Annotated in this window: 43 protein-coding genes and 1 pseudogene (1 of these 44 running past the window's edge); 20 read left to right on the top strand and 24 right to left on the bottom strand. The window is 34.4% G+C overall.

Annotated elements, in window-relative coordinates; genetic code table 11:
• Positions 1-1,247 precede the first annotated feature (1,247 nt).
• Genes FNW38_RS05550 through FNW38_RS05530 form a run of 5 tightly spaced genes read right to left on the bottom strand, consistent with a single transcriptional unit; the run spans position 1,248 to position 4,746 of the window.
• Entirely contained in the window at positions 1,248-1,829 is a 582-nt protein-coding gene (locus FNW38_RS05550; RefSeq protein ID WP_143386213.1) for a TMEM175 family protein, read from the bottom strand.
• 6 nt (positions 1,830-1,835) lie between these two features.
• Positions 1,836-2,252: a (R)-mandelonitrile lyase gene (locus tag FNW38_RS05545; RefSeq protein ID WP_144064670.1), complete on the bottom strand. Its 417-nt coding sequence runs from the start codon at positions 2,250-2,252 to the stop codon at positions 1,836-1,838.
• A gap of 18 nt (positions 2,253-2,270) precedes the next feature.
• The gene (locus FNW38_RS05540; RefSeq protein ID WP_143386215.1) at positions 2,271-3,254 is read right to left on the bottom strand and encodes an aldo/keto reductase; all 984 of its coding nucleotides are present in this window, start codon (positions 3,252-3,254) and stop codon (positions 2,271-2,273) included.
• Positions 3,255-3,269: 15 nt separating this feature from the next.
• The gene (locus tag FNW38_RS05535; RefSeq protein ID WP_185963088.1) at positions 3,270-3,737 is read right to left on the bottom strand and encodes a nuclear transport factor 2 family protein; all 468 of its coding nucleotides are present in this window, start codon (positions 3,735-3,737) and stop codon (positions 3,270-3,272) included.
• A gap of 10 nt (positions 3,738-3,747) precedes the next feature.
• Complete coding sequence (locus tag FNW38_RS05530) at positions 3,748-4,746, bottom strand: aldo/keto reductase (RefSeq protein WP_317129713.1); 999 nt, start codon at positions 4,744-4,746, stop codon at positions 3,748-3,750.
• A gap of 19 nt (positions 4,747-4,765) precedes the next feature.
• Between FNW38_RS05530 and FNW38_RS05525 the strand changes: the two genes are divergently transcribed.
• Complete coding sequence (locus FNW38_RS05525) at positions 4,766-4,981, top strand: hypothetical protein (protein WP_143386217.1); 216 nt, start codon at positions 4,766-4,768, stop codon at positions 4,979-4,981.
• Positions 4,982-5,272: 291 nt separating this feature from the next.
• Here FNW38_RS05525 and FNW38_RS05520 read toward each other — a convergent pair whose 3' ends face one another.
• The 5 genes and pseudogenes from FNW38_RS05520 to nadC all read right to left on the bottom strand — a co-directional run bounded on the left by FNW38_RS05520 (position 5,273) and on the right by nadC (position 9,804).
• Entirely contained in the window at positions 5,273-5,656 is a 384-nt protein-coding gene (locus tag FNW38_RS05520) for a DUF3037 domain-containing protein (RefSeq protein WP_143386218.1), read from the bottom strand.
• Positions 5,634-6,427: pseudogene (locus FNW38_RS05515) on the bottom strand (HipA family kinase). Before FNW38_RS05515 ends, FNW38_RS05520 begins: the two are co-directional and overlap by 23 nt.
• 396 nt (positions 6,428-6,823) lie before the next feature.
• Positions 6,824-7,690 carry an NAD(P)H-hydrate dehydratase gene (locus tag FNW38_RS05510; protein ID WP_185963087.1) on the bottom strand — a complete coding sequence of 289 codons (867 nt, stop codon included), beginning with the start codon at positions 7,688-7,690 and terminating at the stop codon, positions 6,824-6,826.
• Between the two features lie 341 nt (positions 7,691-8,031).
• Positions 8,032-8,943, bottom strand: coding sequence for a YihY/virulence factor BrkB family protein (locus FNW38_RS05505; RefSeq protein WP_143386220.1), 912 nt, complete (start codon positions 8,941-8,943; stop codon positions 8,032-8,034).
• Between the two features lie 3 nt (positions 8,944-8,946).
• A complete protein-coding gene (gene nadC / locus FNW38_RS05500; RefSeq protein ID WP_143386221.1) occupies positions 8,947-9,804 on the bottom strand; it encodes a carboxylating nicotinate-nucleotide diphosphorylase in 858 nt (285 codons plus the stop codon).
• Positions 9,805-10,144: 340 nt separating this feature from the next.
• Between nadC and FNW38_RS05495 the strand changes: the two genes are divergently transcribed.
• The 7 genes from FNW38_RS05495 (at position 10,145) to FNW38_RS05465 (ending at position 14,736) form a co-directional block, all read left to right on the top strand.
• Entirely contained in the window at positions 10,145-10,603 is a 459-nt protein-coding gene (locus FNW38_RS05495; protein ID WP_144064669.1) for a hypothetical protein, read from the top strand.
• 60 nt (positions 10,604-10,663) lie between these two features.
• On the top strand, positions 10,664-11,134 hold the full coding sequence (locus FNW38_RS05490; RefSeq protein ID WP_144064668.1) for an SRPBCC family protein: 471 nt from the start codon (positions 10,664-10,666) through the stop codon (positions 11,132-11,134).
• 535 nt (positions 11,135-11,669) lie between these two features.
• Positions 11,670-12,161, top strand: coding sequence for a VOC family protein (locus FNW38_RS05485; RefSeq protein ID WP_143386224.1), 492 nt, complete (start codon positions 11,670-11,672; stop codon positions 12,159-12,161).
• Between the two features lie 61 nt (positions 12,162-12,222).
• A complete protein-coding gene (locus tag FNW38_RS05480; RefSeq protein ID WP_143386225.1) occupies positions 12,223-12,666 on the top strand; it encodes a VOC family protein in 444 nt (147 codons plus the stop codon).
• Positions 12,667-12,674: 8 nt separating this feature from the next.
• Positions 12,675-13,103, top strand: coding sequence for an SRPBCC family protein (locus FNW38_RS05475; protein WP_143386226.1), 429 nt, complete (start codon positions 12,675-12,677; stop codon positions 13,101-13,103).
• Positions 13,104-13,396: 293 nt separating this feature from the next.
• Positions 13,397-13,870, top strand: a complete 474-nt coding sequence (rlmH, locus tag FNW38_RS05470; RefSeq protein WP_039109797.1) for a 23S rRNA (pseudouridine(1915)-N(3))-methyltransferase RlmH — start codon at positions 13,397-13,399, stop codon at positions 13,868-13,870.
• 428 nt (positions 13,871-14,298) lie between these two features.
• Positions 14,299-14,736, top strand: a complete 438-nt coding sequence (locus FNW38_RS05465) for a CHRD domain-containing protein (RefSeq protein ID WP_185963086.1) — start codon at positions 14,299-14,301, stop codon at positions 14,734-14,736.
• A gap of 156 nt (positions 14,737-14,892) precedes the next feature.
• On the opposite strand, the gene FNW38_RS05460 is transcribed toward FNW38_RS05465, so the two are convergent.
• Both FNW38_RS05460 and folP read right to left on the bottom strand, forming a co-directional pair.
• Entirely contained in the window at positions 14,893-15,525 is a 633-nt protein-coding gene (locus tag FNW38_RS05460) for a hypothetical protein (RefSeq protein WP_144064667.1), read from the bottom strand.
• Between the two features lie 2 nt (positions 15,526-15,527).
• Positions 15,528-16,352 carry a dihydropteroate synthase gene (gene folP / locus FNW38_RS05455; RefSeq protein WP_143386229.1) on the bottom strand — a complete coding sequence of 275 codons (825 nt, stop codon included), beginning with the start codon at positions 16,350-16,352 and terminating at the stop codon, positions 15,528-15,530.
• Positions 16,353-16,534: 182 nt separating this feature from the next.
• On the opposite strand from folP, the gene FNW38_RS05450 reads away from it, so the two are divergent.
• The 9 genes from FNW38_RS05450 (at position 16,535) to FNW38_RS05410 (ending at position 24,301) form a co-directional block, all read left to right on the top strand.
• Positions 16,535-17,077 (top strand): DUF1599 domain-containing protein, encoded by a 543-nt coding sequence (locus FNW38_RS05450; RefSeq protein ID WP_143386230.1) that lies wholly within the window; start codon positions 16,535-16,537, stop codon positions 17,075-17,077.
• A 10-nt stretch (positions 17,078-17,087) separates the two neighbouring features.
• Entirely contained in the window at positions 17,088-18,188 is a 1,101-nt protein-coding gene (locus FNW38_RS05445) for a BT_3928 family protein (RefSeq protein WP_144064666.1), read from the top strand.
• 367 nt (positions 18,189-18,555) lie between these two features.
• The gene (locus tag FNW38_RS05440; protein WP_143386232.1) at positions 18,556-19,050 is read left to right on the top strand and encodes a TlpA family protein disulfide reductase; all 495 of its coding nucleotides are present in this window, start codon (positions 18,556-18,558) and stop codon (positions 19,048-19,050) included.
• 52 nt (positions 19,051-19,102) lie between these two features.
• The gene (gene tpiA, locus FNW38_RS05435) at positions 19,103-19,855 is read left to right on the top strand and encodes a triose-phosphate isomerase (protein ID WP_143386233.1); all 753 of its coding nucleotides are present in this window, start codon (positions 19,103-19,105) and stop codon (positions 19,853-19,855) included.
• A 293-nt stretch (positions 19,856-20,148) separates the two neighbouring features.
• The gene (locus FNW38_RS05430) at positions 20,149-20,949 is read left to right on the top strand and encodes a hypothetical protein (protein ID WP_143386234.1); all 801 of its coding nucleotides are present in this window, start codon (positions 20,149-20,151) and stop codon (positions 20,947-20,949) included.
• A 120-nt stretch (positions 20,950-21,069) separates the two neighbouring features.
• Positions 21,070-21,930 (top strand): 50S ribosomal protein L11 methyltransferase, encoded by an 861-nt coding sequence (gene prmA / locus FNW38_RS05425; RefSeq protein WP_143386235.1) that lies wholly within the window; start codon positions 21,070-21,072, stop codon positions 21,928-21,930.
• A gap of 47 nt (positions 21,931-21,977) precedes the next feature.
• Entirely contained in the window at positions 21,978-22,253 is a 276-nt protein-coding gene (locus FNW38_RS05420; protein WP_143386236.1) for an ATP-dependent Clp protease adaptor ClpS, read from the top strand.
• 95 nt (positions 22,254-22,348) lie between these two features.
• Entirely contained in the window at positions 22,349-23,614 is a 1,266-nt protein-coding gene (locus tag FNW38_RS05415) for a sterol desaturase family protein (RefSeq protein ID WP_143386237.1), read from the top strand.
• Positions 23,615-23,629: 15 nt separating this feature from the next.
• Positions 23,630-24,301, top strand: a complete 672-nt coding sequence (locus FNW38_RS05410) for a lysoplasmalogenase (RefSeq protein ID WP_144064665.1) — start codon at positions 23,630-23,632, stop codon at positions 24,299-24,301.
• Between the two features lie 49 nt (positions 24,302-24,350).
• On the opposite strand, the gene FNW38_RS05405 is transcribed toward FNW38_RS05410, so the two are convergent.
• A complete protein-coding gene (locus FNW38_RS05405) occupies positions 24,351-24,764 on the bottom strand; it encodes a DUF6691 family protein (RefSeq protein WP_143386239.1) in 414 nt (137 codons plus the stop codon).
• A 3-nt stretch (positions 24,765-24,767) separates the two neighbouring features.
• A complete protein-coding gene (locus FNW38_RS05400) occupies positions 24,768-25,325 on the bottom strand; it encodes a YeeE/YedE family protein (RefSeq protein ID WP_144064664.1) in 558 nt (185 codons plus the stop codon).
• A gap of 227 nt (positions 25,326-25,552) precedes the next feature.
• Here FNW38_RS05400 and FNW38_RS05395 point away from each other — a divergent pair, with 227 nt between their 5' ends.
• From FNW38_RS05395 to FNW38_RS05385, 3 genes are all read left to right on the top strand, one after another.
• The gene (locus FNW38_RS05395; RefSeq protein WP_144064663.1) at positions 25,553-26,002 is read left to right on the top strand and encodes a 2-dehydro-3-deoxyphosphooctonate aldolase; all 450 of its coding nucleotides are present in this window, start codon (positions 25,553-25,555) and stop codon (positions 26,000-26,002) included.
• A gap of 252 nt (positions 26,003-26,254) precedes the next feature.
• Complete coding sequence (gene kdsA, locus FNW38_RS05390; protein ID WP_143386242.1) at positions 26,255-27,073, top strand: 3-deoxy-8-phosphooctulonate synthase; 819 nt, start codon at positions 26,255-26,257, stop codon at positions 27,071-27,073.
• 258 nt (positions 27,074-27,331) lie between these two features.
• Positions 27,332-28,423 (top strand): PAS domain-containing sensor histidine kinase, encoded by a 1,092-nt coding sequence (locus tag FNW38_RS05385; RefSeq protein ID WP_144064662.1) that lies wholly within the window; start codon positions 27,332-27,334, stop codon positions 28,421-28,423.
• Positions 28,424-28,502: 79 nt separating this feature from the next.
• On the opposite strand, the gene FNW38_RS05380 is transcribed toward FNW38_RS05385, so the two are convergent.
• The 10 genes from FNW38_RS05380 to FNW38_RS05340 all read right to left on the bottom strand — a co-directional run.
• Positions 28,503-29,894 (bottom strand): M28 family peptidase, encoded by a 1,392-nt coding sequence (locus FNW38_RS05380; protein WP_143386244.1) that lies wholly within the window; start codon positions 29,892-29,894, stop codon positions 28,503-28,505.
• A gap of 102 nt (positions 29,895-29,996) precedes the next feature.
• The gene (locus FNW38_RS05375; protein ID WP_143386245.1) at positions 29,997-31,757 is read right to left on the bottom strand and encodes a discoidin domain-containing protein; all 1,761 of its coding nucleotides are present in this window, start codon (positions 31,755-31,757) and stop codon (positions 29,997-29,999) included.
• A 110-nt stretch (positions 31,758-31,867) separates the two neighbouring features.
• On the bottom strand, positions 31,868-32,230 hold the full coding sequence (locus FNW38_RS05370; protein WP_235890148.1) for a glycoside hydrolase family 97 C-terminal domain-containing protein: 363 nt from the start codon (positions 32,228-32,230) through the stop codon (positions 31,868-31,870).
• A gap of 2 nt (positions 32,231-32,232) precedes the next feature.
• Positions 32,233-34,533, bottom strand: a complete 2,301-nt coding sequence (gene bglX, locus FNW38_RS05365) for a beta-glucosidase BglX (RefSeq protein WP_144064661.1) — start codon at positions 34,531-34,533, stop codon at positions 32,233-32,235.
• A complete protein-coding gene (locus FNW38_RS17725) occupies positions 34,530-34,877 on the bottom strand; it encodes a carboxylesterase family protein (protein ID WP_235890156.1) in 348 nt (115 codons plus the stop codon). Before FNW38_RS17725 ends, bglX begins: the two co-directional genes overlap by 4 nt.
• Complete coding sequence (locus FNW38_RS17720; protein WP_235890149.1) at positions 34,868-35,236, bottom strand: hypothetical protein; 369 nt, start codon at positions 35,234-35,236, stop codon at positions 34,868-34,870. Before FNW38_RS17720 ends, FNW38_RS17725 begins: the two co-directional genes overlap by 10 nt.
• A 6-nt stretch (positions 35,237-35,242) precedes the next feature.
• A complete protein-coding gene (locus FNW38_RS05355; protein ID WP_144064660.1) occupies positions 35,243-36,631 on the bottom strand; it encodes a glucoamylase family protein in 1,389 nt (462 codons plus the stop codon).
• Positions 36,632-36,704: 73 nt separating this feature from the next.
• A complete protein-coding gene (locus tag FNW38_RS05350) occupies positions 36,705-37,607 on the bottom strand; it encodes a LamG domain-containing protein (protein WP_144064659.1) in 903 nt (300 codons plus the stop codon).
• A gap of 18 nt (positions 37,608-37,625) precedes the next feature.
• The gene (locus FNW38_RS05345) at positions 37,626-39,080 is read right to left on the bottom strand and encodes a RagB/SusD family nutrient uptake outer membrane protein (protein ID WP_144064658.1); all 1,455 of its coding nucleotides are present in this window, start codon (positions 39,078-39,080) and stop codon (positions 37,626-37,628) included.
• 4 nt (positions 39,081-39,084) lie between these two features.
• Positions 39,085-40,638, bottom strand: the 3' portion of a protein-coding gene (locus FNW38_RS05340) for a SusC/RagA family TonB-linked outer membrane protein (protein ID WP_143386250.1). It continues 1,446 nt past the right edge of the window; only the last 1,554 of its 3,000 coding nucleotides appear in the window; its start codon lies beyond the right edge, outside the window; the stop codon is at positions 39,085-39,087.

Genomic DNA, 40,638 nt, shown 5'->3' with positions numbered 1-40,638 from the left:
TTGACTTTCTTTAAGCCAATCTGATATTGCTTTTAAATCCTCATTATAAACCCCAAACTCTCTAACATCATCATCATATTGTCCTACTGCTACAAAATGTGACCGACTACCAATATCGATTCCAGCAGCGTGTGGGTTAATAATTTCCATTGCAATGTGTTTTTCATTTTTCATACTTTTTAATTTTTTAGATTAATAAATATGCTCTAAGAGGAAATTCTTTCGGATAAACAAAATATTCTAAACGGGGTCAAATAAATGCCGCCACTGGGGTCATCACACACTTCCCTACCAGAATTACACTCGTGCTATTATGCAACAGTTTAAAAATCGGCCTTGCAAAGAGCGAATCTAATTTACGTATTTTTCGTGTTGTGATCGTTAGCTTAAGGAGTCAATTTGGTTCGAATATGTGGAACTACACCCAACGGGTTGAACATATTAAAAACATACATTATACCATTTTACTTTTGATTTTACTGTAATAAAAAAACACCCAGTCTCTTCGAGTGATTTTGAATAGTAATGCGACAGCTTTACTATTCAAAATTGTATCGATAAGCTTACAGTGTTAGGGTTCTCGATACGTTTTATTAAAAAAAGCTATCGCATTTTTTAATAAAACACTCGAACTGACGCGTACAGTTAAATTGATTTATCACGGTAAATTTAAAGACTAAATGGTATTATTTCATTAGGAAAAATGTGCGACAACACACTTTTTCAAATGAAAATATGCATTATTATACATTTTAACAAAGGAATATAGCGCTTTTACGGATAATAAAGTTCAATACACAATAAACCCAATCAATCGGATATCACTAATTTTTCTCGATTCAAAGTTGTTCGCGTAAGGGATTGCGGCGGTATCCTTTATTTTTTTTCTTTAAAAAAATAAAGATAGAGCCAAAAGCCCGACCCGAAAGTTAAAAATAAGGAAGGAACGACCAAAATTTTTAACTTTTGGGTTACGCCCAAATCATAATAGAAAACGGTTTATTTCTGGTTTATACTTTCCAATAAAGCCGTTAGACTGTCTTTAATTCCTAAAGTATTTCGGTATTTGTGATCTCTCCCGCTAGCGCAGGAGATTCTTTATACATTTTATCAATCATTTCCCTAAAGATTTCTTTTTGCACTTCCAATCCCTTTTCAAATCGTATTTCAGGGGAAGTTGTAGATTTACCTTCTAAAGGTAATTTAACTCTTTAATCGTCGATATACAAAAAGCTAATCAACCGTTTTTAACTGTTATGATTATTACTGCCAAATCTATGATTAGGTATAAACCATAATAAAGAAGTCATAATCAATATTACAAAGGCAAGTTTAGGCAATCCTAAAGATGAAATAATGGCTGCAGTTAAATTGAGAGAAATAGTTACATAACTTTTGTAATTACCTTTGAAAGTTTTTGAAAATACTGAATCAAAACCATGTAAAAAACGTAATTGATACACTAAAATCATATAAGAGATAACACACAGCGTCAGTATTATGGCGTAAAATGTAACGGTTGTACTTTGAAATGAATTTTCTCCCATCCAAGCTGTAGAATAGGGTATAAACGACAACCAAAAAAGTCCGAACAAATTTGCCCAAAGTATGCAATTATTCACTTTACTTGCCTTATGAAATAAATGATGATGACTACTCCAGTAAAGACCTACAAAAACAAAACTAAGAGCATAGCTTATAAAAATCGGCCAATTTTCCCATAAAGATCCCCATTTTGTATCATGAGGAACTTTTAATTCCAGTATCATAATGGTGATAATTATGGCAACAACTCCATCAGAAAAGGCTTCTAAGCGATTTTTATCCATGGTTGCTTAGTATGTATTTACACTATTATATTCCTCGTCGGTTACTGGTGTCAACCACTTAACAGCACCTTCTTCGGTAGTATTGGTTACAGCGATATGAGTGAAACTACTATCTTGTGTAGCACCATGCCAGTGTTCAACATTTGACGGGATAACCACTACATCACCTTTACTAAGTAACCTTGCGTGCTTCCCTTTTTCCTGATAATAGCCTTTACCATCAGTCACGAGTAGAATTTGTCCTGCCGGATGTGTATGCCAGTTGTTTCTGCAACCTGGTTCAAATGTAACATTACCTATAGAATATTTTCCTGTTTCATCCTGCGGAACTAAAATATTCACCCAAGCTGTTCCTGTAAAATAAGCTGCCGAAGCTCTTTCGCCTTTTGGGAAAATAGTATTTTGATTTTCTGATGTATTCATAATAATAATTTGATTTAATTATTGTCCAGTTCTTTTTTCCAGTTCTTCCGGATAGCGGTCACCCACTACTTTGATTTGTTCAAGTGCAGAATCAATGTTTCTCAATTCTTCGGAAGTCAATGTAATACTTGCTGCTCCAATATTTTCTTCCAAACGGTTGAGCTTCGTAGTCCCAGGAATAGGTACTATCCAAGGTTTTTGGGCGAGAAGCCACGTAAGGGAAATTTGAGCCGGAGTTGCATTTTTTTGTTCCGCCACTTTTTTTAATAAATCCACTAGAACCTGATTTGCTTCAAGTGCTTCGGAAGTAAATCGAGGAACGATGCTTCGAAAATCCGAACTGTCAAATTTGGAATCTTTGTTAAAACTTCCCGAAAGAAATCCCTTGCCCAAAGGACTGAATGGCACAAAGCCAATGCCGAGTTCTTCAAGGGTTGGCAGCAATTCTTCTTCAGGACGTCTCCACCATAGAGAATATTCACTTTCGATAGCGGCAAGAGGATGTACAGCATGTGCACGACGAATGGTCTTTACCCCCGCTTCGGAAAGTCCCCAATGTTTGATTTTACCTTCCTGAATCAAATCTTTAATAGTACCCGCTACATCCTCAATCGGAATTGTAGTATCCACACGATGCTGATAGTATAAATCTATGTATTCGGTGTTCAGACGTTTCAGCGAACCCTCTATGGATTTTCTAATTTGTTCCGGACGACTGTCCTGCACCTGTTTTCCATCCTGCATTTTAATACCAAATTTGGTAGCTATCACTACCTTGTCCCTGTAAAGAGCTAAGGCTTCACCTAGTAATTCTTCATTAGTATAGGGTCCATACATTTCTGCGGTATCAAATAGCGTAACACCTCTTTCCACAGCCGAATGAATCAAAGCAATCATTTCTTTTTTATCAGGTGCTTGGCCGTAAGCGTAACTCATTCCCATGCAACCGAGACCGATGGCGGAAACTTCGAGTCCGCTGTTTCCTAATTTTCTTGTTTTCATCTTTTTTGATTTGAATTAAAAATTCCCCGAAGTAGTATGAAGATTAACTAATTTCCATTTCTCGTTTTTCTTAGTATAAACTTCTGTATAGACCAATTTATATACACTGCCACCATTTACCGTGAAGTAGGCTTTTCCCACCAAAACGGCAGTATTCCCATAAACTTTAACAGAAGCCTCTTTTTGTTTAATTTTGTTGTAAACAAACCTTCCTGTCTTCAGTTCATTTATCCATTCCCCTTTGGTTGTGATATGTCCTGTGATATGGACAAAGACTAATTCATCATCGAACAAATCTGCAAGCAAATCAAATTTTCCAGAGGTCTTCCAAAGAAATTTTTCTTGTGAAAGATTAAGGATTTCTGTTTCCATTTTAGCGTTGTTTGAGGTATTCATAGTTTCTGTATTAGATTTTGTTTGTGAACATGCCACTCCGTTGTTTAGAAGTGATATGATGACTAAAATAGTAATAAGCCTTTTCATGGTTCCTGTTTTATTCTGACATAGAAAGCAGTCCCTCATTAAGCCTTGCACCCTGTACATTGATTTTTGATAATTCACTGTCAATTTCCTGAAGGTCTTCTTTTGTCAACTCAAGGTCTATCGATTTTAAATTATCATCTATATATTCCACTTTATCCATACCCGGGATAGGAACAATCCAAGGCTTTTGTGCCAATAACCACGACAATGCTATTTGTACCGTGGATACATCCTTTCTCCTTGCAATTTTGTTGAGCATTTCTACTACCGGCATATTGGCCTTTAGAGCTTCTGGCGTAAAGCGTGGGAAAGTGGCACGCAGGTCTGTTGCACTGTCAAATTTTGTGTCTGCTGTTATGGTCCCCGCAAGGAAGCCAGTTCCTAGCGGCCCCCAAGGCACGAAGCCAATTCCAAGCTCTTCACACACAGGCAAAACCAATGCTTCGGGCTCTCTTGTCCAGATAGAGTACTGGTTTTGAACGGCTGATACCGGTTGAACGGCATGTGCACGGCGGATGGTTTGTGCTCCTGCTTCAGAAAGCCCGAAGTATTTTACTTTACCTTCCTGTATCAGGTCTTTCACCGTTCCTGCTACATCTTCAATTGGCACATTCGGGTCAACGCGGTGTTGATAAAACAGGTCAATTACATCAGTCTTTAATCTTTTCAAGGAGGCTTCTGCAACCGCTCTGATAGTTGAGGGACGGCTGTCAGTACCAGCGATAACTCCGTTCTCCAATTTAAAACCAAATTTTGTAGCGATAACAACCTCATGGCGAAATGGAGCAAGAGCTTCTCCTACCAATTCTTCGTTCGTATAAGGTCCGTATGCTTCGGCGGTATCAAAGAAGGTGATACCACGCTCAAATCCTGCACGGATTATTGAAATGCCATTTTGTTTATCTGTAGCTTGACCAAGACCAAAGCTTAATCCCATACAACCAAAGCCAAGAGCAGAAACCTCTAAGCCACTGCTTCCTAATTTGCGTTTTTGAATTTTAGTATTCATAATTATTTTGTTTTTAATTATGATGCAAAGTTCGGCAAGAAGCGGTGTCCTTAAAAACAAAAATCAAACAGAGAATTACGAAATTCAAACATTTCTAAATTTTAAAGGACTAAGCTTAATATGCTTTTTAAAGAAATTATTGAAATGGGTTACTTCAGGACTTACAAGGCATTGGTGTAAGCCATGTAATGCTCAACCTGAGGTTTGGGCATCGACCAGAACAGGAAGTGATTGAAGAACTTAGGAGGTATGTATTACCATTATTTCCAGCTAATGGAAGTTAATGAAATAATGGTAATAGTATGGTACAGCTTACCCCCTGATTGCTCGGAAATAAATAAATTTCTTTCGATTTATGGTTTGTCCGCGTAAGGGATTGCGGCGTTATCCTTTATTTTTTTCTTTAAAAAATAAAGATATAGCCAAAAGCCCGACCCCAAAGTTGAAAATAAGGAAGGAACGACCGAAATTTTTAACTTTGGGGTTACGCCCAGATTATAAAGAATATTCTTGAGTATTATTCCCCTTACAATACCAGTTCTTCAAACAATCGTTGTGCTGTTTGTTCCAAATCATCACAGATTCCCGGATGTGGTCTTGAGGTTTGAATGGCGGAACTACGAATAGCCGTCAACCAACGGAAACGCGATGGAATATCGAATTGCGCTATTGGCCCACCCGATTTTTTGCCATGTGCCACTTTCTCGAATGCCTGTAAATTTAAATGCAATTGCTCCAGATCTAAATCTACTGAAAAAAGTTGGAGTTTGGCTTCGTTAATCGAAAAGAGGACTTTTATAAATTTCGCTTTTTTACAAAAGAGAATAATACCCACATTGAGGAATTCTTCGCGTTCTACCCTTGGTACAACCCGGATTACAGCATACTCATATAAGTGTTTCTCTTGCATTTTGGGCTTCATTTATAAAAATTTCGGAATGGTTCAAACGTATGGATAAAAACTGGAAATAGACTTCTCGAAGCGCTTCGGGAGTTTCATCCGAATCTTCCCATTGCAGCCATTCGTCTGGAATGAGATTAACAATTGACTGTAGCACTTCGTTAGTTAATATTTTTTTGAAAATCGCATCGGTTTCTTTCAACAACGAAGCTTGAGGCAATAATACGTGGTCTTTTATCAGTGCAAAAGGACTTTGTGCATGAGTTTTCCAATTGGTCCAAGAATGATGAAAATAAAGACTTGCACCATGATCAATCAGCCACAATTCTTTGTGCCAAATCAGCATGTTGGTGTTTTTAAAGGTTCGATCCACATTGGTGATAAAGCATCCAGCCAAACAATTTCTGAAGCTAATTTTGCATCAACCACCGTAACTACCGGATCAAAAGTTATGGCTCCCGATAAAAAATGTAAGGCCAAATTAAGTCCCTGACTCCCTTGAAGCAAGTCCTGAATTTCTTCGTCTGCTTCGGTTCGTCCGAAAGCTTCGTCTAGATTTGCATAAACGAGTTCCGGCATTTTTAGGTTTAAAACACGGGCAATTTCCCCGCCCATTAATTCGGCAATTAAGGCTTTTACGCCATGTCCGGCACCTTTGAATTTCAATACATATTTAAAATCATCATCGGCTTCAGCGAGCGCAGGTAAAGAACCGCCTTCCCGCAACGGAGTGATGTATCGCGTAACATTTACGGTTCTAAGATGGGGTATTTTTTCCATAATCGAATTGGATAAAGCTATTTTGCTTGAATACAAATGTAAATCAAAAGTTAAAGACTTTTTTGTACCACAAGGCACTAAATATTGGTAGAAAACAAGAATCGAAACGGATTTAGCGTGCCGTAGGTACGCAACATTTATCATTTTGTCGCGCACTACGGCACGCTAATAAATTTTGAAACTAATTGCTCCCAATATTTAGTGCCTAAAGGCACATTCCAAACCTTGACTTACATTACAAACTTACAAATAACTCGGATAAATTTAAGGCCTATTTTGTAGAATGATGGTTTTCTATTAAGCGAAACTTCGATACCGTTGAGATTCCTCCTTTGTCGGAATTGACAAACTGGAACGGAATGACAAATCAGGATGGAATGACGAATGAGAAATAAATTACAAGAAGTTCCAATCCTTATTCTCTAAACTCAAATACGCTTTCCCAATATTCGTAATAATATCAGAAGCAATAAAGGACTGATAACCGGTTTCGGGTAGTGCGATATCAGCGGTTAATCCATGAAGATAAACGCCAAGTATCGCAGCACTAATTGGTTCATAGGATTGTGCCAATAAACTGGTAATCATTCCGGTTAGGACATCTCCGCTTCCTGCGGTGGCCAAAGCGGCATTTCCTGTAGTGTTTTCGTAGATTGTATCTTCATCAATAATACGAGTTGGCGCGCCTTTCATTACAATAATCAGATGGTATTGTTTAGAAAAAGTGATCGCTTTATCGATTTTCTCTTCTTCCGAATTCCATTTTCCGATTAATCGTTCCAGTTCTTTGGGATGTGGCGTAATTATGGTTTTGGGCAATAATAAAGGAAGCCATTCTTTGTTTTTAGATAGAATATTCAACGCATCCGCATCGATTACCAAAGATGTTTTATTGATTTTTAAGAATTTATAAACGGCTTGTTGCGTTTCGATTTCCAGGCCTAACCCCGGTCCTATTCCTATGGCTTGCGGTTTGATATCGAAAGTGATATTGGAGATAAATTTTTCCTGATTATCCGTTACAACCATGACTTCGGGAATGGAAATTTGAAGGATATCGTAACCGCATTTGGGTATGAAAACAGTGACTAATCCGCAACCGGTTTTCAAGCAAGCTTTGGAAGACAAGGTCACCGCTCCTATTTTTCCATAACTTCCACCAATGATAATAGCGTGTCCCTGAATTCCTTTGTGGGTATATTTGTCAGGTTGTTTATAGTGTTTGAGAATTTCTTTTTGGTCTATATAAATTGGATTCATCATGGAATTTATTTGTATAAAATTACAAATTTAAAAGTTTGTGCAGTAATTAAGTAAGTCACTTTTTTTGCCACTAAGACACAAAGGCACTACGTTTTTTAGTGCTTGAAGAAGAAGTAACTATTTCAATTTACAAAATGTACTATTTGGATTCGAAATTCCCTAGCCCTGATTACTTCACTAAACTTTTATTTTTATAGGAGTTCAGTGAACGAAAACATTTGCAACGGAAATCCTTTTTATCCGCCTTTTCGGCGGATAAAAAGATTACTCACCAATTTAATATTTTATTTTGGTGTTCAGTGAATTACATTTGAAGTGAAGGCAGGAAATAGCTCTAAAAATTAGGCTTCTTTTTTCGCTTTTAATTTATTTACTGAAGCATTCAATTCAAAACCCAGCAGTAATATCATACAGTTGATCCAAATGTAAAACATCAGAATTAATAAGGTTCCTATCGAGCCATATAATTCATTGTATTTTGAGAATCGGATCACCCAAATCCCAAAAGCATAAGAATCTAAAAGCACCAATATAGTAGTAAATACGGAACCTATCGAGATAAAAGCCCTGTTTTTGTCATGTTTTGTACCGAATTTGAAAAGTATGGAAGTTGTGACTAAAATCATTAAAATCACAAATGCATATCGCCCTAAAATAATCAATTCAACTTGGTCACTCAATATCGTTTTTTGAATAAATACCTCAAAAACAACTATTATTGCTACGGTAACGATCAATAGCACTGACAATAATAATGACATGGCCAGAGCAACTATGTATTGGTGTATAAATCCTCTTTTGATGAGGACATGACGCGAGGATTCAAAGCCTCCTAAAATTCCATTTAACCCATTTGCCATCAGAAAAATAGACAATATAAATCCCGAAGACAATAAACCGGAATCACTGTTATTGAGAATATCATTGATAATTTTATAAATGGCGTCATACGTGTTTGGCGGTACTCCTTCTTTTACAAATAGAAGAAAATCATCCTGAAAACCTTCAATGGGAATGTAGGGAATAAGATTTAATATGAACAGCGCAAAAGGAAATAATGCCATGAAGAAACTAAATGCAATCGCACTGGCATGATAGGTCAAGGCACTTTCGACAATTCCTAATCCGTACAATTCCAATAAATCATACAAAGACAATCCCTGTAACCATGGGAGTTTTATCTTTTTTAACCCTCGGGCAAGATTCCGTATTACGAGGATTTTTTCTATTCTTTCTTCTATTTCTGCTGACATAAACTAAATTGCTTTTAAGCTCAAATCCATATTATAAACAGAATGTGTTAAGGCTCCAGACGAAATATAATTCACACCACATTCCGCATAATGACGAATCGTGTTTTCATTGATATTTCCCGATGATTCGGTTTGGCATTTGTCTCCTATCAAAGCTACTGCTTTTCGGGTATCTTCATAATTGAAATTGTCTATCAGAATTCTATAAACGCCTTCGCTCTGCAAGATTTCTTTGATTTCGTCTAAATTTCTGGCTTCGACAATGATTTTCAAATCCAGATTATTTTCTTTGAGATAGGCTTTGGTTTTGGCTATAGCCAAAGGAATTCCGCCGGCAAAATCATTGTGATTATCTTTGAGCATAATCATATCATATAAAGCAAAACGATGGTTTTCGCCACCTCCAATTTTCACTGCCCACTTTTCACAAGCTCTGAAACCAGGCGTTGTTTTGCGTGTGTCGAGGATTTTAGTTTTTGTTCCTTCCAGAAGCTGAACATATTCTTTGGTTTTGGTAGCGATTGCCGACATTCTCTGCATCGAATTCAAAACTACCCGTTCCGATTTCAAGATGGATTGTGAGCTTCCCGAAACATGAAAAACAACATCACCATATTTCACCGGAGTTCCGTCCTCAATGAACGTTTCTATTTGCAAATTAGAATCTACATATTCGAAAACCATTTTGGCGAAAGCCACACCGGCAATAATACCATCTTCTTTCACAAGTAACTTCGCTTTTCCAGTTGCCGTTGCAGGAATACAGGCCAAAGAGCTATAATCACCTGGACCAACATCTTCCCTTATGGCGTTTTCTATTAGTATGTGTAACTCGTTTTCGAACTGTGCTTCGCTAATCATTTTTATAGGAAATTTATGGAATGCTAAAGTAAGATTTATTTTGTGGATTTAAAAACATGTTCGCTGGGTTCTTTAGAAAAGAAGCAAACGAATCTATTTTTAATAAAGCATTGCAAAGCTATAAAAGACGAGGTTGTGATGGAATCTCCTGATACTAAACCAAAGCTCACCATAAAGTCACACTAAAAGATGGCTTCTTAACAAATACCAAAGAAAAAGTTAGTATGATAGTCCATTCTGCCATTTGGAAAGTAAAGCCCTTAAAATCAATCCTTATTATTTAGTCCAGTATTATTTAAAATCCTATATTTGGTTTCAGTAACAACAAAAAACACTGTTTATGAAATCTTTTTTAAGCCTCCTTTTTGTTTCCTCAATACTATTGGCTTCTTGTAAAAAAGAACTCGAACCACAACAAAGCACTACTCCAACAAACGTAGTTCCCTTTACCGAGGTTGGAAAACAGATGCAGAATCAATCCGCAATTTCTTCTCAAGTACAACAAGACCCCAATATGGTCAATCAAAATAAGGCTTTGGCAACACCAGCCCCTGTTGCCAAAGGAATGAATCCAGCGCACGGTCAACCCGGTCATCGTTGTGATATCCCTGTTGGTGCTCCATTAAATTCTCCGGTAGCCACAGCTAAAAATACTCCAGTAATTCAACCAGTTTCTACTAATCCCGTAACTTCTGCTCCAACAGTAACTACACCCACTCCTGAAGGAATGAACCCACCACACGGTCAAACAAACCACCGATGTGATATTGCCGTTGGCGCACCATTGCCTAAGTCATAATTTTAAGATAGCGTACGTTTACATGAGAACTGGCACGAATTCGTTTGAAAAATCAAAATCATGACTAAAGAAACAAAATATTATGCAAAAGCTGAAATGCTAATTAGAAAACCCATTGAACACGTTTTTCAGGCATTTATAAATCCAGAAATTACAACTAAATTTTGGTTTACTAAGAGTTCAGGAAAACTTGAAGAAGGAAAAGAAACCGAATGGACTTGGGAAATGTACAATCATTCTATTTTGGTTAGAACTAAAACGATAGAACGGAATAAAAAAATCATAATTGAATGGGGAAACTATGATGAAATTTCAACCGTTGAATGGACATTTAAAAATTTAGGAGAAGTTGGAACTTTTGTAAGCATTGTTAATAGCGGGTTTCAGGGCGAAACGGAAAAACTTATCTCACAAATACGGGATTCAACAGAAGGATTTACATTGGTTTTAGCAGGTTTAAAAGCTTATTTGGAACATAACATTCAGCTAAATTTAGTTTTTGACAGATTTCCAAAGGAACTTAATGAGTAAATAATAAACATCACACAGCTCGGAGAACTATTACTGTTGACTTCCAAGAAAACACAAGAAAAAAAGCACTTAAAAAAGCTCCTCAAATATTCCTATAAAAACTATTAAGCAGCTCTTTATATTAATTACCTAAATTCGATTATTATTTTCTTCCGTAGGAACTTTATATTGGTAGTAAAAAATTGGAAACCAATGATTTTTGTTCCGTTAGGAATTATACATTAATCTGCAGGTATAATCCCTACAGGATATTTTTTGATTTATCAATTAATTTTCTACCAATATTGAATCCCTACGGGATAATTTGAATTGAAAATCAATTAGTTAATTATCCGATTCAGGTCTATCAGCATTAAAAACAAGTAATCAAATATTTGATTTACAATTAATTAACAAAAATACATTTAGATTAACTTTTTATTTTTAACTAATTTTGTACTTTTAATATCCCAAAATAATTGCTTGTTTAAAATGATGCAATCTCCTTATTTTTTCCTGTTTTGTAATTTAAGTTCAATACATAAAAAGCTGTTTTATGGAAAATAAAAAAATAATCACCCAAAAAATCACACCTTGTTTATGGTTTAATGATAATGCAGAAGAAGCAGTGACTTTTTACGCATCTGTTTTTAAAAATTCAAAAATTGGAAAAGCAACCCATTACGGTAAAAATGCACCATTGCCGGAAGGAACAGTTTTAACGATTCCATTTCAATTAGACGGAGAAGATTTTTTGGCTTTGAATGGTGGACCGGTATTTACCTTTTCGGAAGCTATTTCATTCATCATTAATTGTGAAAACCAACGGGAGATTGATTCGTTTTGGGAAAAACTTTCTGAGGGCGGGCAAATTCAACAATGCGGATGGCTGAAAGATAAATTTGGTGTTTCCTGGCAAATTGTACCGGTTATATTGGGTGAAATGCTACAAAGCAACGATAGTGAAAAATCAAACCGGGTTATGCAGGCGATAATGCAAATGGTAAAAATTGATATCGAAAAGCTAGAAACAGCCTATCATGGTTAAAATAATTAAACCTTCAAAAAAAGCAATCCAAAGAAATTATTTAATTAAAAAACAAATAAAAATGGCACGAGTAAGCACATATCTAAACTTTCCTCGCAATACAGAGGAAGCATTTAATTTTTACAAATCCGTATTTGGAGGAGAATTTAGCGGAGGCGGAATAGCACGATTCAAAGACATTCCAGCAACAGAAGGAATGCCTCCAATTGATGAAAATGATAAAAATCTAATCATGCACATTGAATTACCAATTCTTGGCGGACACATTTTAATGGGAACTGACGCTCCTGAATCAATGGGTTTTAAAGTTAATTTTGGCAACAATGTTTATATCAATTTGGAACCAGACACAAGAGCCGAAACAAAAAAATTATTTGAATCATTGTCAAATGGAGGAACCATAACTATGGAACTTCAAGTAATGTTTTGGGGAGCCTATTATGGAAGTTGCACAGATAAATTCGGTGTTCAATGGATGTTTAACTGTGTTGAAAAAACAGAATAAATTGAGTTATGGACAAGAAAACCAAAACATTGATAACAGTTGAAACTGTTGTTAATGCCCCAATTGATACAGTTTGGAAAAAGTGGACAAACCCTGATGATATCGTTAAATGGAACAATGCCTCTGATGACTGGCACACAACCCGAGCCGAAAATGATTTGAAAATTGGAGGCAAATTTGTTTCAAGAATGGAAGCGAAAGATGGCAGTATGGGATTTGATTTTGAAGGTACTTATGACGATATAAAATCGAATGAACTTATTGAATATACAATTGGTGACAGTCGAAAAGTAAAAGTTCACTTTTCTAATGGAGACGATAAGACAAAAGTTATTGAAGTTTTTGAAGCCGAAAATGAAAATCCAATAGCCATGCAACAGTCGGGTTGGCAATCCATATTGAATAACTTCAAAAAATATACAGAATCTAAATTGTAAAAAAATCAAGAACTAGCTCAAAAAGTCCATTTATATCCTTACCGTATAAACACAAATTTTGGATTAGATATTTAAACACGAATTTCACTAATTTACACGAATTAATTAGTGGAAATTAGTGAAATTCGTGTTTGACTTTTTTATATTAACTTATAAATCAGTATAAATTCGTTTAATCAGCGTCATCTGCGTTCTTATTCTACTTGTGTCCATATGTTAGGATATAAATGGGCTTTTTTGTTAATCAAATACAATATCAATTTTCTATCTTTGCGCCTCTGAAATTCCACAAAATGAACATCAAACTTATTGCTATAGGTAAAACCGATAACAAAGCTTTACAATCTTTGATAGATGATTACACCAAGCGTTTGTCTTTTTATATCAAGTTCGATTTGGATATTATTCCTGACATCAAGAATGTAAAAAACCTGTCTGAAAGTCAGCAGAAAGAAAAAGAAGGCGAATTAATTTTGGCAAAAATCACACCTACAGACCAACTCATTTTATTGGATGAAAACGGAAAAAATTTTTCCAGCGTTGGTTTTTCAGAAGAATTACAAAAGAAAATGAATTCCGGTGTTAAAACCTTAGTTTTCGTAATTGGTGGTCCTTATGGCTTTTCGGAAACGGTTTATGCCAAAGCGCAGGGAAAAATCTCCCTTTCGTTAATGACTTTTTCACACCAAATGGTACGGTTGTTTTTTATAGAACAATTGTATCGTGGATTTACAATTTTGAGAAATGAGCCATATCATCATCAATAATTAGTTTGCAGTGTCCAGTCGCAGTTTTCAGTTCAAAAACTTCACATCCTAATCAACATTTAGAAAAATCTATTTTCGGTTTTATAAAAAAACAATTTGTAAAAATTTGTATCCAGGCGAATTTATGACATAATTTCAACCCTTCTATTTTTTCTTTGCTATTGTACCCGCTAACGACTCCAATTAGATAATCATTAGAACACAAAACACAACTATCTTAAAATCAATATTTTAACAATAAATTAATTTATTTAAAATATAAAATCCTTAAATTTATTATTATTTTAAGTCTAGGCTACTTACACTCACTTCTTGATCCAATCAGGGACACGCGACTTGTTAAAAGTAGCGATTACATTTTTTTTAACCTTTTAAATATTTTTATCATGAAACTCTTAATTAGGTTTTTAGCAATTTCAATTATTTTATTGGGTCTATTTTCCTGCGATGGAGACGGCTACTCAAGCGATCCTACTCCAATCCCAACCACAACAACTTTTAATGCTACCTTAAGTGGTGTGAGGGAAGTTCCTCCTAATAATTCGACAGCAACAGGAACTGCAGTGCTTACATTCAATAATACCACAAAAATATTTTCGATTACAGTAACACACAATGTTGTAGGAGCTAATGTCGCCCATATCCATAAAGGTGCCGTAGGGGTCAGTGGGGATATTGTTTTTCCTTTAACCAGTACCTCTGCAACAACTTACACTTACACAAGTCCTGCGTTAACAACTGCCCAGGAAGCTGACCTTAAAGCCGAGCTTTATTATGTAAACATACATAGTGCTACATATTCGTTGCCACTGGGAGAAATAAGGGGACAGCTTTTTAAACAGGGGACAGGAGGAGGATCTTATTAAATAATAACATTCTATTTTTGTACCGTTTCATCGGTAAAGCCTTTCTTTCGCAAAAAAGAAAGGCTTTTGCGTTTGTCCTAATTCCCCGCCCCCTATTTAAGTCGTTTAGAAAGTCCCAAACGTTGTCAATTCCAAAAAGCGTCGCTTTTTTTTGGGTCAGTAAACAAACTCTTCGTTGCCAACATTTAATTCCGACATTGAAAATTTTAAACTTTGTATCAAAATCTCATACTGCAAATAGCTTCCGAAAGACAACTCTTTTGCAAAGCAAAATACATATTTATTAGACTTGTCGCTTGGTAATGTATTCAGATAATCTTGAAATTTTTCTTTTTTTACAATTACATTATTAACCTGAACTTCGTTATTTTTCAAAAAAAAGACAACTATTCCTGACTTCGGTTTTTCTAATTTGTAAAACACATTTGTAAAAGGAATAAAGGCTAAGTTTTTTCCAATAGTATCGGCATAGGAATAATAATTCTGTGCTAATTCATTTTTATGAGCCTTTTCTTCCCGCTTTTTTTGTTGCAGTTTCATGACTTCAGGAATTACCAATCGCAAAGGCAAACGCTTGTCAATATTGAAAATCCAATTGGTAGAAATAATTTCGTTTTTTCTGTTTACTTCAGCCAAAGTATCTTTCTCTTTTGTTCTAAAAAAAATATAAATTGGTGAAAGATCATCTACATTTTTGACAATCGTTGTATTTGCTTTTGGCAATAATATGTCTTCTTTATTACCACAGGAAAGAAAAGTAAAAAGAACAATCAGACTAAAATATTTCATGCTTATAGATTGATTTTATTAAATAGCGTAACGCATTCCATCGCTTCTTTTACATCATGAACACGAAGGATTTTTGCACCTTTGGTTAATGCCAAAGTATTTAAAACTGTGGTTCCGTTCAACGCTTTTTCCACATTGGTATTCAGTGATTTATAAATCATTGATTTTCTGGAAATTCCAATAAGAAGTGGTAGTTCAAGCATTTTAAATAATTCCATTTTTTGAAAAACTTCATAATTCTGTTCTATTGTTTTGGCAAAGCCAAAGCCTGGATCAATAATTAAATCATTGATTCCAAAACTTCTTGCTTTGGCAATTAATTCCGAAAAATAAAACAACATTTCTTTTACAATATCCTCATAATTTGTGAGCTTTTGCATCGTTTGTGGATTGCCTCGCATGTGCATCATGATGTAAGGAACATTGTATTTTGCAATTACCTCAAACATTTTATCGTCCAGATTTCCAGCGGCGATATCGTTAATGATAGCAGCACCGTTTTCGATACTCGCTTTCGCCACTTCACTTCTAAAAGTATCAATAGACAGAATAGTTTCCGGAAAATGTTTTAAAATCAAATCAATAGCGGGAATAATTCTCGAAATTTCTTCTTGTTCAGAGACAAATTCGGCACTAGGCTTACTGGAATATGCGCCTAAATCAATGAATGTAGCGCCATCTATTAGCATTTTTTCGACTTGAGAAAGTATTTCGTTTTCATTTTTATACTTTCCACCATCAAAAAAAGAGTTGGGCGTAACATTCAAAATTCCCATTACCTTGGGAGTTGATACGTCTATGAGTTGTCCTTTGCAGTTAATAGTCATTTTTTTTAGTATTCAGTGTTCAGTCTCAGTTATCAGTTATCAAAACTTCTGCATTCAACATTCGTTAATCTTCATTCAACATTCAGCCGCAGTGTTCTATTTGCGGTTAACAGTCTTTGTCCTTTGTACTTAAATCTTAATTCTTTACTTTTGAAAAAATTTTAGACAAATATACACCAATAATGAAGAATACTTCAAAGGAATATGATACCGTGATTGCGATTTGTCGCTCGCTGTTTATCAACAAAATGAAAGATTACGGATGCGCATGGCGTATTTTAAGATTGCCTTCGTTGACAGACCAAATCTACATTAAAGCCCAAAGAATAAGAAGTTTACAAGAAAACGAAGTCCGTAAAATTGATGAAGATGAAACGGGTGAATTCATCGGAATTATCAATTATTCCATTATGGCATTGATTCAATTGGAATTAGGCGTTGCTGACCAACCTGATTTAGATGTCGAAAAAGCAACCGAATTATACGATGCTAAAGTTAAATTAACCAAAGAGTTAATGGAAGACAAAAATCATGATTATGGTGAAGCTTGGCGCGACATGCGCGTTAGTTCGTTAACGGATTTGATTTTGCAAAAACTACTTCGTGTAAAACAAATTGAAGATAATAAAGGTAAAACTTTGGTTTCTGAAGGTATTGATGCAAATTATCAGGATATGATTAATTATTCGGTTTTTGCATTGATTTTAATGGGTTTTTGTAAATAAAAATAAAACTATGAAAAATATAATTACACAATTTTCTAGAATTTTCGTTGGAATACTATTTATCATTTCGGGATTAATCAAACTAAATGACCCAATTGGGTTTTCTTATAAATTAGCTGAATATTTTAGTGAGCCGGTTTTCAATATGCCCTTTTTTGTTCCATTTGCCTTGGGAATCGCTTTGTTTCTAGTGATTCTTGAAGTGGTTTTGGGCATTATGCTACTTATTGGATACAAAACAAAATTCACAATTTGGAGTTTACTGGTTTTGATTGTACTATTTACTTTCTTGACTTTTTATTCTGCTTATTATAATGTGGTGAAAGATTGCGGTTGCTTTGGAGACGCTTTGAAACTTACACCGTGGCAGTCCTTCACTAAAGACATTGTTTTGTTATTTTTCATTCTAATATTGTTTTTCAACAAAAAACTGGTTCAACCATTATTTAGCAATAATGTTCAAAACATAATTATTTATACTAGCGTGATTTTGTGTTCGTTTATGGGAGTTTGGGTTTTAAACCATTTACCATTGATAGATTTCAGACCGTTCAAGGTGGGAAATAATATCCAAAAAGGAATGAGAATTCCTGATAATGCACCAAAAAGCGTAGTAGAAATGGTTTTCATTTATAAAGTAAATGGCGTTGACAAGGAATTTACTGAAAAGGATTTAATGGCTCTTCCTGAAGGAGCAGCTTTTGTGGATCGAAAAGACAAAGTAATTATAGAAGGTTATATCCCTCCTATCCATGATTTTACTATGGAAAAAGACGGCTCCGATTATAAAGATGAGTTGTTAGAAGAGCCCAAATTGGTCATCATTGTGACTTATGATTTGGTAAATGCAGATCAAAGTGGCTTAGCCAAAATGGAGAAATTAAACAAGGAAGCTAAAGCAAAAGGCTATAAAGTAATTGGTATGACAGCTTCTTCACCAGAAGAAATTGAAAAATCAAAAAAACAATCCGGAATAACATTCGATTTCTATTTTTGTGATGCCATCACTTTAAAAACTATTGAAAGAGCCAATCCTAGTATTGTAATTCTTGAAAAAGGAACGATAAAACAAAAAGTGCATCATAATGATCTTGCAGATTTGAAGTTATAAAAAAGTTTAAAGTTACTTGAAATATGAAATTTTAAACCTTAAACAATTTTATATATTCAACACTTTTTCCTAAAATAGATTCACAATAAAAAGATATTTCACTTTCATTACTAGAGTAACTACAACATTTAATATTGCATTTTTGCAGAAATATGTCTCAAAAAGTAATAAATTGGTTTGTTTTAAGAGCTAAAATTTCAATTTAATTAAACAAACACTTCTTTTAAAGTCTAACTATTACGATTTCACTACTTTTAACATTACAAAAAAATCATTTTTTGTGATATAATAGCGGAGAATTCAAAATTATCTAATCTATATTCTCCAATCAAATTGTTTGTTTAACTTTGTTCCAAAATTTTAAAAGATGAAAAAAATATTCGCTTTATTCATTGCTTTCATTACCTTTTCTTGCACTAATGCTCAAAAAACGGCATTTTCAAAAGAAGCATTATCAGAAACATTGTTATCAGCTGATGGAAGCCAAGTTGCTTTTAAGAATATTTTAAAAAAATATAAAGGCAAAACTCTAGTGATAGAAGTTTGGGCCTCTTGGTGTGGCGATTGTGTAAAAGCGATGCCGAAAATCAAAGAATTACAGGCTAATAATCCAGATGTGGCTTATGTATTTATTTCTATGGATAAAACAGCCGATAAATGGAAAATCGGTATTGAAAAACACGAAATGAAAGGAGAACACTTCATGGCAAATGACCAGATGAAAGGTGTTTTTGCAAAAGCGATTGACCTGGATTGGATTCCAAGATATATAATTATAGACAAAACCGGCAAAATTGTTTTATATCGTGCGATAGAAACTGATTTTGACTTAATAAATGAAACTTTAAAAAAATTGAAATAATAGCACTATTAATTTCAAAACAAACTATCTAACTAAAATAAAAACAAGAAAAATGAGAAAGAAGATCGTAGCAGGAAACTGGAAAATGCATAAAAACGCAGAACAAACGGAAGATTTATTGAACGAATTAATTGCAAAAATCCCAACAGAGACTAAGGCACAAGTGATTGTCGCTCCAACTTTTGTTAACTTGGCTTCTGCTGTAGATCATTTAGAGTTTACCAATATTGATGTAGCCGCACAAAATGTACATCAGGCAGAAAGTGGTGCTTTTACAGGTGAAATTTCAGCTGATATGCTTAAAAGTGTAGGTGTCAATATCGTAATTCTTGGACATTCAGAGCGTAGAGCAATTTTCAATGAAACAGATGCTTTAATTGCTAGTAAAGTAAATACCGCTTTAGAACATGACATGACTGTTATTTTCTGTTTTGGTGAAGAATTAAAAGACCGTCAATCTAAAAATCATTTTAATGTAGTTGAAAATCAATTGCGAGATGGTTTGTTTCATATTGAAGCTAAAGACTGGGCAAATGTTGTTTTAGCATATGAGCCAGTTTGGGCAATTGGAACTGGAGAAACAGCTTCTCCGGAACAAGCACAAGAAATGCACGAATTCATCAGAGAAACGGTTCGTAAAGCTTTTGGAAGCGATATCGCAGAAGATGTTTCAATTCTTTACGGAGGAAGTGTAAAACCAGAAAATGCAAAAGAAATTTTCTCTAAACCGGATGTAGACGGTGGTCTTATTGGTGGAGCTGCACTAAAAGCAGATGATTTTGTAGCAATTGTAAATGCTATTTAATAATTTAGATTAAACTTTGTAAATAGAATCCTCAATTACAAATGTAATTGGGGATTTTTTTTATCTAACTTAGAAATAAACAAAACTATTCATATCTTACTTTAGCAACTAAGGTAAATAATCATAAATTGACACAAAGATATAAAGGCAGGAAGGAAATTAATAACAATTGCTTATACTATCAAATGGCTTAAAACCTGGTGTATTTTTGACTTGGTAACAACAAAATGGTTTCTATTTAGTTCTAGAATAGTTACAAATAAATAATTCAAAAAAACACAATACAAAAACCCATGAAATCAGAAGGTTTAATTAAAAAATCAGGAAGAAAAATTTGGCAAAAATGGTCCATTGCAATCCGAATAATCCCTTTAATCATTTTAATAGCAACATTAAAAATTATTTCCCATAATTATGGATTAGAAGTAATTGAATTAAATGCACTTTTTACAAGTTTAGTGGCTGGTACCATATTCCTTATAGGATTTTTAATTAGTGGTGTACTATCCGATTATAAGGAGAGTGAAAAATTGCCCAGTGAACTTTCGGCATCCATGAAATCATTATTTGATGACACTTACACTATTTATAAAAGCAAAAATACTCCAACAGCTCTCGAATTTATAGAATTCCAAAAATCCTTTTACAGTTCCCTTGTTGATTGGTTTTACAAAAATGAAAAAACCGAATCAATATTAAAAAAAATAAGCGATATGAATCATTTTTTTATTGAGCTTGATAAAGAAGGAATTCAAGCGGGGTATATCATTAAAATGAAAAATGAGCAAAATAGTCTTCGAAAAATGATATTGAGAATCGATACCATCAGAGACACTGATTTTATTGGTTCAGCTTATGCAATTCTGGAAGCAATGGGTTTTTTAATTGGATGCTGTCTTCTAATTATAAAAATCGAGCCCTTTTATGCTTCGCTATTTTTTACATTAGTAGTAACGTTTTTAATTTCTTATATGTTTATGTTAATCAAAGACCTTGATAATCCATTCGATTATTCCCAAAATGGTGAGAGTGGAACAGAGATTTCATTAAAACCAATTCATGACCTTAAAATTGTGATCAACGATTTTATATAAAAAATTAAACAGCGTCTTTTTCACATACCATTTATAATATTTCATTGCGTCAAACCTTACGGTTTATAATGCCTAGTTTAAAATTTCCTTGAATATTTACTTACCTTTGCAAAAAAAAACATGTCAAACATTTATATCGGATATCATTTTACCATAGAACCAAAAGACTCGAGCGATAGCGAACAGGCGAAGCAATTAGGTTCGGAAATATTAATTGCCCAATTAGGAGAAAAAGCATTTGAAAGTTTTACTGAAACCGAAACTGGTATTTCTGCTTTTGTGCAAAAAGATTTATGGGATGAAATGATTCTTAATGACATTCACATTTTACAATCGGAGGAATTCAAAATTGACTACACTTTTGAAGAAATCGAGCAAGTCAACTGGAATGAGGAATGGGAAAAGAATTTTGAACCGATTGATGTAGATGGAAACTGTCATGTACGTGCGCCTTTTCATCCAAAAACTGATGCCGAATTTGATATTGTAATTGAACCAAAAATGAGTTTTGGAACAGGTCATCACGAAACCACTCACATGATGATTCAACATTTATTGGAAATAGATGTTACTGGATTAAAAACACTTGACATGGGTTGCGGAACCGCAATTTTAGCTATTCTTGCTGAAATGAAAGGTGCTCAGCCTATTGATGCCATTGATATTGACAACTGGTGTTATTTGAATTCTATCGAAAATGCCGAACGCAATAATTGTGGACATATTTCAGTTTATGAAGGAGATGCCGCATTGTTGAAAGACAAAAAATATGATTTGATAATTGCTAACATCAATAGAAATATTTTGTTGAACGATATGCAAAGTTATGTGGATTGTTTGAATCCAAAAGGAACCTTACTTTTAAGCGGTTTCTATGAAGAAGACATCCCATTTATTGACGCTTCTTGTACTGAGAAAGGGTTAACTTATGTTAAAAAGTTCCAAAAAAATAATTGGGTTTCTTTAAAATACGTAAATTAGTTTAATATTTTTTTTTATTAATAAAACGAGTACAAAAAACCTACAAAATGAGTACTAAAGAAAAAGTAAGAGAAAGAGTCAGTGTAAAAGAAATTATATCAATAAATAACGAAATTATTGTCTATAATGATGATGTAAACACTTTTGATCATGTTATAGAAACTTTAATACGTGTTTGTAATCACACTGCAGAACAAGCGGAACAATGTTCGTTGATTGTTCATTACAACGGAAAATGTACGGTAAAAACAGGTCCTTACAACAAACTAAAACCTCAGTGTACCCAACTATTAGAAGCTGGATTAACTGCTGAAATTATATAGCCGTATTTAAATCACATAGTCTATTATAGAATTATTGTAAATAATTCAAAAAATATATACTTTTATTATATATTTGAACAATAAATTAGGCTTTTATGGAAGAATACGGTAAAATTTTAGTTTTTGTAATGCCCGTTTTTTTGATATTAATCATAATAGAAAAAACATATGGCCATTATAAAGGAGAAAACACTTCTCCTAATATGGATTCTGTTTCGAGCGTAAGTTCAGGAATGGTCAATTCCGTAAAAGATGTTTTAGGACTTAGCATCACACTCATTTCTTATGATTGGATTGTTTCTAAAATAGCACTTTTCCATTTAGAGGCTACTACCCTTGCTTACCTCATCGGTTTTATAGCTATCGATTTTTATGGCTATTGGAGCCATCGTTTCTCGCATCAAATCAATTTTTTATGGAATAAACATGCTATTCATCACAGTAGCGAAGAGTTTAACTTAGCTTGTGCTTTACGCCAACCCATATCCAGTTTTGTAAATTTATTTACTTTTCTGCTTATTCCTGCGGCTCTTTTCGGAGTTCCTTCAAAAGTGATTGCGGTTACACTTCCCATTCATTTATTTCTTCAATTTTGGTATCATACCAAACACATTAAAAAAATTGGGTTTCTGGAAAATATTCTTGTTTCACCCTCCCATCATCGGGTGCATCATGCTATCAATCCAGAATATATGGATAAAAACCATTCCCAAATATTTATAATTTGGGATAAGTTATTTGGAACATTTCAGGAAGAGTTAGAAACTGTTCCGCCAGTTTTTGGAATCACAAGACCCGCACAAACCTGGAATCCAATCCGTATTAATTTTCAACATCTTTGGTTAATGATAACGGATGCTTGGCGCGCCGAAAATTGGAAAGACAAATTTGCCATTTGGTTTAAACCAACGGGATGGCGTCCAGAAAATTTTGAAGAAAAATATCCTGTACACAAGATTAAGAATGTTTATGATTTTGAAAAATATGGCACCCAACACTCCAAAAAACTCATGATTTGGTCCATGGTTCAAGCGATAATCACTTTATTGTTCATTAGCTATTTATACAATTCTATTGCCATAATAGGTTTACCCAACGTATTTATATATGGTGCTTTTATTTTTGTCACTGTGTATAGTTACACCGAACTAATGGATGCCCGAAAAATCTCAATACTTTGGGAAATCCTCCGATTTGCATTTGGGATAGCTATAATTGCATATTTGGGTGACTGGTTTTCAATGAATCAACTTTTCCCTTTAGCAAATTATATCATTATTGGATATCTTACGTTATCATTAATAGCCACAATCTATTTTGTAAGCGTAAATTTTGAAAAGGAAAAAGTGGCGTTAGCATAATCTTAAAAATAATTCATGAGAAGTACCTTATCATTCAAAGCCTATATAGGAATTAGTTTTCTTTATCTTTTATTAATTATTTTAGGAAAAGAAGATATTGCCTGGTTTTTAAAACCCTTTTTGATTCCTTTTCTTATATCGGCAGTTTATTTCTGTGGAGACTTTCCATCAAAAAGATTTCTTTCAATAGCCTTAACTTTTTCTTGGATGGGAGATGTAATTTTAATGTTCGCTGACCAAGCAGAAATATATTTTATACTTGGATTAGTAGTATTCCTGATTTCGCACATTGCTTATATCATTTTGTTCAGCAAACAATTAAGGATAAATTCGTCCAGAAACAATGCCGTTTTCTGGGTAGGCATCACAGCTATTATTGTATATTTAGTAGTAATGTTTTTACTATTATTACCCACTTTAGGCGATTTAAAAGTGCCGGTTTTGGTTTATGCTATCGTTCTGTCTACAATGCTTTTATTTGCATTTAAAGGGTATTTAAAATGGAGTAAACCTGCTGGGGCTTATATATTACTGGGTGCTGTTATTTTTGTAAGTTCGGATAGTATTCTGGCTTTCAATAAATTTTATGAACCCATTCCCTTTAGTTCTTTTCTTATAATGGCAACATACTTAATAGCACAATACTTGATTGTAGTTGGTATTTTGAAATTAAACAGAAAAAAATAGCATTCACTTATTTTAGAAAATGCTATTTAAAATTTTAATTAAAGTGGGATTAATGAGGCAATTTATCTTTCAATAATCCATAAATAAAGGTACCTAACAAAGCTCCCAAAAGCACTAAGAGCACACTCCAGAAACCAGCACCCAGCAAAATAAATATCGGGCCTGGGCAAGAACCTACAAGAGCCCAACCTAATCCAAAAAATAATCCGCCAATCCAATAGCGGGAAGAACCTACTTCTTTATCAATAATTTCTATTGGTTGTCCTTTTATATCTTTCAAGTTATTTCTTTTTATGATTTGAATGCCAATAATTCCTGTCAAAATAGCCACAGCAATAATTCCATACATGTGAAATGACTGAAATTGAAACATTTCATAAATGCGGTACCATGAAACCGCTTCTGATTTTGTAAGTACAATTCCAAAAACAAATCCGACAAATAAATATTTTAATACGTTCATATTCTAAAAAATTAATGGTAATAAAAAATGAGCCATAATCAATCCGCCAACAAAAAATCCTATAACGGCTTTTAAGGATGGAAGTTGCAAATTACTTAAGCCTGATATGGCATGTCCTGAAGTACATCCTCCGGCATAACGAGAACCAAAACCTATTAAACCCCCTCCTATAATAAGGATAAAAATGCTTTTGGGAGATTGCCAAATTTGTGTACCGAAAAGTGCATCTGGCATTAATTTTCCGTTTGGAGCATCAATTCCCAATTGCGCTAACTGTGCAATAGTTTTTGGGTTTACAGCAACATTTGAAGCATCACCCATAAAATGAACTGCAACAAAACCACCCAACATAGCTCCCAATACAACTGCTAAATTCCAACGTTGTGCTTTCCAATCAAAATCAAAAAATTCCACTCGTTTACCCAAACCAGCCATAGAACATAGTGAGCGTAGATTAGAAGACATGCCGAAAGTCTTTCCAAAATAGATAAGACATAGCATAATCATGCCTATCAAAAATCCGGAAACATACCAAGACCATGTTTGATAAATTAAATTCATATTATTTCTTTTTTTGTAAAAATAAGGATTCTGTTTTTTAAAAAAAGTACAATTGAGGCACAATTGTTGTTCAAAGTAAGAAACCGTTTAAAGTTCTGATTATATTTGTATTTTTTAAATTAGGTTACACTATTATATTGCATAAAATAGTATTCCAAAATTAAGAAAAAAATAATCAAAATAATTCTTAGTTCAAAGTTTAAGGAAGTTTAAAAAAATATGAAAAAATGAAAAAGTCACTACTTTTTATCGCTTTGCTACTCGTTTGTGTTTCTTGCATAAGTACCAAATCTACTTTGAAAAATGTGGATAGCAATGCGCCTAATCTCAGAGTTACAGATCAAAATACTTTTTTAATAACGGAATATAGTAAAGACAAAAAATATGGTTATGACCAGGACTATCCCATCAACCTATTTTATGGAAACACAGCAAACGAGACGATTAATCAAGAACGTTTTTTGAATGCATTGGCTGGACCTAAAGGTGGGAAAATCACCTATACAAAATTAGAAAGCTGCTGTCCGTTTCCAACAAAAAATACTGATTTGGGTGCAGGTTTTCTGGATGTGTATGAACTAAAATGGGAAGGTCAAAAAAAACCTGTAAAACTCTATTTGAATATTTACGAAAAAGGAATTTTAATGGTACCCGTTGGTCTTACTTTAAAAAAATAATTAAATACACAAACGACTTCCCTAGCCCTGATTACTTCACCCTGCATTTATTTTAATTGGTGTTCAGTGAATTTCATTTGAAGTGAAAATCTTTTTCTTTTTTGCTGCCAAAAAGGAAAAGATTACTTCACAAAGTTTTATTTTTATTAGAGTTCAGTGAATTTTATTTGTAACGGATAGCAGGAATTAGCTTCAAAAAAATACTAAATCATAATTTCTAATTACCTTTGCACTTTCAAAAAAAAAATATTTATGAACATACAACATATTCCACAAATCAAACATACTGAAAGTGGTAACTTCTTCCTACTTGCTGGTCCTTGTGCCATTGAAGGGGAAGAAATGGCAATGCGCATTGCCGAAAAACTAGTTGGAATCACAGATAAACTGGAGATTCCATTTGTATTTAAAGGTTCTTTTAAGAAAGCTAATCGCTCTAGAATTGACAGTTTTTCTGGAATTGGAGATGAAAAAGCATTGAAAATCCTTAGAAAAGTATCTGAAACTTTTGGAGTTCCTACAGTAACTGACATTCATACCAATGAAGATGCGGAAATGGCTGCTCAATATGTAGATGTGCTTCAAATTCCCGCTTTTTTGGTTCGTCAAACTGATTTAGTTGTGGCTGCTGCCAATACTGGAAAAGTCGTAAACTTGAAAAAAGGACAATTTATGAGTCCGGAAAGTATGAAACATGCCGTACAAAAAGTACTGGATTGCAACAATCAAAACGTAATGGTTACGGATCGTGGAACGATGTTTGGCTACCAAGACATGATTGTGGATTTTAGAGGAATTCCTACGATGCAACACTATGCGACTACCGTTCTTGATGTTACGCATTCGCTGCAACAACCCAACCAAACGGCTGGAGTAACTGGCGGAAGACCTGATATGATCGAAACTATTGCCAAAGCTGGAATTGCTGTAGGTGTAGATGGAATTTTTATCGAAACTCATTTTGATCCCGCTAATGCGAAAAGTGATGGAGCTAATATGCTTCATTTAGACTATTTTGAAGGTTTAATGACCAAATTAGTTGCCATAAGAAAAACTATAAATCAGTTTTAAATTTAGATACAAAAGTGTATTGAACATTTTTATGTTCAAATGAAATATAAGGGAGGCTGTCAAAAATGATAGCCTCCTTTTGTTTGACCTATTTTTTTATTTAAATGATGGCGATACGTTTTAGTTTAATTATAAATTTGTTTATACCATTATTATAAATAATTATTGGCTAAATTTGGATATTATGGTTTCTTCTAAAATTAAACGATTCATAAAATATTTGTCTAAAATCCGAATAACAAATAACTTTTACACTCCATGACTATAAAAAAAAGAAATCCTGATTCAGATGGGGAATATCACTTCGATAATTTTTTTAATATCTCAGCTGATTTTATTTGTATTGCAGGATTTGATGGCTATTTCAAGAGAATAAATCCCGCTGTTTCAAAATTATTAGGTTATTCGGATGAGGAATTGTATGCTAACCCCATAAGTAGTTTTGTTTATGCAGCAGACCTTAAAATTACTATCGAAACTAGAGAACAAGTATATAAAAACAAGCCCCTTTTAAATTTTGAAAATCGGTATTTAACTAAAAGTGGAGCCATTGTATGGTTATCTTGGACATCAATGCCGGTAGAAAATGAACAACTGGTTTATGCTATCGCTAAAAACATTACACACAAAAAAAGAATTGAAGAGGAACGAAACTTACTTCTTGCAAATCTGACAAAAATCAATAAAGACCTCAAGCATTTAACATACACCACTTCGCATGACTTGAAGTCTCCCGTAAATAATTTACTCTCTGTATTCAGCCTGATTGATATTTCGAAAATTAATGATCCTGAAACACTTGAATTCATAACTATACTAAAATCAACAACGGAGACTTTAAGACAAACGATAAAAAATTCTGTAGATGAGTTAATTCAAAAAGATGAATTAAATGCTCCCATTGAAGAATTAAGCTTGAATGATTATTTAAATGAAGTGTTACTTTCTATAAACTCTTTAATAGAAAATTCAAAAATCATCATTAATATTGACTTTTCAGAGCTTCCTGAAATTAATTTCAATAAAGAATACCTTAAAAGTATATTTCTAAACTTAATTACAAATTCAATTAAATACGCTAAACCGGACACATTACCATGTATCACTATTTATTCTAAAAAAGTAAACGGAGTCAGTCAATTAATTTATTCTGATAATGGCCTTGGTTTTGATATGGAAAAAGTTAAAGACAAAATTTTCGGATTGCATCAAAAATTTCATAACCATATTGACAGTAATGGAATAGGTCTTTACTTAATTTACAATCACATAACCAATCTAGGTGGCCGTATTGAAGTGGAAAGTAAAATTAATGAAGGTGCAAAATTCACGATTTTTTTTAAAAATTGAAAATTTTACACCTTCCTATTTATATCCTTAAAATTTATTCTTAAGTTTTAGATTTAGATACCAAAATGTTTTCTATCCCTTATTGATTTTCCTTACTTTTTTCAATTCCATTTTGATCTATCAAATACATCAAAGAAGCCATGGTTGCTGCTCCCAACTCCAATTCTCTTTTATTTATGGCATCAAAGGTATCATTCCCGGCATGATGATAATCGAAATAACGTTGCGAATCTGGTTTTAATCCCGCTTTTACAAGTGTTTTAGACGTTAATGGATCAATATCTGAGCCACTGTGTCCTTTTACAAAACTATGAATTAAATAAGGTTCGAAGAGGTTTTTCCAAGTCAGAATTTTGTTGAAATTAACATCATCACTTTCAAATGAAAAACCTCTTGGACTAAATCCGCCCGAATCACTTTCTAAAGCAAAAATGTGATTTTCCTTATTGGCTTGAGCCAATTCTTCATATTTGTCTCCACCTCTGCCTCCATTTTCCTCATTCATAAACAGCACGACACGAATGGTATTTTTGGGCTTATAGCCAATTTTTTTGAAGATGTTTACCACTTCCATACTTTGCACCACACCTGCGCCATCATCATGAGAACCATCAGCTAAATCCCAAGAATCAAGATGTCCGCCAACAACCATAATATTTTCCGGATTTTCACTTCCTTTTATTTCTCCTATGACATTGTATGACAAAACATCCTCCATCTGCTTACAGGATTGCTTAAAATAAAATTTTAAATTTGGATTGTTTTTCAAAGTTTTGCTTAATAATTCCGCTCCATTGGTACTAATGGCAGCTGTAGGAATGTATTCCGATTTTGAAATATCACCATAACTTTGTACTCCTGTGTGCGGAAAATCATCCAATCGTAAATTCATGGAACGCACAATTGTACCCACAGCACCAAACTTTGATGCTTCTTTTGCCCCAGCATATCTTTGATCCACGCAACCGCCATAGGATTTAAATGTTTCTATATTTTCCGGTTCCATCGGTCTGTTGAAAAATACAATCTTACCTTTTATTTTATTCCCTAAATCAGTTAATTCTTTAATGCTTTGCACTTCAATTACTTCAGCAGTAAGTCCGTTTTTTGGTGTAGCTATAGATCCACCTAAAGCACAAATAGGAACATTTATTTTAGTCTTTTTATCTTGAATATAGGCTGTTTCTTTTTCGCCACGTACCCATTTTGGCACCATTACTTCCTGAAGATAAACTCTGTCTAAACCCAGTGTTTCCAGTTGTGCTTTGGTATATTGAACTGCTTTTTCAGCGCTGGCAGAGCCTGATAATCGAGCTCCGATTTTATTGGATAAATAATCCAACCAAGAATAACATTTAGAATTAGTTAATGCTGATTTATAGATTTCCTTGATGGTTTTTTCATCGTTTGTTTGCGCAAAAAGAAAAAAGCTATTTAAAACCAGGACAACAGATACGATTGATTTTTTCATTAATTTTTTTATTACAATTTGGAATTCAAATATATTAAAAAACAAGTTGGGTATAACTATCAAAAAATAATTATACCCAACGGATTAAATTGTGAAGCAAATTTATTCCACTTTCTTAATCTCACTTCTTGTGCTGATACCATTATTATTGAATGCTTCAATTTGGAAATAATAAGTATCCTCTCGATCCATTCCTGTAAAGAAATAATCATTTTTACTATAAACCATAATACTTCCGTATAATTTATCCGGCGATTTTCCAAAGTAAATTACATATCCATCAGCTCTATCGTTTTGTTCCCATTTCATCCAAGAACTTCTTCTCTCACCAAATTTATTTTTTTCTGCACGAAGCACAACAAAATTTTCTACCGCTTTTGGTTTTTCTCCAGCTCCTTTTCCAAAAACCCTGAATCCGCTTAAAGCAAATTTACCTGTTGGCATTTTTATGTTTTCTAATTTTAAAAAACGAGCTTTTATTGGTGTTTCTAATTCAATATAGTCATGCGGAACATCTTTCTTATTGACACTTTTATCAACTGCAACAGTCCATTTTTTTCCGTCAATCGAAGCTAAAATTTTATATTGATGAAACTTACCAATTGTTTTCCCCATAAACTCTGCATCCTGATCGGCATAATTTATTTGGATAGCATTTACGGTCGAAACGTCACCCAAATCGGATTGAAACCATTCACCGGCATTAGCAGTTTTGGCACTCCAATAGGTTTTTATATCTTCATCAACAGCCAGATTCGGTTGAAATCCACCCAAAGTAGAAGAAACTTGTACGGGTTTATTATAATTTAATACCATCCAACCCGTAAATAAACCTTTGATATGATCGGCATTTTTGGTTGGTAATTGCGTTGGATAATCGCCATAGGCCGTATTGCAATACATCACATCATCTTTATCAAAACCAGCAGGCCAAATCCCTAGTCGACGCTCAAAACTATTTTTGACCCCTACAACTATAGTTGAAACATGCCAGTAATTTTTGAAATTATCTTGATAGGTAGCACCATGACCCGCTCCACGGGCAAATCCCCCCGGTTTATACGAAAAAGGATTATGGGCTTGATAAGCAAAACCTAGTAAGGGATCATTGCTTACAAAAACACCATCGGCATAACCACTAAATTCGGTTGCCGGTGCTCCGTATTGCAAATAATATTTCCCATTGTGTTTTGTCATCCATGCCCCTTCCATAAAAGGTTGCAAAAAAGTATTGTCGTTATATTCTCCAAATCGTTCCCAACCATGATCATTAGGATGCAATGAAATCATGGGTTTTACAAAACCTTCAGATTGCAATGTTTTAGTATTAATTTCAGTCCCTAAAATAGGAAATTCATTGCTTGAATTCCAGTACAAAAATAATTTATCTTTTTCTTCATCATATAAAAATCCTGGATCCCAGGCTCCTACTTTCAATGAATCTGTTGCTATTTCCCATTCGTCCTTGGTTGGATTTTTGCTCTTCCATATTGGGAAAGTTGGTTCGTGCGTAGATCCTATAACATACATTTCGTCTTTCATTACAAAAACAGCTGGCGCACATAATTCATCATATACTTTGTGTTGCGGCAATAAAAATTTCCGCGGTACAAAATTCCAATTGCTCATATCATCACTCCACCAATATCCCCATTGATTAGTCGAAAACAGAAAAAATTTGCCTTTGAAATTTACAATTACAGGATCTGCAGTAGCACGATGTTTTCCTTGTGTTACGAAGTTTGGAATTGGGCAATATCCATAATCAATATTGATGGGATTGCAATAGGTTTTTTGCTGCGCATTTGCATTTAAAAAAAAGCAAATGAGTAAACTGAAAAGTGTGTTTTTGATGGTTTTCATTTTAATATTGTGGTTTTTATCACTTCGAATTTCACCAAAAGAGAGCAGTCTATTACAATTCAATAAAAAACATATCCTGCAAGTGTTCAAAATCTTGCAGGATATGTTTTTTATTGAATTGGTTCGAAGCTTATCGCTGTTCCTCCTGCTGGTGCCATATTCAAATTGATTTTTGATTTGTTTGTTACTACTATCATTCTTATTTTGTAAGCGATAGGATTTTTTTGCCAATCGGCATCTTTTGTATTTTCATAAACAATGGTTTTATACTTTTCCCCTTTGGTAAGAAAATTTAAAGCCATTTCTGCTATTCTTGCATTTTCATCTGTAATTGCTCCAAGAAACCAAGATTCCTTTCCTCTTGCTTTTGTGGCAATCGTCAAATAATCACCAGTCATAACAATTTCATTTCTTTTGGTCAAAAAACCCTTCGGTATTGCTACCGAAGGGTCATCACTAAATAAACAAACCACATTTATTTAATCAACTCCAAACTAACTTTCTTCTCTGTAGTGGAATCAGGGCCGACAAAAACTTGAAAGGCACCAGGTTCCGCAATAAATTGTAAATCTGAATTATAAAACTTCAACTCTTCAACGGAAATTTCAAAAGTTACCGTTTGTTTTTCTCCCTTTTTTATATTGATTTTCTGAAATCCTTTCAACTCTTTTATAGGCCTTGTAACAGAACCTACTAAATCTCTTATGTACAATTGAACGACTTCTTTCCCATCAAAATTTCCAGTATTTGTAACATCAACGGTAACGGTTACTTTTTCGTTGAAATTCATTTTATCCGATGAAATTTTCAGGTTCGAATAGTCGAATGTGGTGTAACTCAATCCAAAGCCAAAAGGAAATAAAGGTTCATTTCTCAGGTCAATATAATTAGATCGGAATTTTTCGAACTTTCCTTCTTTATTTAAAAGTGGCCTTCCTGTATTTTTTTGATTGTAGTAAATAGGCACCTGCCCTACACTTCTAGGGAAAGTAGCAGTCAACTTCCCCGAAGGATTTTCATTTCCAAACAAAACGTCAGCAATAGCGCTCCCTGCTTCACTTCCTGCAAACCAAGTATTAAGAATAGCAGGAACAGTTGCGTTTTCTTGATTTAAAACCAATGGACGCCCAGTAAATAAAACCAAAACCACTGGTTTTCCTGTTTTAAGCAATTCCTGTAACAAATCTTTTTGAGCTTGTGGAATTTCTAAATTGGTTCTGCTACTGCTTTCTCCACTCATTTCAGCAGATTCACCAAGAGCAGCAATAATTACATCCGATTGATTGGCGGTTTTCAAAGCTTCCGCAAGTAATTCTTCCTTGGTTCTGCTATCGCGATGCAGGGTTTTACCAAACATGGTTGCTTTTTCTTCGAAAGCTGCATCATAATCCAGATTACTTCCTTTGGCATAAAGCACTTTAGTTGAATTTCCTACCCCTTCTTTAATTCCCGCTATCAATGAAATCGATGTTTGCATATTAGTGGCCACGCTCCAGGTCCCCGCCATGTTTTCTTTAGCATCAGCCAATGGCCCAATCACGGCAACAGTACCTGATTTTTTCAAAGGAAGCAATTGGTTTTGGTTTTTTAATAAAACCAAAGATTGAGTGGCAATTTTTCTGGCTTCAGCTCTATTACTACTAGTGAAAATTTCAGTTTTAGCTCTTTTTTCATCACAATATTTGTACGGATCTTGAAACAATCCCAAATCATATTTGGCATTTAAAATAAGTCGAACAGCATTATCAATTTGCTCCATACTCACTTTGTTTTCAGCCAATGATTTCTTTAAAGTAGTAAGAAAACCTTCGCCCACCATATCCATTTCAACACCAGCATTTAGAGCCAAAGCAGATACCGTTTGCAAATCACCCATTCCGTGTTCCATCATTTCAGGAATTCCTGTAAAATCAGTAACAACAAAACCTTTAAAGCCCCATTGCTTTCTCAACACATCGGTCATCAACCATTTGTTTCCAGTTGCAGGAATCCCATCAATTTCATTGAAAGATGCCATCACCGAACCAACTCCGGCATCAACAGCGGCTTTGTATGGAGGAAAATAATCATTATACATTTTTATTCTGCTCATATCAACGGTGTTGTAATCACGTCCTGCTTCGGGCGCACCATACAAAGCAAAGTGTTTTACACAGGATAAAATGGTATTATTTTTTGACAAATCATCTTGTTGATATCCATGCACCATTGCTTTTGCAATTTGGCTTCCCAAAAACGGATCTTCACCCGAACCTTCAGAAACTCTTCCCCAACGCGGATCACGAGAAATATCAACCATAGGAGAAAAAGTCCAGTTGATTCCATCAGCACTGGCTTCCTGAGCTGCAATTTGTGCACTTCTTTCGATCAGTTTCATATCCCAGGTACAAGATAATCCAAGCGGAATAGGAAAAGTCGTTTCATAGCCATGAATAACGTCCATTCCAAAAAGTAATGGGATTTTCAATCGGCTTTTTTCAACTGCAATCTTTTGTACTTCTTTGATTTTTTGAACGGACTTGATATTAAATAAACCACCAACTTTACCTTCTTCAATATTTTTAGCCACATTAGAACTATTGGCTGCTCCAGTTGTAATATCTCCCGAAGTGGGCAAGTTTAATTGACCTATTTTCTCCTCCAAAGTCATTTTCGACATTAATTCGGCTACGAATTCGGTTTTGGGTTTAATTTTAACCGTCTTTTTAGCTGCCTTTTTTTGGCTGTAGCCAAAAAGTGAAAAGCCAAAGAGTAGTATAATTAGTTTAATTTTCATTTTTTATCTGTTTTAATTTGTTGAAACATCCAATCATAAATTTCTTGGTTGTCATATACTTTCGACCAGCTATCGTGGCCCGCATCATCAAAGATGGTTAGCTGGACGTTAGCATCACAGGCCTTTAATTTTTTATAAATGGTAATCGCGTAATCGACATGGACAACATCATCTAACAAACCATGAAAAATTCGGGTAGGAATGTTCTTGATTTTACAATCTTCTATCATCGGAACTCTATCTACAAATCCTGCAATAGGAACTAATGCCGCAACTATTTCAGGATGTGCAAAAGCAAGATTCCAAGCACCCCAACCTCCCATGCTTAGACCCGTTAGGTAAATTCTGTCTCTATCAATATATTTTCTTTTTGGATTTTTAAAATCAGGCGATACAACACTTCTTCATCCCAATATTCATTTTCAGGACATTGCGGGGCCAGAATATAAGCATCTAATTCGTGGCTTTTTAAGTATTTGAAAGGACCATGAATTTTTACTTTTTCAATATCCGATCCTTTTTCACCAGAACCATGTAGAAAAATAATCAATGGCTTTTTTTCTTTAGTATTCGCTGGAATATGTAATGCATAACCTAATTCGTGTTTTTGCACGATTTCGGTTTTCATTTTCCCATTTACCTCCGATTGTGAAAAGGAATTCCATGAAAATAAAAAGGCAATTATTATAATTTTATACTTCATAATTCCTTAAAAATTATATTTCCCGGAATGAAAACCAAGTTTTACTAAACCTTGTTTTACTTCAGTTGAATTCATAAATAATTTCCATAATAAACCGGTACGATAATTTTCAACCATTGGTGCAATTGTACCTTGATCGATTGCCAAATATCGTGATGTTACCCAATTATAATGCGGAGAAAAAGCATCATAAGGTCCCGCAATTCCAACTAAAGAACTCTTTTTCTCATCATATAAATAATGCAGGAATTTCATACTTTCAGCAGGTGTAAAAGGGAAAGAGGACAAAGCTGCCGTTGGCGAAATTACTCCTGTATCATTCAAAGGTTGATGAGCAGTATACCCAGTTGTGCCATCTGCATTTCTAGTATAACTTGCCGTAAGTCCCCAACATTTTTCAGAATAACCATTCCATTGTTTTGGATTAGCAATACAATATTTGTTCATGATTTTAGCGTGATTTTGAGTCAATGCCCAATAATCTGCATACTGATCCGTCAAGTTAGTAGGATCTAAACCTAAATACGAATAATGCGCCCAAAACATAGGACCTACATTTCCTGTAGCTCCATTATAATTGAATAGTACTGGAATGCCGTATTGAGAACCACCATTTACAATTGCTCCACTTCTTGCCCAAGCTTGATGATACGCTGCTGCCGGAATAGGATGTGTTGGAGAAGCAGCACCCATTACATAAGTAATCAAACATTCATTGTATCCTTCCAGTTTAAAATTCATTTCCCAACCATAAGTAGGAGACCAATGCCAGTATAAAGCATTTTCGCCTTTGGTGTACCAGTCCCACTCTACGCCTTTCCATAAATTATCTGCTTTGATTGCAAGTGCTTGTTCTGCAGTAGTTCCATTTTTGAAATATTCTCTCACGGTTAATAAACCCTGACATAAAAAAGAGGTTTCTACTAAATCCCCTCCATTATCTTTAGTTCCAAATGGAATTACTTTACCTGTTGTCCCATTTATCCAATGTGGCCATGCACCGTGAAAACGATCTGCATTTTCGAGAAAAGTTAAAGCAGTAGCAAGTCTTGAAACAGCTTCAGTTCTATTAACAAATCCACGTTCTACACCAACTACAATTGACATTAATCCAAAACCCGAGCCTCCAGTTGTAACGATATTAGCTTCAAAATTAGGAACATCGGTATGATACCTTTCCCGGGCTAATTTTGAATTGGTTTCAGCATAATCCCAAAAATATTTGATCGCATCTTTTTGAACTTGATCCAAAGCTTCGGTATCCGTTAAAACGGGAATAGGAGTTGTAAGAGTTGTTGGCAATGGAGTACCTCCGCCACCCTTACCTTCAGGGGATGATGAAGAACAAGAGTTCAAAATACTCAAAAAAATTAACAAGAATAGGCTACTTTTCATTTTTATAAATAATTGGATTAATAACTAAAAATACACACCTAGTTTTATGCAAACTAGGTGCGTCAATAGACCTTTATCTGTTATCTTTTTCTAATTTATATAAAGCAACAACTTCATTGTCAGAAAGAGCAGCGTTATAAATTCTAAACTCATCCATTAGACCTGTATAATTCAACATCCAACCATCCGGAGCACCCCAGGGTGCACCTAAATGTTGTTGATATCCCCCAATAATGAATTTTGAAACATTTGAATTAGCTAGTTCGCCATATCCAACTCCACCAGCAAGAGGGTCGCTAGCATATCTTTTTGCTATTGAAGCAGGCAAATCAAGCTTTTGTCCATCAATATACATACTGTAAGTAGAACTGGCCCCACTATACGTCCATACCACATGCTTCCATTTCCCAAACATATTAGTTAATACGTTAGTACCGCTGTGTTCAATAAACTGACCTGACCAGGCAATACTTGGAGTTACATCTTTTTGAAGGTGATTTTTCATTAACATAGTAGTGGCCGGACCAGTACCTTCAATCAATGAGAAAATATTCCCCCAAAAATCTGTTGTTTTTGGTAACATAAATAAGGATTGTGCTCCTCCCGTATGTGGATTCGTATTGATCCACATAGAAACAGTAATGCTCTTTATATCTACCAAAGAACTTGCTACTGTACTATAAGCGATAAAAGAACTTGAAGATCCTTTATACGCTTTCCCTTTTACACCATTATCATAAGAAACATTTGTTCCAACTCCACCTGTAATTCCATTCTTTGAATCCGCGATATTGTCCTCAAAACTCAGTTTAGCAATCAAATTACTGGCAGCAATATCATCTGAGTTTTCATAACCTCCAATTGACTCGTAAGGAATTGGACTGTTTACTTTATCTATACTATCCTCATTACAGCTCACAAAAAATTGTGAAGCCAGAACAGAAGCAAATAAGAAAATATATTTATTTTTTTTCATTTTTACTGTTTTTTAAAATTAATAACCAGGATTTTGTGCTGACAATCCGTTTGATTGCGTAATGAATGATTGAGGCAATGGAAACAATTCATGTTTACCTGCAACAAACGTTTTTCCATCAATGGCAAAAGCGGCAACGGCTTGACCTGTACGTACTAAATCAAAGAATCTATCGTGCTCAAAAGCCATTTCAACTCTTCTTTCTTTCCAGATTGCTATTCTAACATCCGCCTGGGATACTGCAGTTGTATTTCCTAATCCAGCTCTTGTTCTGATTTGGTTTAACAAAGGAATAGCCGCAGAAGTTTGATTCAATTCGTTTAATGCTTCGGCTTTCATTAATAGTACTTCAGCATATCTCAAATATTTGATATTCACATCTGTTTCCCATGCATCCGTATAAGCAGAAGAATACGCTTTATAATTGTATCTAGGATTTTCTACGGTTGTTGGTACTACTCTACCATCGTATAAAGTAGTTCCTGCAAAAATGATTGTTGCATTTTTTCTTGCATCACCTGCTTCATAAGCATTTACCAAACTTTGAGATGGTGTATTGAAGCCCCATCCCCATCCACCGGCACCACGGGCACCTTGTGTAGCTGAATATCCTGAGATTCCTTTGGCCGGAGTTGAACCAGTTCCTTGAATTTCAAAAATTGATTCTGCATCATTCTCCCCTGCCAATCTAAACATAGAAGCATAATCTGAAACTATAGCATATCCTGTAATCAAATTACAGTTGTCTACGACTTTCTGCCAGTTTTTTTGATATAAATTTACTTTTGCCAACAGTGCATAAGCGGCTCCTTTTGAAGCTCTTCCTTTTTCAGAAACAGCATATTCTGATTTGTTTGGTAATGCCGCAATGGCATCAGCCAAATCACTTTCGATTAAAGCATATACTTCAGCACTTGTTTTGCGTGTTAATTGCATGATTCTATCTTCATCAGAAGATGGATTTGGCAAATGGTCTACAATTGGCACACCACCATAGGTTTTTACCAAAGTAAAATACATGAAAGCTCTTAAAAACTTAGCTTCGCCTAATAATCTGGCTCGTAAAGACGCATTTGCCTGATCTAATTGTGGGATAATGTTTAATGCTTGATTGCATCTGTTAATTCCCTCATAATTAGCCGCAAAAATCTCACTGGTTGACGGACTTGAAGCATTGTAAGTCAATGCATCCATTACATCTTTATCTGAACCTGTATCTCCGGGAGAAGATCCTTTATCAGCATCATCAGAAGCAATGCTTGACAATCCAATCCACGAAAATGAAGTCATGTTCCAATCTAAAAATTTACTATAGATTGCCGTTACAAAAGTAGCCGCTCCTTGATCATTGTTGAACAATGCTATATCTTTCGTAGAAATAGATTCGGTTTGATCTACATCTAAATAATCGCTTGAACATCCTGAAACAAAGTATGCGGATAGCACAAACATTGATATATATATCTTTTTCATAATATTAAAATTTTAAATTAGCACCAATAACAAACGATCTTAATGTAGGGTAAGCATCCAACTCGATACCTTGAGTCCCATAAGGATCGCCATTACCATTTAATTCGGGAGAAAAACCTGAGAATTTTTGAGTAATAAATGGATTTATCGCATTCACATATATTCTACAAGAATTCAAAAATTCTCCTTCTAATGGAATTTTATATCCTAGCGTAATATTATTGATTCTAAAGAAATCCCCTGATTCTAAATAGTAAGTAGAAGCTACCGGAACTAAATTAAATGGTGCAGGATTCAAAGCAGTTGTATTGTTTGGTGTCCAGAAATTGGTTGCCAGTGATTCTTCAATGTTTTCTCCAGTAAAACGTTGTGCTTTTTTACCGTTGTACACTTTTGCTCCAGAAGTACCGTATCCATCAACTGATAAATCAAAGTTTTTATAGTTCAAACCTAAAGTAACACCATAAGTTGAAGTTGGTAAAATAGAACCTACATATTTTTTATCCGCTTCTGCTAAAACATCTTGGGTTACTTTTGCACCGTTAGCGTCAAAATATAACATTTTACCATTTGCAGCATCTAAACCAGCATATTCATACATAAAGAAACTACCCAATGGCTGACCTACAGAACTATTATCCAGTAATTTTGTCCACTGTCCGTTTCCTAAACCTCCTCCATTAATTGGAGATAGTGTCGCATTTTTTAAACCTGTAAGTTCATTTTTGTTGTTAGAAAAATTACCTCCAATCCAGTAACTCAAGTTATCGGTTAGTTTATCATCCCAACGTAAAGCTACTTCATATCCTTTATTAGAAACTTCCCCAACATGTGCAGGTGAAGCATTGCTTATTCCAGAAGTGGTGTAAGGTTTTGTATTTAAAATGACATTAGTTGTTTTTTTATCATAAACATCAAACGATCCTTTCAATCTGTTATCTAATAATTCAAAATCTACACCTGCAGAAGCTTCTTCTGTAATTTCCCATGATAAACTCGGGTCAACTTGAGAATTAATAGTAGTACCTTCATTCAATATAGAACCTCCCAAATAACTACTAAGTCCTGAAGTATAAGCTTGGTTATTAAGAGGAACATTTTGGTTTCCTAATTTACCCCAACCTCCTCTTAATTTTAATAAATTGATTGCTTTTGCATTAGCCAAAAATTCTTCTTTGGTAACAATCCAGCCTAAACCAAAGGCAGGGAAAGTTCCCCAACGGTAATCTTTACCAAAATTTGATGAACCGTCACGTCTAATTGTACCAGTAAATAAGTATCTGTCCATTAATTTATATTGGAATCTGCCAAAATAAGAAGCCAATTTATTTTCATTAAAAACTTCATCCTTATAGCTAGTCACGGTTCCCACATAATCAACATCTTTTAAAGACCAATAATTAGCATCAGCATTCACATTTTTTCTGGCAATAGTCAATTGTTCTCTTGAACCTTTAACAGAAGTTTCAATACCTCCAGTTACTTCAATATCATGAATTTCTCCAAAAATTTTGTTGTAAGTAAAATAATTAGATAAGTTCCAGTTGAAATATTGATT

Source organism: Flavobacterium gawalongense (genome assembly GCF_007097265.1).
In the GTDB taxonomy this organism is placed as follows: Bacteria; Bacteroidota; Bacteroidia; order Flavobacteriales; family Flavobacteriaceae; genus Flavobacterium; species Flavobacterium gawalongense.
The sequence above is the reverse complement of the archived record's forward strand: the minus strand, read 5'-3'. Positions and strand labels throughout refer to the sequence as shown.

Excerpts from the sequence above, each read along its gene's own strand:
- bglX (WP_144064661.1), bottom strand. The coding sequence starts at position 34,533 with ATGAAAATTAAACTAATTATACTACTCTTTGGCTTTTCACTTTTTGGC.
- folP (WP_143386229.1), bottom strand. The coding sequence starts at position 16,352 with ATGACTATTAACTGCAAAGGACAACTCATAGACGTATCAACTCCCAAG.
- FNW38_RS05400 (WP_144064664.1), bottom strand. The coding sequence starts at position 25,325 with ATGAATTTAATTTATCAAACATGGTCTTGGTATGTTTCCGGATTTTTG.
- FNW38_RS05550 (WP_143386213.1), bottom strand. The coding sequence starts at position 1,829 with ATGGATAAAAATCGCTTAGAAGCCTTTTCTGATGGAGTTGTTGCCATA.
- FNW38_RS05405 (WP_143386239.1), bottom strand. The coding sequence starts at position 24,764 with ATGAACGTATTAAAATATTTATTTGTCGGATTTGTTTTTGGAATTGTA.
- FNW38_RS05460 (WP_144064667.1), bottom strand. The coding sequence starts at position 15,525 with ATGAAATATTTTAGTCTGATTGTTCTTTTTACTTTTCTTTCCTGTGGT.
- FNW38_RS05495 (WP_144064669.1), top strand. The coding sequence starts at position 10,145 with ATGAAATCTTTTTTAAGCCTCCTTTTTGTTTCCTCAATACTATTGGCT.
- FNW38_RS05385 (WP_144064662.1), top strand. The coding sequence starts at position 27,332 with ATGACTATAAAAAAAAGAAATCCTGATTCAGATGGGGAATATCACTTC.
- FNW38_RS05535 (WP_185963088.1), bottom strand. The coding sequence starts at position 3,737 with ATGAAAAGGCTTATTACTATTTTAGTCATCATATCACTTCTAAACAAC.
- FNW38_RS05450 (WP_143386230.1), top strand. The coding sequence starts at position 16,535 with ATGAAGAATACTTCAAAGGAATATGATACCGTGATTGCGATTTGTCGC.
- FNW38_RS05355 (WP_144064660.1), bottom strand. The coding sequence starts at position 36,631 with ATGAAAAGTAGCCTATTCTTGTTAATTTTTTTGAGTATTTTGAACTCT.
- FNW38_RS05440 (WP_143386232.1), top strand. The coding sequence starts at position 18,556 with ATGAAAAAAATATTCGCTTTATTCATTGCTTTCATTACCTTTTCTTGC.
- FNW38_RS05420 (WP_143386236.1), top strand. The coding sequence starts at position 21,978 with ATGAGTACTAAAGAAAAAGTAAGAGAAAGAGTCAGTGTAAAAGAAATT.
- FNW38_RS05525 (WP_143386217.1), top strand. The coding sequence starts at position 4,766 with ATGATGCAAAGTTCGGCAAGAAGCGGTGTCCTTAAAAACAAAAATCAA.
- nadC (WP_143386221.1), bottom strand. The coding sequence starts at position 9,804 with ATGATTAGCGAAGCACAGTTCGAAAACGAGTTACACATACTAATAGAA.
- FNW38_RS05430 (WP_143386234.1), top strand. The coding sequence starts at position 20,149 with ATGAAATCAGAAGGTTTAATTAAAAAATCAGGAAGAAAAATTTGGCAA.
- FNW38_RS17720 (WP_235890149.1), bottom strand. The coding sequence starts at position 35,236 with ATGAAGTATAAAATTATAATAATTGCCTTTTTATTTTCATGGAATTCC.
- FNW38_RS05375 (WP_143386245.1), bottom strand. The coding sequence starts at position 31,757 with ATGAAAACCATCAAAAACACACTTTTCAGTTTACTCATTTGCTTTTTT.
- FNW38_RS05540 (WP_143386215.1), bottom strand. The coding sequence starts at position 3,254 with ATGAAAACAAGAAAATTAGGAAACAGCGGACTCGAAGTTTCCGCCATC.
- kdsA (WP_143386242.1), top strand. The coding sequence starts at position 26,255 with ATGAACATACAACATATTCCACAAATCAAACATACTGAAAGTGGTAAC.
- FNW38_RS05415 (WP_143386237.1), top strand. The coding sequence starts at position 22,349 with ATGGAAGAATACGGTAAAATTTTAGTTTTTGTAATGCCCGTTTTTTTG.
- FNW38_RS05410 (WP_144064665.1), top strand. The coding sequence starts at position 23,630 with ATGAGAAGTACCTTATCATTCAAAGCCTATATAGGAATTAGTTTTCTT.
- FNW38_RS05380 (WP_143386244.1), bottom strand. The coding sequence starts at position 29,894 with ATGAAAAAATCAATCGTATCTGTTGTCCTGGTTTTAAATAGCTTTTTT.
- FNW38_RS05350 (WP_144064659.1), bottom strand. The coding sequence starts at position 37,607 with ATGAAAAAAAATAAATATATTTTCTTATTTGCTTCTGTTCTGGCTTCA.
- rlmH (WP_039109797.1), top strand. The coding sequence starts at position 13,397 with ATGAACATCAAACTTATTGCTATAGGTAAAACCGATAACAAAGCTTTA.
- FNW38_RS05545 (WP_144064670.1), bottom strand. The coding sequence starts at position 2,252 with ATGAATACATCAGAAAATCAAAATACTATTTTCCCAAAAGGCGAAAGA.
- prmA (WP_143386235.1), top strand. The coding sequence starts at position 21,070 with ATGTCAAACATTTATATCGGATATCATTTTACCATAGAACCAAAAGAC.
- FNW38_RS05510 (WP_185963087.1), bottom strand. The coding sequence starts at position 7,690 with ATGATGAATCCAATTTATATAGACCAAAAAGAAATTCTCAAACACTAT.
- tpiA (WP_143386233.1), top strand. The coding sequence starts at position 19,103 with ATGAGAAAGAAGATCGTAGCAGGAAACTGGAAAATGCATAAAAACGCA.
- FNW38_RS05530 (WP_317129713.1), bottom strand. The coding sequence starts at position 4,746 with ATGAATACTAAAATTCAAAAACGCAAATTAGGAAGCAGTGGCTTAGAG.
- FNW38_RS05480 (WP_143386225.1), top strand. The coding sequence starts at position 12,223 with ATGGCACGAGTAAGCACATATCTAAACTTTCCTCGCAATACAGAGGAA.
- FNW38_RS05445 (WP_144064666.1), top strand. The coding sequence starts at position 17,088 with ATGAAAAATATAATTACACAATTTTCTAGAATTTTCGTTGGAATACTA.
- FNW38_RS05395 (WP_144064663.1), top strand. The coding sequence starts at position 25,553 with ATGAAAAAGTCACTACTTTTTATCGCTTTGCTACTCGTTTGTGTTTCT.
- FNW38_RS05475 (WP_143386226.1), top strand. The coding sequence starts at position 12,675 with ATGGACAAGAAAACCAAAACATTGATAACAGTTGAAACTGTTGTTAAT.
- FNW38_RS05505 (WP_143386220.1), bottom strand. The coding sequence starts at position 8,943 with ATGTCAGCAGAAATAGAAGAAAGAATAGAAAAAATCCTCGTAATACGG.
- FNW38_RS05485 (WP_143386224.1), top strand. The coding sequence starts at position 11,670 with ATGGAAAATAAAAAAATAATCACCCAAAAAATCACACCTTGTTTATGG.
- FNW38_RS05490 (WP_144064668.1), top strand. The coding sequence starts at position 10,664 with ATGACTAAAGAAACAAAATATTATGCAAAAGCTGAAATGCTAATTAGA.
- FNW38_RS05520 (WP_143386218.1), bottom strand. The coding sequence starts at position 5,656 with ATGCAAGAGAAACACTTATATGAGTATGCTGTAATCCGGGTTGTACCA.
- FNW38_RS05345 (WP_144064658.1), bottom strand. The coding sequence starts at position 39,080 with ATGAAAAAGATATATATATCAATGTTTGTGCTATCCGCATACTTTGTT.